At 60.9% G+C, this 56,709-nt stretch carries 54 protein-coding genes and 1 pseudogene (2 of these 55 only partly in view); 33 read left to right on the top strand and 22 right to left on the bottom strand.

The window, feature by feature from the left end; genetic code table 11:
- Positions 1-529, bottom strand: partial view of a TetR/AcrR family transcriptional regulator gene (locus M0808_RS07935; protein WP_247840597.1) — the 5' portion only. The gene continues 95 nt to the left of window position 1, outside the view; the window shows 529 of its 624 coding nt (coding positions 1-529); it begins with the start codon at positions 527-529; the stop codon falls past the left edge of the window.
- 183 nt (positions 530-712) lie between these two features.
- On the opposite strand from M0808_RS07935, the gene M0808_RS07930 reads away from it, so the two are divergent.
- The 8 genes from M0808_RS07930 (at position 713) to M0808_RS07895 (ending at position 10,079) form a co-directional block, all read left to right on the top strand.
- Positions 713-2,503: an acyclic terpene utilization AtuA family protein gene (locus M0808_RS07930; RefSeq protein WP_247840595.1), complete on the top strand. Its 1,791-nt coding sequence runs from the start codon at positions 713-715 to the stop codon at positions 2,501-2,503.
- Positions 2,504-2,515: 12 nt separating this feature from the next.
- On the top strand, positions 2,516-3,385 hold the full coding sequence (locus M0808_RS07925; RefSeq protein ID WP_247840593.1) for an SDR family oxidoreductase: 870 nt from the start codon (positions 2,516-2,518) through the stop codon (positions 3,383-3,385).
- Positions 3,386-3,388: 3 nt separating this feature from the next.
- Entirely contained in the window at positions 3,389-5,005 is a 1,617-nt protein-coding gene (gene atuC, locus M0808_RS07920) for a geranyl-CoA carboxylase subunit beta (RefSeq protein ID WP_247840591.1), read from the top strand.
- Between the two features lie 30 nt (positions 5,006-5,035).
- Complete coding sequence (gene atuD / locus M0808_RS07915) at positions 5,036-6,193, top strand: citronellyl-CoA dehydrogenase (RefSeq protein WP_027613409.1); 1,158 nt, start codon at positions 5,036-5,038, stop codon at positions 6,191-6,193.
- Positions 6,190-6,987 carry an enoyl-CoA hydratase-related protein gene (locus tag M0808_RS07910; RefSeq protein WP_247840589.1) on the top strand — a complete coding sequence of 266 codons (798 nt, stop codon included), beginning with the start codon at positions 6,190-6,192 and terminating at the stop codon, positions 6,985-6,987. The genes atuD and M0808_RS07910 overlap by 4 nt, the downstream gene beginning before the upstream one ends.
- Before the next feature lie 118 nt (positions 6,988-7,105).
- Positions 7,106-9,067, top strand: coding sequence for an acetyl/propionyl/methylcrotonyl-CoA carboxylase subunit alpha (locus M0808_RS07905; protein ID WP_247840587.1), 1,962 nt, complete (start codon positions 7,106-7,108; stop codon positions 9,065-9,067).
- Positions 9,068-9,137: 70 nt separating this feature from the next.
- On the top strand, positions 9,138-9,680 hold the full coding sequence (locus tag M0808_RS07900) for an exonuclease domain-containing protein (protein WP_027613412.1): 543 nt from the start codon (positions 9,138-9,140) through the stop codon (positions 9,678-9,680).
- Positions 9,681-9,794: 114 nt separating this feature from the next.
- On the top strand, positions 9,795-10,079 hold the full coding sequence (locus tag M0808_RS07895; RefSeq protein ID WP_003226701.1) for a pyrimidine/purine nucleoside phosphorylase: 285 nt from the start codon (positions 9,795-9,797) through the stop codon (positions 10,077-10,079).
- Positions 10,080-10,150: 71 nt separating this feature from the next.
- Here the strand turns inward: M0808_RS07895 and M0808_RS07890 are convergent, their stop codons facing one another.
- Positions 10,151-10,957: an MOSC domain-containing protein gene (locus M0808_RS07890; RefSeq protein WP_097088280.1), complete on the bottom strand. Its 807-nt coding sequence runs from the start codon at positions 10,955-10,957 to the stop codon at positions 10,151-10,153.
- Between the two features lie 200 nt (positions 10,958-11,157).
- Positions 11,158-12,093 carry a chemotaxis protein CheV gene (locus M0808_RS07885; protein WP_003226705.1) on the bottom strand — a complete coding sequence of 312 codons (936 nt, stop codon included), beginning with the start codon at positions 12,091-12,093 and terminating at the stop codon, positions 11,158-11,160.
- Positions 12,094-12,549: 456 nt separating this feature from the next.
- Between M0808_RS07885 and M0808_RS07880 the strand changes: the two genes are divergently transcribed.
- The 3 genes from M0808_RS07880 to M0808_RS07870 all read left to right on the top strand — a co-directional run bounded on the left by M0808_RS07880 (position 12,550) and on the right by M0808_RS07870 (position 15,061).
- Positions 12,550-13,020: a hypothetical protein gene (locus M0808_RS07880; RefSeq protein WP_247840585.1), complete on the top strand. Its 471-nt coding sequence runs from the start codon at positions 12,550-12,552 to the stop codon at positions 13,018-13,020.
- Positions 13,021-13,511: 491 nt separating this feature from the next.
- The gene (locus tag M0808_RS07875; RefSeq protein ID WP_027613415.1) at positions 13,512-14,405 is read left to right on the top strand and encodes a sensor histidine kinase; all 894 of its coding nucleotides are present in this window, start codon (positions 13,512-13,514) and stop codon (positions 14,403-14,405) included.
- Complete coding sequence (locus M0808_RS07870) at positions 14,402-15,061, top strand: response regulator transcription factor (RefSeq protein ID WP_007969079.1); 660 nt, start codon at positions 14,402-14,404, stop codon at positions 15,059-15,061. The genes M0808_RS07875 and M0808_RS07870 overlap by 4 nt, the downstream gene beginning before the upstream one ends.
- On the opposite strand, the gene yegS is transcribed toward M0808_RS07870, so the two are convergent.
- Complete coding sequence (yegS, locus tag M0808_RS07865) at positions 15,045-15,962, bottom strand: lipid kinase YegS (protein WP_096794975.1); 918 nt, start codon at positions 15,960-15,962, stop codon at positions 15,045-15,047. The two genes, M0808_RS07870 and yegS, sit on opposite strands and share 17 nt — an antisense overlap.
- Before the next feature lie 318 nt (positions 15,963-16,280).
- On the opposite strand from yegS, the gene M0808_RS07860 reads away from it, so the two are divergent.
- Complete coding sequence (locus M0808_RS07860; protein ID WP_171061883.1) at positions 16,281-16,589, top strand: hypothetical protein; 309 nt, start codon at positions 16,281-16,283, stop codon at positions 16,587-16,589.
- A gap of 57 nt (positions 16,590-16,646) precedes the next feature.
- On the opposite strand, the gene glp is transcribed toward M0808_RS07860, so the two are convergent.
- A complete protein-coding gene (gene glp, locus M0808_RS07855) occupies positions 16,647-17,834 on the bottom strand; it encodes a gephyrin-like molybdotransferase Glp (RefSeq protein WP_247840644.1) in 1,188 nt (395 codons plus the stop codon).
- A gap of 22 nt (positions 17,835-17,856) precedes the next feature.
- Positions 17,857-18,396, bottom strand: a complete 540-nt coding sequence (gene moaB, locus M0808_RS07850) for a molybdenum cofactor biosynthesis protein B (protein WP_003226719.1) — start codon at positions 18,394-18,396, stop codon at positions 17,857-17,859.
- An 82-nt stretch (positions 18,397-18,478) separates the two neighbouring features.
- Between moaB and mobA the strand changes: the two genes are divergently transcribed.
- Complete coding sequence (gene mobA, locus M0808_RS07845) at positions 18,479-19,081, top strand: molybdenum cofactor guanylyltransferase MobA (RefSeq protein WP_247840583.1); 603 nt, start codon at positions 18,479-18,481, stop codon at positions 19,079-19,081.
- 78 nt (positions 19,082-19,159) lie between these two features.
- Entirely contained in the window at positions 19,160-19,381 is a 222-nt protein-coding gene (locus tag M0808_RS07840) for a YgdI/YgdR family lipoprotein (RefSeq protein WP_003226722.1), read from the top strand.
- Positions 19,382-19,458: 77 nt separating this feature from the next.
- Here M0808_RS07840 and M0808_RS07835 read toward each other — a convergent pair whose 3' ends face one another.
- From M0808_RS07835 to M0808_RS07825, 3 genes are all read right to left on the bottom strand, one after another.
- Positions 19,459-20,349, bottom strand: a complete 891-nt coding sequence (locus tag M0808_RS07835; RefSeq protein ID WP_135296283.1) for a pseudouridine synthase — start codon at positions 20,347-20,349, stop codon at positions 19,459-19,461.
- Positions 20,350-20,430: 81 nt separating this feature from the next.
- Positions 20,431-20,748, bottom strand: coding sequence for a transcriptional regulator (locus M0808_RS07830; RefSeq protein ID WP_003226726.1), 318 nt, complete (start codon positions 20,746-20,748; stop codon positions 20,431-20,433).
- 166 nt (positions 20,749-20,914) lie between these two features.
- Positions 20,915-21,151, bottom strand: coding sequence for a glutaredoxin family protein (locus tag M0808_RS07825; RefSeq protein WP_247840581.1), 237 nt, complete (start codon positions 21,149-21,151; stop codon positions 20,915-20,917).
- 201 nt (positions 21,152-21,352) lie between these two features.
- Here M0808_RS07825 and M0808_RS07820 point away from each other — a divergent pair, with 201 nt between their 5' ends.
- The gene (locus M0808_RS07820; protein WP_247840579.1) at positions 21,353-23,065 is read left to right on the top strand and encodes a monovalent cation:proton antiporter-2 (CPA2) family protein; all 1,713 of its coding nucleotides are present in this window, start codon (positions 21,353-21,355) and stop codon (positions 23,063-23,065) included.
- On the opposite strand, the gene M0808_RS07815 is transcribed toward M0808_RS07820, so the two are convergent.
- A complete protein-coding gene (locus tag M0808_RS07815; protein ID WP_027613424.1) occupies positions 23,062-24,270 on the bottom strand; it encodes an ammonium transporter in 1,209 nt (402 codons plus the stop codon). The genes M0808_RS07820 and M0808_RS07815 overlap by 4 nt on opposite strands.
- Positions 24,271-24,575: 305 nt before the next feature.
- Between M0808_RS07815 and M0808_RS07810 the strand changes: the two genes are divergently transcribed.
- From M0808_RS07810 to M0808_RS07775, 8 genes are all read left to right on the top strand, one after another.
- Positions 24,576-24,890: a DUF883 family protein gene (locus tag M0808_RS07810; RefSeq protein WP_003226733.1), complete on the top strand. Its 315-nt coding sequence runs from the start codon at positions 24,576-24,578 to the stop codon at positions 24,888-24,890.
- Positions 24,891-24,892: 2 nt separating this feature from the next.
- Positions 24,893-25,279, top strand: coding sequence for a phage holin family protein (locus M0808_RS07805; RefSeq protein ID WP_003226735.1), 387 nt, complete (start codon positions 24,893-24,895; stop codon positions 25,277-25,279).
- Complete coding sequence (locus M0808_RS07800; RefSeq protein ID WP_027613426.1) at positions 25,276-25,614, top strand: hypothetical protein; 339 nt, start codon at positions 25,276-25,278, stop codon at positions 25,612-25,614. Before M0808_RS07805 ends, M0808_RS07800 begins: the two co-directional genes overlap by 4 nt.
- A gap of 124 nt (positions 25,615-25,738) precedes the next feature.
- Positions 25,739-26,902: an EAL domain-containing protein gene (locus M0808_RS07795; RefSeq protein WP_096794968.1), complete on the top strand. Its 1,164-nt coding sequence runs from the start codon at positions 25,739-25,741 to the stop codon at positions 26,900-26,902.
- A 76-nt stretch (positions 26,903-26,978) separates the two neighbouring features.
- Complete coding sequence (locus M0808_RS07790; RefSeq protein WP_247840577.1) at positions 26,979-28,307, top strand: deoxyguanosinetriphosphate triphosphohydrolase; 1,329 nt, start codon at positions 26,979-26,981, stop codon at positions 28,305-28,307.
- A 350-nt stretch (positions 28,308-28,657) separates the two neighbouring features.
- Positions 28,658-29,284, top strand: a complete 627-nt coding sequence (locus tag M0808_RS07785) for a response regulator transcription factor (RefSeq protein WP_027613428.1) — start codon at positions 28,658-28,660, stop codon at positions 29,282-29,284.
- Positions 29,285-29,292: 8 nt separating this feature from the next.
- A complete protein-coding gene (locus tag M0808_RS07780) occupies positions 29,293-32,934 on the top strand; it encodes a transporter substrate-binding domain-containing protein (protein ID WP_247840574.1) in 3,642 nt (1,213 codons plus the stop codon).
- Between the two features lie 48 nt (positions 32,935-32,982).
- Positions 32,983-35,928, top strand: coding sequence for an HD domain-containing phosphohydrolase (locus M0808_RS07775; protein WP_247840572.1), 2,946 nt, complete (start codon positions 32,983-32,985; stop codon positions 35,926-35,928).
- On the opposite strand, the gene M0808_RS07770 is transcribed toward M0808_RS07775, so the two are convergent.
- Positions 35,929-36,411 (bottom strand): GAF domain-containing protein, encoded by a 483-nt coding sequence (locus M0808_RS07770; protein ID WP_027613431.1) that lies wholly within the window; start codon positions 36,409-36,411, stop codon positions 35,929-35,931.
- Positions 36,408-37,298, bottom strand: coding sequence for an ATP-binding protein (locus tag M0808_RS07765; RefSeq protein ID WP_247840570.1), 891 nt, complete (start codon positions 37,296-37,298; stop codon positions 36,408-36,410). The genes M0808_RS07770 and M0808_RS07765 overlap by 4 nt, the downstream gene beginning before the upstream one ends.
- 165 nt (positions 37,299-37,463) lie before the next feature.
- Between M0808_RS07765 and M0808_RS07760 the strand changes: the two genes are divergently transcribed.
- Positions 37,464-39,785, top strand: a complete 2,322-nt coding sequence (locus tag M0808_RS07760) for a response regulator (protein WP_135296285.1) — start codon at positions 37,464-37,466, stop codon at positions 39,783-39,785.
- Here M0808_RS07760 and M0808_RS07755 read toward each other — a convergent pair.
- From M0808_RS07755 to msrB, 3 genes are all read right to left on the bottom strand, one after another.
- Positions 39,769-40,230, bottom strand: a complete 462-nt coding sequence (locus M0808_RS07755; protein WP_027613434.1) for a MarR family transcriptional regulator — start codon at positions 40,228-40,230, stop codon at positions 39,769-39,771. The two genes, M0808_RS07760 and M0808_RS07755, sit on opposite strands and share 17 nt — an antisense overlap.
- The gene (locus M0808_RS07750) at positions 40,227-40,712 is read right to left on the bottom strand and encodes a glutathione peroxidase (RefSeq protein ID WP_027613435.1); all 486 of its coding nucleotides are present in this window, start codon (positions 40,710-40,712) and stop codon (positions 40,227-40,229) included. The genes M0808_RS07755 and M0808_RS07750 overlap by 4 nt, the downstream gene beginning before the upstream one ends.
- Before the next feature lie 101 nt (positions 40,713-40,813).
- Positions 40,814-41,209, bottom strand: a complete 396-nt coding sequence (gene msrB / locus M0808_RS07745; protein ID WP_247840568.1) for a peptide-methionine (R)-S-oxide reductase MsrB — start codon at positions 41,207-41,209, stop codon at positions 40,814-40,816.
- Positions 41,210-41,432: 223 nt separating this feature from the next.
- Between msrB and M0808_RS07740 the strand changes: the two genes are divergently transcribed.
- Both M0808_RS07740 and htpX read left to right on the top strand, forming a co-directional pair.
- Positions 41,433-42,644, top strand: a complete 1,212-nt coding sequence (locus tag M0808_RS07740; RefSeq protein ID WP_003226761.1) for a pyridoxal phosphate-dependent aminotransferase — start codon at positions 41,433-41,435, stop codon at positions 42,642-42,644.
- Between the two features lie 304 nt (positions 42,645-42,948).
- Complete coding sequence (gene htpX, locus M0808_RS07735; RefSeq protein ID WP_007964827.1) at positions 42,949-43,836, top strand: protease HtpX; 888 nt, start codon at positions 42,949-42,951, stop codon at positions 43,834-43,836.
- Between the two features lie 200 nt (positions 43,837-44,036).
- Here the strand turns inward: htpX and M0808_RS07730 are convergent, their stop codons facing one another.
- Positions 44,037-44,693 (bottom strand): thiopurine S-methyltransferase, encoded by a 657-nt coding sequence (locus M0808_RS07730; protein ID WP_247840566.1) that lies wholly within the window; start codon positions 44,691-44,693, stop codon positions 44,037-44,039.
- Positions 44,694-44,797: 104 nt separating this feature from the next.
- On the opposite strand from M0808_RS07730, the gene M0808_RS07725 reads away from it, so the two are divergent.
- Positions 44,798-45,565 carry a class III extradiol ring-cleavage dioxygenase gene (locus M0808_RS07725; protein WP_097088299.1) on the top strand — a complete coding sequence of 256 codons (768 nt, stop codon included), beginning with the start codon at positions 44,798-44,800 and terminating at the stop codon, positions 45,563-45,565.
- Between the two features lie 117 nt (positions 45,566-45,682).
- Here M0808_RS07725 and M0808_RS07720 read toward each other — a convergent pair whose 3' ends face one another.
- Positions 45,683-47,356 carry a DEAD/DEAH box helicase gene (locus tag M0808_RS07720; RefSeq protein ID WP_027613439.1) on the bottom strand — a complete coding sequence of 558 codons (1,674 nt, stop codon included), beginning with the start codon at positions 47,354-47,356 and terminating at the stop codon, positions 45,683-45,685.
- 421 nt (positions 47,357-47,777) lie between these two features.
- Between M0808_RS07720 and M0808_RS07715 the strand changes: the two genes are divergently transcribed.
- A complete protein-coding gene (locus M0808_RS07715; RefSeq protein ID WP_210558371.1) occupies positions 47,778-48,569 on the top strand; it encodes a crotonase/enoyl-CoA hydratase family protein in 792 nt (263 codons plus the stop codon).
- Between the two features lie 109 nt (positions 48,570-48,678).
- Here M0808_RS07715 and M0808_RS07710 read toward each other — a convergent pair whose 3' ends face one another.
- The gene (locus M0808_RS07710; protein WP_027613441.1) at positions 48,679-49,434 is read right to left on the bottom strand and encodes a spermidine synthase; all 756 of its coding nucleotides are present in this window, start codon (positions 49,432-49,434) and stop codon (positions 48,679-48,681) included.
- A gap of 153 nt (positions 49,435-49,587) precedes the next feature.
- On the opposite strand from M0808_RS07710, the gene M0808_RS07705 reads away from it, so the two are divergent.
- Positions 49,588-50,934 carry a 3-deoxy-7-phosphoheptulonate synthase class II gene (locus tag M0808_RS07705; protein ID WP_007964815.1) on the top strand — a complete coding sequence of 449 codons (1,347 nt, stop codon included), beginning with the start codon at positions 49,588-49,590 and terminating at the stop codon, positions 50,932-50,934.
- Positions 50,935-51,032: 98 nt separating this feature from the next.
- Here the strand turns inward: M0808_RS07705 and M0808_RS07700 are convergent, their stop codons facing one another.
- Together M0808_RS07700 and M0808_RS07695 are read right to left on the bottom strand one after the other, a co-directional pair.
- On the bottom strand, positions 51,033-52,259 hold the full coding sequence (locus M0808_RS07700; RefSeq protein WP_247840564.1) for a winged helix-turn-helix domain-containing protein: 1,227 nt from the start codon (positions 52,257-52,259) through the stop codon (positions 51,033-51,035).
- A 64-nt stretch (positions 52,260-52,323) separates the two neighbouring features.
- Positions 52,324-52,545 (bottom strand): DUF1127 domain-containing protein, encoded by a 222-nt coding sequence (locus M0808_RS07695; protein WP_007964812.1) that lies wholly within the window; start codon positions 52,543-52,545, stop codon positions 52,324-52,326.
- 96 nt (positions 52,546-52,641) lie between these two features.
- Between M0808_RS07695 and M0808_RS07690 the strand changes: the two genes are divergently transcribed.
- Entirely contained in the window at positions 52,642-53,496 is an 855-nt protein-coding gene (locus M0808_RS07690; RefSeq protein WP_025113145.1) for a LysR substrate-binding domain-containing protein, read from the top strand.
- On the opposite strand, the gene M0808_RS07685 is transcribed toward M0808_RS07690, so the two are convergent.
- Complete coding sequence (locus tag M0808_RS07685) at positions 53,486-54,235, bottom strand: sulfite exporter TauE/SafE family protein (RefSeq protein WP_171061882.1); 750 nt, start codon at positions 54,233-54,235, stop codon at positions 53,486-53,488. The two genes, M0808_RS07690 and M0808_RS07685, sit on opposite strands and share 11 nt — an antisense overlap.
- Positions 54,236-54,345: 110 nt before the next feature.
- Here M0808_RS07685 and M0808_RS07680 point away from each other — a divergent pair, with 110 nt between their 5' ends.
- From M0808_RS07680 to M0808_RS07670, 3 genes are all read left to right on the top strand, one after another.
- Complete coding sequence (locus M0808_RS07680) at positions 54,346-55,302, top strand: LysR family transcriptional regulator (protein WP_247840562.1); 957 nt, start codon at positions 54,346-54,348, stop codon at positions 55,300-55,302.
- Between the two features lie 73 nt (positions 55,303-55,375).
- A complete protein-coding gene (locus M0808_RS07675; protein ID WP_135296291.1) occupies positions 55,376-55,834 on the top strand; it encodes a MarR family transcriptional regulator in 459 nt (152 codons plus the stop codon).
- Positions 55,835-56,157: 323 nt separating this feature from the next.
- Positions 56,158-56,577: an organic hydroperoxide resistance protein gene (locus M0808_RS07670; RefSeq protein WP_108183405.1), complete on the top strand. Its 420-nt coding sequence runs from the start codon at positions 56,158-56,160 to the stop codon at positions 56,575-56,577.
- Between the two features lie 16 nt (positions 56,578-56,593).
- Here the strand turns inward: M0808_RS07670 and M0808_RS28555 are convergent.
- Positions 56,594-56,709, bottom strand: a pseudogene (locus M0808_RS28555) (metal ABC transporter ATP-binding protein) (its annotated part continues 7 nt past the right edge of the window); the annotation flags it as partial.

Genomic DNA, 56,709 nt, shown 5'->3' with positions numbered 1-56,709 from the left:
GCGCGCCAGTGAGAAAACGTCGGGTAATGAATACATCGCCACGGATAAACCCGGCGTCCTTGGCTTCGCCCAGCATCTGCAGCCAGATGTCTTCGTAGACATCGCGCAGGGCCAGCACCCGGGCCTGACCTTCTTCGGACAGCGAACGCCATTCATAGACCAGCACCGCCATGGCTTCGCCGCTGCCGCCCATGATCGACTGCAACTCGCAGCGAATCAGCGCCAGCACCCGCTCGCGCACGTTACTGGCTTCAGCCAACGCGGCGCGCATCAACGCGGTGTTGTAGCGGATGGTTTCTTCCATCACCGCCCGGAGGATTTCATCCTTGCTCTTGAAGTGATGAAAAATGCTCCCGGACTGGATCCCCACCGCCCCGGCCAGGTCACGCACGGTGGTGCGTTCATAACCCTTGTTGCGGAACAGGTGAGCCGCCACTTGCAGCAGTTTGCCGCGGGCGCTGTCAGGGTCGGTCAACTGGCCCTGGTCGACCAGTTCGCGCATGACCCTCAGGGCTTTTTGCTCGTCCACCCGTTCTCTCCTACAGTCGATCAGTCTGTTGCCCCCTGAACACGCAGGGTTGCGCGCAATTTAAGCCGCGAGCCGCAACCAAGCAAGCGCTTGGGCAGAAGATATTTCAGTGGTTTACAAACCAAGCGCTTGCTTGGTAGCCTCCAGACACTTCTGTCGCAGGTTCCTGAGTCGGAGATAAAAATGCCCACCACCGTTCGGATCGGATGCGCCAGCGCATTCTGGGGTGACACCAGTACCGCCGCCGCACAACTTGTGGCCGGCGGGCAGCTGGATTACCTGGTGTTCGATTACCTGGCCGAAATCACCCTGTCGATCATGGCCGGCGCGCGCATGAAGGACCCGCAGGCAGGGTTCGCCGGGGACTTCGTTGAGGTGCTCGCGCCGCTGCTGCCGCAACTTGCTGAACAGAAAATTCGCGTGATCAGCAACGCCGGCGGGATCAATCCGAAAGCCTGTGCCGCCGCCCTGCAGGCTGCCTGTGACAAGGCCGGGGTCAGTCTGAAAATCGCCGTGCTGCTCGGCGATGACCTGCAACCGCAATTCAAGCAACTTGCCGCCCAAGGCATCCACGAAATGTTCAACGGCACGCCGCTGCCGCCGATGTGCGTATCGACCAACGCCTACCTCGGCGCACCGGGCATCGTTGAGGCTCTGCGCCTGGGCGCCGACATCGTTATCACCGGACGCGTGGTCGACAGCGCGGTGGTCAGCGCGGCGCTGGTGCATGAGTTCGACTGGGCGTGGCACGACTACGACAAACTGGCCCAGGCCGCGCTGGCCGGGCACATCATCGAATGCGGCGCGCAATGCACCGGTGGCAACTTCACCGACTGGCGCGACGTGCCGGACTACGAACACATCGGTTTTCCCATCGTTGAAGTCAGTGCCGACGGCCAGTTCATCGTGAGCAAACCCGAAGGCTCCGGCGGGTTGGTGACGCCGCTGACGGTTGGCGAGCAGATGCTCTATGAAATCGGTGATCCGCAGGCCTATCTGTTGCCGGATGTAGTCTGCGATTTCACTCAAGTGAAACTGCAGCAACAGGGCAAAAACACCGTGCACGTCCACGGAGCCAAAGGCCTGCCGCCCAGCGATAAATACAAGGTCAGCGCAACTTACCCGGACGGTTTCCGCTGCACCGCCAGTTGCCTGATCGTCGGCATCGATGCGGTGGACAAGGCGCGCCGCGTCAGTCAGGCAATCATCGCCAAGACCTCGGAAATGTTCAGTCAGCGCGGCTGGCCACCCTACAGCGAAGTCGACATCGAACTGCTCGGCAGCGAAGCCACATACGGCCCGCACGGCCAGCGTCGTGACAGCCGCGAGGTGGTGATCAAACTCGCCGTGCGCCATCCACTGAAACCGGCGCTGATCCTGTTCTCCCGGGAAATCGCCCAGGCTGCCACCGGCATGGCACCGGGACTGACCGGCATCGTCGGCGGACGGCCGACGGTGTATCCGCTGATCCGTCTGTTCTCGTTCCTGATCGATAAAACCGCCTGCACCCTGCACATCGACATGACCGGTGAACAGCATCCCTGCGCCCTCCCCGCGCAAATGCCGCTCGACAGCCACGATCTGCCCACCCCCGACCAGCCACCCAAACCCCAAGGCCGCGCCGACGCCAGTGTGCCGTTGGTGAAACTGGCGGTGGCGCGCTCCGGTGACAAGGGCAACCACAGCAACATCGGTGTCCTGCCGCGTCGACCGGAATACCTGCCATGGATCGCCGAAGCGCTGACGCCAGCGGTGATCGTCGACTGGATGCGCCATGTGCTCGACCCGATTCACGGCCGGGTAGAACGCTGGTACCTGCCCGGCACCCACAGCCTGAACTTCCTGCTGGAAAACGCCCTCGGTGGCGGTGGCGTGGCGAGTCTGCGCATCGATCCCCAGGGCAAGGCCTTCGCTCAGCAACTGCTGGAAATCCAGATCCCGGTGCCGCAGAGCATCGCCGAACAACTCGACTAGAGGTTGGGCTTCATGGCTTACGCATCGATTTTCAAAGCCGATCTGTTCAGCGGCCAGACCATCATCGTCACCGGTGGCGGCAGTGGCATCGGCCGTTGCACCGCGCATGAACTGGCGGCGCTCGGCGCCACTGTGCTGCTGGTCGGGCGCAAACCGGAGAAGCTGCAAAAGGTCGCCGCCGAAATCAGCGAAGACGGCGGCCGCGCCCATTGGCAGGCCTGCGATATCCGTGACGAGGAAGCGGTGAAACAACTGGTCGCCGAGTTGATCGCCGAACACGGGCCGATCCACGGTCTGGTCAACAATGCCGGCGGCCAGTACCCCTCGCCACTGGCCTCGATCAATCAGAAAGGCTTCGAAACCGTATTGCGCACCAACCTGGTCGGCGGCTTCCTGATGGCCCGGGAAGTGTTCAACCAGTCGATGAGCAAGCACGGCGGCAGCATCGTCAACATGCTTGCCGACATGTGGGGCGGCATGCCCGGCATGGGCCACTCGGGCGCGGCACGTTCGGGGATGGACAACTTCACCAAAACCGCCGCGTTCGAGTGGGGGTACGCCGGGGTACGAGTCAACGCGGTGGCGCCGGGCTGGATCGCATCCAGCGGCATGGACACTTATGAAGGCGCGTTCAAAGCGGTGATCCCGACCCTGCGCGAACATGTGCCGCTCAAGCGCATCGGTACCGAATCGGAGGTCAGTGCGGCGATCGTTTTTCTGCTCAGCCCGGCGGCGGCGTTCATCAGCGGCAGCACCTTGAAAATCGATGGTGCGGCCAGTCTCGGCAGCCGCGCATGGCCGTTGCACAAGGCAAGCCACAGCGAGTCGTTCAACGGTTTCCATCGGGCGTACCTGCCCGACGTGCTCAAGGACAAGGAGTAAGCCATGCCGCAGATCCAGTCCCAACTCGATCCGCACAGTGAAGCTTTCGCGCGCAACTGCGCAGCGATGCTCACGGCCATCGAGCAAGTCCAGCAACTGGAACAGAACCTGCTGAACAAGGCTGCCGAAGCCAAGGGCAAATTCGACAAGCGCGGGCAACTGCTGCCCCGCGAACGCCTGAACCTGCTGCTCGACCCCGGTGCGCCGTTCCTCGAACTGGCGAGTCTGGCCGGCTACAAGCTGCACGACGACAAGGACGGCAGCGCTGCCGGTGGCGGCCTGATCGCCGGCATCGGTTACGTGTCCGGCATACGGGCGATGGTGGTGGCCAACAACAGCGCGATCAAGGGCGGCACGATCTCCCCCACCGGCCTGAAAAAATCCCTGCGGCTGCAACAGATCGCCCTGGAAAACAAACTGCCGGTGATCACTCTGGCCGAAAGCGGCGGCGCCAACCTCAATTATGCGGCGGAGATATTCGTCGAAGGCGCACGCAGTTTTGCCAATCAGGCGCGGATGTCGGCCATGGGTTTGCCGCAAATTACCGTGGTGCACGGCTCTGCGACGGCCGGTGGCGCCTATCAACCGGGGCTGTCGGATTACGTGGTGGTGGTGCGCGGCAAGGCCAAGCTGTTTCTCGCCGGACCGCCACTGCTCAAGGCCGCGACTGGCGAGGTCGCCACCGATGAAGAGCTGGGCGGCGCCGAGATGCACGCGCAGGTCGCCGGCACCGCCGAGTATCTGGCCGAGAACGATGCCGATGGCGTGCGCCTGGTCCGCGAGATCTTGCGCATGCTGCCGTGGAACGAGCAACTGCCGTGGCTGCCCGAGCCGCAATACAAGGCGCCGCTGTACCCGATCGACGAGTTGCTCGGGCTGATTCCCGACGACCCGAAGAAGCCCTACGACGTGCGCGAAATCATTGCGCGGATTGCCGATGAATCGGAATTTCTGGAATTCAAGGGCGAGTTCGATCAGCAAACCATCTGCGGCCAGTTGAAAATCCAGGGCCGCGCCTGCGGCTTGATCGGCAACAACGGCCCGATCACGCCGGCCGGGGCGAGCAAGGCCGCGCAGTTCATTCAGCTGTGCGACCAGAGCCAGACGCCACTGCTGTTTTTCCATAACACCACCGGCTTCATGGTTGGCACCGAGTCCGAGCAGCAAGGCGTGATCAAACACGGCTCTAAACTGATTCAAGCGGTGGCCAATGCGCGAGTGCCTAAACTGACGATTGTGGTCGGTGGCTCCTACGGTGCCGGTAACTATGCGATGTGCGGACGCGGTCTCGATCCACGTTTCATCTTCGCCTGGCCCAACAGCCGCACCGCGGTGATGGGCGGCGCGCAGGCCGGCAAGGTGTTGCGCATCGTCACCGAGGCCAAACAGCTCAAGGAAGGCCTGGTGCCGGATCCGAAAATGCTCGACATGCTCGAACAGGTCACCGCGCAGAAACTCGACAGCCAGTCCACCGCGCTCTACGGCAGCGCCAACCTGTGGGATGACGGCCTGATCGATCCGCGCGATACGCGCACCCTGCTCGGTTACCTGCTGGATATCTGCCACGAAGCCGACATCCGCACGCTGCAACCCAACAGCTTCGGCGTCAGCCGCTTCTGACTGCCACGGATCCCAAGGAGAACAATAAAAATGATCTTCACCCCGGAACACGAAGCACTGCGCCGCACCGTCCGCCAGTTCGTCGAGCACGAGATCAACCCGCACGTCGATGAATGGGAAAAGGCCGGACGCTTTCCAATCCACGAGATTTTCCGCAAGGCCGGCGACCTCGGACTGCTGGGGATTTCCAAGCCGGAAAAATTCGGCGGCATGGGCCTCGACTACAGCTATTCGATTGTCGCCGCCGAAGAGTTCGGCACCATTCATTGCGGCGGTATTCCGATGTCGATCGGCGTGCAGACCGACATGTGCACCCCGGCGCTGGCCCGCTTTGGCTCCGATGAATTGCGCGACGAATTCCTCCGCCCCGCGATCACCGGTGAGCAGGTCGGTTGCATCGGCGTCTCGGAAGTCGGTGCCGGCTCCGACGTCGCCGGACTCAAGACCAGCGCGCGCAAGGACGGTGACGACTACGTGATCAACGGCAGCAAGATGTGGATCACCAACTCGCCGAGCGCCGACTTCATCTGCCTGCTGGCCAATACCTCGGACGACAAGCCTCACATCAACAAGTCGCTGATCATGGTGCCGATGAACACCCCGGGCATCAGCCTCAGCTCGCACCTGGACAAGCTCGGCATGCGCAGCTCGGAAACCGCTCAGGTGTTTTTCGACAACGTACGTGTGCCGCAGCGCAACCGCATCGGCCACGAAGGCGCCGGGTTCATGATGCAGATGCTGCAGTTCCAGGAAGAACGCCTGTTCGGCGCGGCGAACATGATCAAGGGTCTGGAATATTGCGTCGACAGCACCATCGAGTACTGCAAGGAACGCAAGACCTTCGGTAATGCGCTGATCGACAATCAGGTGATCCATTTCCGCCTCGCCGAATTGCAGACCGAAATCGAATGCTTGCGGGCGCTGGTCTATCAGGCCACCGAACAATATGTGAAAGGTCAGGACGTCACACGTCTGGCATCGATGGCCAAGCTCAAGGCCGGCCGTCTCGGCCGTGAAGTCAGCGACAGCTGCCTGCAATATTGGGGCGGCATGGGCTTCATGTGGGACAACCCGGTAGCCCGCGCCTATCGCGACGTGCGACTGGTTTCGATCGGCGGCGGCGCCGACGAAATCATGCTGGGGATCATCTGCAAACTGATGGGCATCCTGCCGGGGAAAAAGAAATGAGCCCCCTGCCCGATTGCCAGACTCTGTTGCTGGAACTGCACGGCGGCGTGCTGCACATCACCCTCAATCGCCCGGACAGCCGCAATGCGATGAGCCTGCAAATGGTCGCCGAACTGCGCGCGGTATTGGCGGCGGTGCGCGATGACCGCGGGGTTCGCGCTCTGGTCCTCAGCGGTGCCGGTGGGCATTTCTGTGCGGGGGGCGACATCAAGGACATGGCCAATGCCCGTGCCCAAGGCACCGACGCTTACCGCGAGTTGAACCGCGCCTTTGGAGCCCTGCTGCAAGAGGCTCAGGACGCACCACAAGTGCTGATCACCGTTTTACAGGGCGCAGTGCTCGGTGGTGGTTTCGGGCTGGCATGTGTCAGCGATATCGCCATGGCCGATCATCAGGCGCAGTTCGGCCTGCCGGAAACCAGCCTCGGTCTGCTGCCGGCACAGATTGCGCCGTTCGTGGTGCAGCGCATCGGCCTGACCGAAACCCGCCGCCTGGCACTGACCGCCGCACGTTTCGACGGTCATCAGGCGCGGCGGTTGGGGCTGGTGCATTTCGTCGAGCAGGATCCGCAGGCACTGGCAGAACGCCTCGACGAAGTGCTCGACCATGTTTTGTGCTGCGCGCCCGAAGCGAATGCGGCGACGAAAAAACTGCTGCTGGCCAGTGCCGGGCAGCCTTCGAGTGAATTGCTGGATGAAGCGGCGCGGTGGTTCAGCGAAGCGGTGACCGGGGCCGAAGGGATCGAGGGCACGATGGCTTTCGTGCAAAAGCGTAAACCTGGGTGGGCCCCTTAAAAGCTTCGCGAGCAAGCTCGCTCCCACAGTTTTTGTGAACGATGCAAATTCCTTGTGGGAGCGGGCTTGCTCGCGAAGAGGCCAGCCAACCCACCGCCAAATACTCAGGAAGATCAACATGCCCGCCCTCCACAAAATCCTGATCGCCAACCGCGGTGAAATCGCCTGCCGCATCCAGCGCACCGCCCAGGCCCTCGGCTATCGCACCGTCGCCGTATTCAGCGATGCCGACGCCGATGCCCCGCACGTGCAGATGGCCGATCAAGCGGTGAACATCGGCGCCGCACCGGTGCAACAGTCCTATCTGAACATCCCGGCGATCCTCGACGCCGCGCGCCGCAGCGGTGCCGACGCGATTCATCCCGGCTACGGCTTTCTCTCGGAAAATGCCGGGTTCGCCCGCGCCTGCGCAGAGGCCGGTCTGACCTTCATCGGCCCCAGCGCCGAGGCCATCGAGCTGATGGGCAGCAAGCGCCTGTCGAAAATCGCCATGCTCGACGCCGGTGTTCCTTGCATCGCCGGCTATCAAGGCGCCGCGCAGGACGACGCCACTCTGCTGCGTGAAGCCGAGCGCATCGGCTACCCGCTGATGATCAAGGCCAGTGCTGGCGGCGGTGGACGCGGCATGCGCCTGGTGCACAGCAGCGACGAGTTGCCGGCGCAATTGCGCACCGCCCGCTCCGAAGCGCTGAACGGTTTCGGCAGTGATGAACTGATCCTCGAACAGGCGCTGATCGAACCTCGGCACGTCGAGGTGCAACTGTTCGGCGATCATCACGGCAACCTGATCTACCTCGCCGAGCGCGATTGCTCGGTGCAGCGTCGCCACCAGAAAGTCATCGAGGAAGCACCCTGCCCGGTGATGACCCACGAGTTGCGCCAGGCCATGGGCGAAGCGGCGCTCAAGGCTGGTCGTGCGGTGAATTACGTCGGTGCCGGCACCGTCGAGTTTCTGCTCGACTCCAATGGACAGTTCTACTTTCTGGAAATGAACACGCGTTTGCAGGTCGAGCATCCGGTGACCGAACTGATCACCGGGCAGGATCTGGTCGCTTGGCAATTGGCCGTCGCCGAAGGCCAGCCGCTGCCGCTGACTCAGGATCAGGTCACGCTGAACGGCCACGCCATGGAAGTACGGTTGTATGCCGAAGATCCGACGCAGAATTTCCTGCCGCAGACCGGTCGTGTACAGGCCTGGGAACCGGCGTTGAGTCCGGGGGCGCGGATCGATCATGGCTTGCGCGAAGGTCAGTCGATCAGCCCGTTTTATGATCCGATGCTCGGCAAACTGATCGCCCACGGCGCCACTCGCGAGGAGGCACGGCGCAAGCTGCTGCGCGCGGTGCAGGACAGCGTGCTGCTCGGCGTTCAGAGCAACCAGCGTTTGCTGGTCAGCCTGCTGCAGCATCCGCAGTTCATCAGCGGCGAGTTCAGCACCGCGTTCATTGCTCAGCATTTCACTGACCACCCATGCCTGCACACTTACGCCCCCACTGCCGAGGAGCTGGCCATCGCCGCCGTGCTGTTTTATCAGGCTGGCGCGCAGGTGCATCGTGCGCCGCTCAAGGGTTGGCGCAACAATGTCGGCGCGCCGCTCAATTACCGCCTCGGGCTTGAACAGCAGGACTGGACCTTGCAACTGCACGCTGGCAGCGCTGGCCGCTTCACCGTGAACGTGATGCAGCGCGCACTGGTACTGACCGTCATCAATTGCGACGAGCGCGCGGTGACACTGGAAGTCGACGGCCTGCGCCAGCGTCACGCCTACCGGATCGATGGCGAAGAACTCTGGCTGTTCACCCACCCCGGCAACCTGCGCCTGGAGGATCGAACTCATGCGCTGATCAGCAGTCAGAGCAGCGTCAGCTCCGGCACACTGAAAGCGCCGATGGACGGTGCCATCGTCGACGTGCTGGTCAGCGAAGGCAGCCCGGTCAGCAAGGGTCAGTTGCTGGTGGTGCTGGAGGCAATGAAAATGGAGCATCCGCTCAAGGCCGGCATCGACGGCGTGCTCAAGCGGGTGCAGGTCAAGGTCGGCGATCAGGTAAAAAATCGTCAGGTTCTGTTGCAGGTCGAGTGAGTCGCCAGGCGCAAACGCAAGGTTTGACTACGCTCTGATCTATCAGGACGCGTAAATCAGGAAACCTGCGATGCCCCATTGGCTGGTCATTGATCTGGAAGCCACCACAGATGAAGGTGGCTGGCCGGTTACGGAAATGGAAATCATCGAAATCGGCGCGACGCTGGTCGACCGTGCCGGTCGCGAGCAGGATCACTTTCAGCGGTTCGTCAAACCGACCCGGCGGCCGTTGCTGACGCCGTTCTGCCGTGAGCTCACGCACATCACCCAGGCCAACATCGACGCCGCGCAGCCGTTGAACGAGGTCTGGCCGGCCTTCGAACGCTGGCTTGGGCAACACCAGACGCGCCTCGAAGGCTGGGCCAGTTGGGGCGATTACGACCGCAAGCAGTTGCTCCAGGAATGGCAGCGCCTGCAACTCGACAGCCTGCTGAGCCGGGTGCCACACATGAACCTCAAGCAGCGCTTCGCCAAGGCCCGGCGCCTGGAACGACCGCTGGGCTTGAACGGTGCGCTGCAACTGGCCGGCATGCAGTTCAGCGGTCAACAGCACCGAGCCCTGGAAGATGCGCGCAATACCGCGCGGTTGCTGCCGTTGGTCTTGCCACTCTGAAGTCAGGGCGAGAACTCGCCGGACACGCCCCGGGCAGGTGACGGCGCCGGGAGCCTTGTGCATACTGGCCAGCCCTTTTTAACCCTTTTTTGCCCTTTTCGAGAGGAATCGCCCATGTTCAAAGTCAACGAGTACTTCGACGGCACCGTCAAGTCGATCGCTTTTGGCACCGCTGAAGGTCCGGCGACCATCGGCGTCATGGCCCCGGGCGAATACGAATTCGGCACCGCTCAGCGCGAGATCATGCACGTGGTCTCTGGTGCGCTGACCGTCAAACTGCCGGACAGCAGCGACTGGGAAACCTTCGCCGCCGGCAGCCAGTTCAACGTTCCGGCCAACAGCAAGTTCCAACTGAAAGTCGCCGTTGATACCGCTTACCTGTGCGAATACCGCGGCTAAGCCCACGGTTTTTCCCGGTGCAAAAAAATGCCCGTGTCCATGGACACGGGCATTTTCATTTCTGGCCTCGGTTACTCGAGGATTTCCACCGGCATTCCGACTTCCAGCTGACCATTGCTGTCGTTGACCAAATTTTGCCCGAACATCGCACCATCGGCCTGCGCACGGTATTTCTGCAGGGTTGCCAGCGGTTCGCGATCAGCACTGCGTTCGCCGGTTTGCGGATCGATGGTGGTCAGAATGCAGCGCGAGCAAGGCTTCACCACGCGGAACTCGACGTCACCGATACGAATGCGCTTCCAGCCGTCCTCGGCGAACGCCGCGCTGCCTTCGATCACCAGATTCGGCCGAAAGCGCAGCATCTCCAGCGGTCGTCCGACCTTTTGCACCAGATCCTCAAGTGACGCTTCGCCAATCAGCAACAGCGGGAAACCGTCGGCGAACGCGACCTGATCGTCCTCGCGGCCATAACCGGCCTGCGTCATGCGCGCGCGATCAAGCGGCACCTGCACCAGACGGGTCGGTTTGCCGATGAACTCGCTGACCCAGCGGGCCGCTGCATCACCGGCATCCGGCACGCGCAGGGTGTCACGCCAGATGGTCACACCGCGCAAGTCGGAATCGGCCTCGGGCAATGGCACGTCCAGCGCGGCAAGCCCGGGGGCACTCAGGGTCAGACCGCCCTGCGCATTCCACAGCGCCGACAACTGGCTCATTTTCGCCTCGGCCCGCTGGGTCAGAAAGCGGCCGCTGGCTTCATCCACGAGCATCCAGCGTCGGTCCCCCGCAAGGCCCAGTTTGTCCAGGCCAATCGATTGCAGAATCTCGGGTTTGCCGGATTTCAACGGATAACGATAAAGCGCGCTCAGACGCAGCATGGCCAGCTCCCTGGTGGGCAAAAAAGCCACCCTATACGAGCTTTATCTGTGAATCAAAGACAGATGCGCGCCCCCCTGAAAAGATAACTTTGTGGCGAGGGGATTTATCCCCGATGGGGCGCGAAGCGGCCCCACCTGAATCAAGAAGCGGGACCGCTGCGCAGTCCATCGGGGATAAATCCCCTCGCTACAGGGTTCCGTCAGGCTGGCACTTCATCGAGCATCAGACGCTGACGCACCACATCGACCAGTTTGTCCGGCTGGAATTTGGAGAGGAAGTTGTCGCAACCGACCTTCTTCACCATCGAGTCGTTGAAGCTGCCGGACAGCGAAGTGTGCAACACCACGTACAGACCGCGCAGACGCGGATCGTTGCGAATCTCGGTGGTCAGGCGATAGCCGTCCATTTCCGGCATCTCCGCGTCGGTGAACACCATCAACAGCTTGTCGGTCATGTTCACGCCGGTATCGGCCCAGGCCTTGAGCATGTTCAGCGCCTTCAGACCGTCACTGGCGATGTGCATTTTCACCCCGAGCTGGCCAAGGGTGTCGCGCAGTTGCGAAAGCGCCACGTTGGAGTCGTCCACCAGAAGCACTTCGCGACCACGGGCACGCTCCAGCACCGGATCGTCAAGCTTGTCGCGCGAGACCTTGGCGTTGTACGGGACGATTTCGGCGAGGACTTTCTCGACGTCGATGATTTCCACCAGTTGATCGTCAACCTTGCTGATTGCAGTCAGGTAGTGCTGGCGGCCAGCACTGGTCGGCGGCGGCAGAATGGCTTCCCAGTTCATGTTGACGATGCGATCCACGCCACCGACGAGGAAAGCCTGCACCGAACGGTTGTACTCGGTGACGATGATGGTGCTGTTCGGGCCCGGCACCAGCGGGCGCATGCCGATCGCCTGAGACAGATCGATCACCGGCAGCGTCTGGCCGCGCAGGTTGACCACGCCGCAGACAAACGGGTGACGCTGTGGCATCAAGGTCAGCTTTGGCAGTTGCAGAACTTCCTGAACCTTGAACACGTTGATCGCGAACAATTGGCGTCCGGCCAGTCGAAACATGAGAATTTCCAGGCGATTCTCACCCACCAGTTGCGTGCGTTGGTCTACCGTGTCGAGAATGCCGGCCATCAATGACTCCTGGGCTTGTTCTGATGAATTCACTACTAAGTGGGGTTATCGGCTGTTTATGGCGATTCTTGATCCCCACAAAATTCACCATCAAAATGCCACACACGGGCATTGATGTCACATTAACATCATGGTTTACTGACCCGGTGTTTTCATCTGCTGCATTCTCTTCTGGCGCGACCACAGTTTGCGCCACAGGTTCCCGCGCGTAAGGGAATCCCCTAGGAACAATCAGGCCCAACCTGATGTTCGCAATATCCAATAGCCATTAATGTGACGCCATTCTCATTGCATGAACGGAGTCAGGCTATTGTGTGCGATCGCAGGTCAGTGGAACCCCACCCTCTGGAAAACCTCAGCCAGTGCACTTGCACGGTGGGGCGCGATCTCCCGACGGTTCATGATCGTCGACACACACGGCATTCCCTCATCAGACATGACGCTGTGGAGATAAGCATGCCAATCGACCGTAAAGACTGGGCGCAACGCTTTCCCGAATTCCTCGTCGAAGCTGAAACACTCCTGGCCAAGTCCGAAGAGTGCCTGAGCCACCTGCAATTGATCAGCAACGACAAAGACGCCATCGACTGCATGCGCAACACCCTGCTCAAGCTGGCGAACCGGGCTGAAGCTTTGGCACTGGAGGCGATCTCCGAGTTTTCCCTGCATATTCACAGCCTGCTCGACCACGCGCCGGACCATATCGATCTGCACGCACAGGCGCTGAATGCGCTGCAGGACTGTTTCACCCTGATGGCCTGGCAGATTGAACTGGTCGATCACAATACCGGCCAATTGAGCCTGGATGGCAGCGAACAAACCTCACTGATCGAAGCGTTCGCGTTTCAGGTCGGTCAGAGCCAGTTCAAGCCACCGCTCCGGCCTCAGCCGGTTTCGCTGTTGTCTTATTCCGAGCGTCAGGCGTGATCCGCCGCATTCAAAGCGTAAATCCAGGCTGAAGACGGGAATCGCTGAATGTCGCAATTGAATAGTTCATACCTGCCAGCGACAATTCGAATTAAATAATCACACCTGACACCAGCGGATATTCTGCCGCGGCCTCAGGGTTTGCCTGTGTCTGTGTAACGATCAACTTCGAACCGCACGGATCTCTACCAAGCACAATAAAACGACATTTTCCATAATGGAACTCACGTCCAACATGACGTATTTCCTGACTCATTGGACATATATGGCAAACGCGACCAACGGTATCTTAAGTGGTATTATGCCGACCGTTAGTTGCTTTCAACTAATGGCACAGTGATTCAGCGACTGTCATCCAACGAACTTGATGGTCGAATATCGTTCACTGTACTTCGTTAAAATCAATAACATAATTGACAGCATTTTCAGACAGAGATCCGCCAGCCACCGGCCGGTCTGCCCGTAGCGAACATCCATTGGCTCCATCCGTTATGTACGCCAGCCTCAAGTCAATCATCAAATGGCCACCGTCCCGGGAAAATGCACGCCGGTTCACTCTCATATTGAGTGTCATCGCCGCCGCTGGCAGCCTGCTGACCTACGGATTGTCTGCTCCGCTCTCACTGGGTCTGCTGCTGTTGAATATTGCCGCCACTGCTTGTGTCTGGGTGCAATATCGACTGTCGCGCAAATCGATCAAGTTTCAGCCTCAGGAACTCGCCGATCGTTTGCTGGAAGTCCAGGAAAACGAACGCCACCGTCTCAGCCGTGAACTGCACGACGATATCGGCCAGTTACTGACAGCGGCCAAGCTGCAAAGTGAATGGCTGAAAAAACGCCTGCCAGCCGACTTGCAAGCGCAATGCTCGACACTCTGCGACACCCTTGATGAAACCCTCAACAAGGTGCGCGACGTTTCCGCCATTCTCAATCCGCGCCAACTGACCAGCCTCGGGCTGGAGGCCAGTCTGCGCGCGCACCTGCTCAAGACCCTGGCGAACACCTCGGTGCACTGGAGCCTCGATTGCCAGCAACGGCTCAATGGCATTCCGGAAGAAATGGCGGTCGCTGCCTTTCGCATTGCCCAGGAAGCGGTCACCAACATTCTGCGTCACGCGCAGGCCAGCAATCTGCTGATCCGCGTGCAACGCTTGCCAAAAGGCCTGACGCTGTTGATCAGCGACGACGGCCAAGGCTTTGCGCCTGCCGCGGATCCGGGCCGGGAAGGACAGCGCGGAATGGCCGGGATGGCCGAAAGGATCGAACAGTTGGGCGGCACGCTGAACGTCATCAGCGAGCCGGGCAAAGGCACTCAAATCGAAGCACTATTCCCCTGGGCGCCCCGTGCACTCGAGCGGGCCAGTACGAATAAGGTTATGCGTTGACTTGTAACTTACTTCTGGTGGATGACCACTCGCTGATCAGGGCCGGCGTGCGCGCTCTGGTGCTCGATATTCCCGGTTACGCGGTCGTTGGCGAAGCCAGCGACGGCTCGCAGTTGCTCGAAATGGTCGAGCAACTGGCGCCCGACATCGTGTTGCTGGATATCTCGATGAAGGAAACCGGTGGCCTGGAAGCTTTGCAACGGCTCAAGCGGGTGCGCCCGCAAAGCAAGGTGCTGATTCTCTCGATGCACACCGATCCGGCGCTGATCATGCAGGCGCTGGAGTCCGGCGCGCACGGTTACCTGCTCAAGGACACCACGGCCACCGAGCTTGAACACGCCCTCGAAGCCTTGCGTAATAACGAGCGCTACCTGAGCCCGGCCATCGCCCACACCGTGATCAACCAGGCGCTGACCCGCACGCAGAAAAACCAGCCGGAAGTGGCCGACTCGCACAATCTGACGGCACGCCAGCTGGAAATCCTGCGGTTGATCGTACGCGGCAAATCCACCCGGGAGATCGCCAATGGCCTGGGCCTGAGCATCAAGACCGTCGAGACCCACCGCTCGCAGATCATGAAACGCCTGCAGATCTACGACGTGGCGGGTCTGGTGCTGTTCGCGGTGCGCGAACAGATCATCAGTCTGGACGACTGATCGAACCCGCGCCGCCCAACAGCGGCGAATGCTCCGGCAAATGCACCTGCAAGGCCGCGGGGCGCGCCTCGAAACGCAGGCTGTCGCCCTCCAGCGGCTCGCCGTCAAGGTTGATGCTCAGCCCCTCGGCGACCTTGATTTCGACCCAGGGCAAACGGGCCCGGACAAACATATTGTCGAGGCCGAAGCCGTCGCTGAGCAGGTTCTTCAGCGTGCCCACCAACTCCTGTGGCGCCGGCAGAATACTGATGTCCAATAGACCATCGTCCGCCAGTGCCTGCGGGCACAAGACGTGTCCGCCGCCTGCCTGACGACCGTTGCCGATGCCCAATGCGAGCAGCTCGCCGCTCCAGTGAAAGTCCGGCCCTTGCAGTTCACCGTAAGCCGCGTGCAGCTCACTGAAGCGCGACAAACCGGTGAACAAATAGGCGGCCCCGCCGAGCACTTTTTTCAGATCTTCAGAGGTATTGGCCGTGACCTGGCTGCCGAAACCACCCGTCGCCATGTTCAGGAAAATCTGCCCACCGACTTCGCCCAGGTCAATCTTGCGCGGTGGCACGTCGAGCATTTCCAGTGCTTCGGCCGGCTCCAGCGGGATCCCCGCCGCGCGGGAAAAATCGTTAGCCGTTCCTAGCGGCAACAGCACCAGACTGGCCTCGTCCGGATGCGCGGCAAGCGCTTCAGCGATATCGCGCAACGTGCCATCTCCGCCTCCGGCGATGATCTTCCGATAGCCACTCGCCAGTGCTTCTTCCACCAGACGCTGAGCGTCACCGGCCTCCCAGGTCAGCCTTACGGCCAATTCCCAGCCCTGCTTGCGTTTGCCTTCGACGGCGGCGCGAACCGCCTCATTGAGTGCCTGCTTGCCATGCAGAATCAACAGCGCCCTGCGTTCACTCATTACGGTCACTCCCCAAGATTGAATCGGTATGAAACATCTTGACCACTGGTGCAGGCAAAAAAGCCATGGGAACACCATTTAATTCAAGCGACTGACCTGTTGCGTCCTACGCGACGGTATTTTTTCTTACAACATGTGAGGAATCGGCTCAATTGACCGGACACGATCCTTGATTCACCTTGTGCAGGTGGTATCAATTTTCGATTCAACAACACAAGGATGTGCAGGTAATGATTGGATACACCCTCGGAGCTGTTGGCAGTCTGGATGACGGGAAGGCCGGTGCGCTTACACTTGAAACAGCCGATGGACATTTCCATGCCAAGCCATGAAGCCAGAATTGCAAATAGTCCAGTTGCCCCTCTGGACGAAAGTCGCGCCAGTCACAAATCCGATTTCAGAAAGAACGCCAGAACCGCTGGAGAAGTTGATATGGAACCGCGCGTGACCGAACTGGAAACCCACCTCAAATACATTCGTCGGGATATGGACGAAGTTCGCGGGGATGTAAAGACCATCAAGCACCGTCTCGCCTATTCGGCGGGTGCGACGGCGGTGGTCCTGGGACTGCTGGGATGGGTTGCCAACAGCCGGTTCGATCAGTTGGTCACACTGATGAGCCATTGACAGAGGAATGCAGGCATCGACGCGGTATCGGTCGAGCCTGCAATTACCGGAAGCAGATCAGCCGAGCAGGTCGCTCAGGGGAATGAACCCGACCTCATCGCCTTCTACCAGCGTGCGGCCTTCCAGCACCTCTACCAGACCATCCGCCCAGGCCGCGCTGCGCAGCACACCGGAGCTTTGATTGCGGTAGATGATCGCCCGCCCCTGCTCGAGACGACCGCGCAGGTATTCGCGCCGATTGCCGGCCACAGGCCAGACAAAACCTGCCGGAACCGTAAACTTCAGAGGTTCGACATCCTGTACGCCCTGACGCCGCAGCAAGTAGGGCCGCGTGAGCAGAGCAAAGGTCACCAGCGTCGAAGCGGGGTTGCCCGGCAGGCCGATGACCGGCACCTTGCGAAAATGGCCAACTGTCAGCGGCTTGCCCGGTTTGATGGCCAGTTTCCACAGCGCCAGCTCGCCCTCTTCCCGCAATGCGATGCCAAGAAAATCCGCTTCACCGACCGACACGCCTCCGGTCGAGAGAATCAGGTCGACACCCTGCAAGCCGCCAAGGCGCGCCCGCGTGGTCGCCAGATCGTCCGGAAGAATACCGGCATCAATCACTTCACAACCCAGGCGCTGCAGCCAACTGCACAACACCACCCGATTACTGTTGTAGATCTGCCCCGGCCCCAGCGGCCGGCCCGGCTCGACGAGTTCATCGCCGGTGGAAAGCACCGCCACTCGGACCTTGCGTACCACATTCAGCCCGGCACATCCCAGCGACGCCGCCAGACCTTGTTCGATCGGTCCCAGCCGGGTACCTGCCGCCAGAATCAACTCACCCACGGTGGTTTCCTGGCCTTGCAGGCGAATGTTCTGGCCGACGCTCATGGTTTCGATGAAACGCACGCTGCCGTCGTCCTGAACCTCGGCATTCTCCTGCATTTCCACGCAATCGGCCCCGGCAGGCACTGGCGCACCGGTGAAGATCCGCGCGCAGGTACCGGGCTTCAACGGCTCAGGCGCCTGCCCGGCAAAGACTTTCTGACTGACCGGCAGCGGTGCGCCGTTCCAGTCGGCCAGATTCAGGGCATAACCATCCATGGCGCTATTTGGCCAGGGTGGCAGGTCCAGGGTCGAAACCAGGTCCTCGGCGAGCACCCGCCCCTCGACTTCGGCCAAGGGCAGAAACTCGCGTTCGACAATCGGCGAGGCTTCAGCCATCTCCAGCAGGCGGGCCAGCGCTTGCTCGACAGGCATCAGGCTGCCGGTCTTGCCCGGCTTACCCACGGGATTCACAGGGCGCCGCCTGTTTCAGGTGAGGGACGAAGTTGCACGGACGGTGCCGCGAATCCAGCTGTTCGGCGAGAATGCCGTCCCAACCGGTGCGCACCGCATTGGTCGAACCTGGCAGGCAGCACACCAGTGTGCCATTGGCCAGGCCGGCCAGTGCCCGCGACTGCACGGTCGAAGTACCGATATCGGCCACCGAGATCTGGCGGAACAGTTCACCGAAGCCGTCAACCTGCTTGTCGAGCAGACAAGCCACGGCTTCAGGCGTGCTGTCACGCCCGGTGAAACCAGTGCCGCCGGTAATCAACACAACCTGCACGACGTCCTCGGCAATCCAGTGGGCAACTTGCGCGCGGATCTTGTACAGGTCATCTTTGAGCAAGACCCGTTCGGCCAAGCGGTGGCCGGCAGCAGTCAGGCGGTCGACGAAGACCTGGCCTGAGGTGTCGGTTTCCAGGGTTCGGGTATCGCTGACAGTCAGCACCGCAATGTTCAGCGGCGCAAAAGGTACATCGGCCTTGGCTTTCATTAGGCTCGTCCAGTTGTAGGAGAAACAGCCCGGTGTTATATCACAGCGCCTGAATTTTTCGCCGCCCCGCTGGAGAGCTGCCATGACCTCGAATACGCCATTGCCCCCCTGCTCCATTCTGCTCCTGGCAGGCGGACGCGGCCAGCGCATGGGCGGCCAGGACAAAGGGCTGGTCGAATGGCAGGGTGAGCCGCTGATTGCGCATTTGCAGCGCAAGGTCCGACCGCTGACTGACGATCTGATCATCTCCTGCAATCGCAATCACGAGCGTTATGCAACCTACGCCGATCAATTGGTCAGCGATGAGCAAGGCGATTTTCCCGGTCCCCTGGCCGGCATCCTCGCCGGACTCAAGGCAGCCCGCCAACCACACCTGCTGGTCTTGCCCTGCGATGTGCCGCGAATCGACGCCGCGCTGTTGCAGGACATGCGTGAAACCGCCGGCCGGTTTCCTGAAAAACCTTTAATGTTGCGTCACGACGACCACTGGGAACCCCTGCTGTGTGTAATTCCCGTCGCCCTGTTGCCCGCCTTCGAAACCGCGTGGAACGCCGGCGAACGCAGCCCCGGCCGGATCATGCGCAATCTCGGCGCGACTGCCCTGCAATGCCCGGACAATGACCCGCGACTGGCCAACCTGAACACCCCCGAACTGTTAAATACGCACAACACTGTGTCAGACTGACAGCATTCAAGGAACTCTCACGCCTTGTACACGTCTCAAGCTCAGTAACCAAAAGTATTCCCATTCGGAGACACACCCATGACTCAACGGACCCTCGCCACTTTCATGCTCGCACTGGGCCTGGCTACCCTCGCTGGTTGCTCGTCGCCAACAGTGATCACCTTGAATGACGGTCGCGAAATCCAGGCCGTCGACACCCCGAAATATGATGAAGATTCGGGCTTCTACGAGTTCAAGCAACTCGACGGCAAAGAGACCCGCATCAACAAGGATCAGGTTCGTACCGTTAAAGAGCTGTAAGCTTTACGTCGATACCGGATACAGAAAAGCCCGCATCAATGCGGGCTTTTTCATGGGTGAGGGGAAAGTGAATGGCGTCACCACTGCAGGGTGATCTGACTTTCGAACTCGCGTTCTTCGCCGGTCACCGGGTCGACAAACCGCAGCCCCTGTGCCAACAGCTTCAACGGATTGGCATAGTCATCCTCAACGTCTTTCAACACATCCGGGTAGAACGGATCGTTACAGATACTCGCCCCTAGCGCGGTCATATGCACCCTTAGCTGATGCTTCTTGCCGGTCACCGGGTACAGGCCGTAGCGCCACAGATCACCATTCTTTTCCCGGACTTCCACCGCCGTTTCAGTATTGGCGACACCTGGGCCTTCCTGCATGCGGAAGAACGGTTCGCCGTCGATCAGGCGACTTTTATGCACCAGGGGAAATTCCAGCTCCGGCAGCGCACGGGCAATCGCCTCATAGCGTTTATCGATCTGCCGCGTAGGGAACAGCGACTGATAAGCGGAGCGGGTTTGTGGGTTAGCCGAAAAGATCACCAAGCCTGCCGTGTGCCGGTCAATGCGGTGCAGTGGCACCAGATGCGGATTATCGAGGCGGCGGATCAGACGACGCAGCAACGTCTGTTCGACGTACTCGCCGGCCGGCGTCACCGGCAGGAAGTGCGGCTTGTCCGCCACCACCAGATGTTCGTCCGCATACAGGATCGACTCCACCACCGGGATCGGTTTTTCATCCGGCACTTCACGGAAGTAGTGAATACGCAGGCCTTCCTTGTACGGCAGATCCAGCGCAATCGGCTGTCCCTGCCCATCCAGTACCCGGCCCCGGGCGATCCGGTCCAGCCATTGCTCGCGACTGATCGCACTGAAATGCTCACACAGGCAATCAAGGACGGTAGGCCAACTGCCCGGAGGAAGGTAAAGGGTGCTGGCCTGATTCTGCGCAGCGGAAAACGTTGGTGTGGACATACGGAAATTCGAACCCTCAATGCAGGTCGGCATTATCCAACACTGAGCGATACGAACCTAGCGCCGATTCCACCGCCCGCTTCAGGCCGGGATCGACTTGAGCGCGGCGGCTTCGGTGAATTCCTTGAGCCAGCGCAGCACATCGACCGCCTCCCAGCGCCCCGGGTCATACAAGGCGTACAGCAAGCCCTGATAACCGACCACATCCAGCTGCTTGTGATAACCGGCACGCTGGAACAGCGCCTCGATCTCGGCAAAACAGGTGTTGAAATGCAGTTTGTTGAAAGGCGTCTTGCCCTCCGTGACCAGCCCGTCCAGGCGCAACTCGAGGACCGCCTCGCGCACCACGTCAACCGACATCCGGTTCACGCTGTTCTTCAACTGTTCGACATTGACCACGGTTCGTCCCTCTGACTGCCGGATTCACCTGCTCAAGTCATCAAAAGCAGCAGGCCCATCCAATTACTGTATGCACATACAGTAACCGAATAATCCGCAAAGTGCCAAGGGAAGGATGCGCGGTCACGACCGGCGGAAAGCCATGTCGCGTCACCGAAGAAAAGGCTCAGCGCAGGAATGCCACGACCTGATCGGCATTGAACGGCCAGCTCAGCTCCGCACCATTATCAACACGGCGCAGCACCGGAATCCGCAGGCCGTAAGCCTCGAACCAGGATTCATCGTCGGCAATATCCACCAGTTCGACCAGCAGACCGTGCTCGACGAAAGGCATCAACTCGGCTTCTGCCAACTCACACAAATGGCATCCCAAGGTGCCGAACAACTGACATTCAGGAGGCATGATCGCTCAACCGGGAAAATGAGCATTCATTCTAGGCCTGCCTCGAAAACCCGTCGAGCCGCTGCCGCCCAAAGGCCCGAGCACGGCAACCAGTACGCAAAACCCTGACGCAAATCAGTCCAGAGAAAAGCCAATCAGGCCATGCTCCCGGGCTTTTTGCCTCTACGCTTGAGAAGCCTGAGCCTGACATCGGAGTGCCTTGTGTTTGCCAACCTACTGATCATCCTCGCCTCATCCCTGGTGATGATTGCCCTGTTTCGCCGCCTGCGCTTGCCGCCGGTGCTGGGCTATCTGTGCGTTGGCCTGATGGTGGGGCCGACCGCGTTCAACTGGGTCAACGAGAGCGAGCACCTGCCGGACGTGGCCGAGTTGGGCGTGGTGTTTCTGCTGTTTTCGCTGGGCCTGGAGTTTTCCCTGTCGAAAATGATCGCGCTGCGCCAGGTGGTGTTTCGCCTGGGCAGTCAGCAGGTGTTGCTCAGTACTGCGTTACTGGGATTGGTGCTGATCCTGCTGGGCATGCCGGTGACCCCGGCCCTGCTGCTTGGCGCAGGGCTATCGTTGTCGTCGACGGCGATTGTCACCAAGGAGTTGAGCAGCCTGGGCGAGGTGTTCAGCAGTCACGGGCAAAACGCGGTCGGGGTCCTGCTGTTTCAGGACGTGGTGGCGGTGTTATTGCTGACCTTGGTGCCAGTGTTTGCCGGCAGCAGCGAACAGGCCTGGTACTGGGCCTTGCCGCTGACGCTGGTAAAGACCGTGGTGCTGTTTTTCGGTCTGCTGCTGGCCAGCCGCTGGTTGCTGCCACGGCTGTTCCACGAAGTGGCGGCCTCGCGCTCGGCGGAATTGTTCGTCCTACTTGCGCTGGTGATTGTGCTGCTGACCGCCTGGCTGACGCACCTGCTGGGCCTGTCCCCTGCCCTCGGCGCATTTCTGGCCGGCATGCTGCTGGGCGAGAGCCACTATCGCCATCAGATCGAGGCCGACATCCGGCCGTTTCGCGACATCCTGCTCGGGGTGTTTTTCGTCAGCATCGGCATGCTGATCGACCTGCAACTGTTCGTCAGTCACAGCCTGTTGATTATTGGCCTGACCCTCGGCCTGATGCTGATCAAAGGCACGGTCGTCGCGCTTTTGGTGAAGTGGCGCGGCAGCGATCACGAAACCGCCTGGCGCAGCGGCCTGGCGTTGGCGCAGGGCGGGGAATTCTGCTTTGCGTTGATGGCGCAGATGCAGCAAAACCGCATGCTGCCTGACGAGCTGGGCGGCCTGCTGCTGGCGGCGACGTTCTGCTCGATGTTGCTGACCCCGCTATTGTTGCGCGGGGCACCGAAAATTGCCCTGCGCCTGCATCGCAAGCCGAATCAGGAGGCGCAAATCGAGGAAATCAGCGCCCTCAATGCCGGTCTGGATCAACATGTGGTGATTTGCGGCTACGGGCGCGTTGGCCAGTCCATCGGCCGCTTCATGCGCAATGCCAATCAACCTTACATCGCGTTGGACAACGATCCGGTGCGCGTGCAGGAAGCCGCGTCCGAGGAAAGTGATGTGCATTATGGCGATTCATCGCGCGGTGACTTGCTGACGGCCATCGGATTGTTGCGCGCGAAACTGCTGGTGATCGCCGTGGATCAGAGCGATGTCAGCCTGCGGATTCTCAAGGAAGCGCGCCGGCTCAATGCGCGGATACCGATTCTGGTGCGCACCCGCGACGACAGCCAATGGGCGGAGCTGAAGGCTGCCGGCGCCACCGAAGTGGTGCCGGAGCTATTGGAGTCGAGCCTGATGCTCGCCTCCCACGCCTTGATCATGCTCGGTCTGCCAGCTCATCAGGTACAGGAGAAAGTCGACCAGGTGCGCATCAATCGCTATCGCCTGTTGCATGGCTTTTACCCCGGCACCGACGACAAGGAAACTTAGTCCTGACTGACCGCGCCGATCTTGTGCAGCGACAGGTCGGCGCCGTAATACTCTTGTTCCTGACTCAGGCGCAGGCCGTGCAAGGCCTTGATCACGCCGTAAACGGCGAATCCGCCGAGCAATGCGACCACCACACCGAGCGCAGTGCCGATCAACTGACTGATCAGGCTGACGCCACCGAGGCCACCCAGCGCAGTCTGGCCGAAGATGCCGCAAGCGATCCCGCCCCACACCCCGCACAAACCGTGCAACGGCCAGACGCCGAGTACATCGTCGATACGCCATTTGACTTGCGCGGCGGTAAAGCACCAGACAAACAGTGCACCGGCAATCGCGCCGGTGACCAAGGCACCCACCGGATGCATCAGGTCGGAACCGGCGCAGATCGCTACCAGTCCGGCCAACGGGCCGTTGTGCAGAAAGCCCGGGTCATTGCGCCCGACAATCAACGCCGCCACCGTGCCGCCGACCATGGCCATCAGCGAGTTGACCGCCACCAGACCGCTGACGCCCTGCAAGGTCTGCGCGCTCATCACGTTGAAGCCGAACCAGCCGACAATCAGAATCCACGAGCCCAGCGCCAGAAACGGAATGCTCGACGGCGCGAACGCCACCAGCCGCCCTTCGCGATAACGGCCGTTACGCGGGCCGAGCAGCAAAACCGCCGCCAGTGCCAGCCAGCCGCCCATGGCGTGCACCACCACCGATCCGGCGAAATCATGGAACGCCGCGCCAAAGCGCGCCGTCAGCCAGGCCTGCAGACCGAAGTTGCCGTTCCAGACCATGCCCTCGAAAAACGGGTAGATGAACGCCACGATCAGCGCCGTTGCACACAACTGCGGAACGAAGCGCGCACGCTCGGCAATCCCGCCGGAGATGATCGCCGGAATTGCCGCTGCAAACGTCAGCAGGAAGAAAAACTTCACCAGCCCATATCCGTGATCGGCACTCAGCACCGCCGCCGGTTGCATGAAGGTGACCCCATAGGAGATCCAATAGCCTATAAAGAAATAGGCCAGGGTCGAAACGGCAAAGTCGCTGAGGATCTTCGACAGTGCGTTGACCTGGTTTTTCTGGCGCACCGTGCCGACTTCAAGGAAGGCGAAACCGGCGTGCATCGCCAGCACCATCACCGCACCGATCAGAATGAACAACGTGTTGGAGCTGTGAACCAGCGTGTCCACAGCGCTTTGCAGATTTTCCATAAAGAGGCAGACCTGAAGGCTAAAAAGGCACCAAAGCGGTTCGCGCGGACAATTCATGCACCAAGTTGCGACCGGTCGGTCTGCGCAATGAAGCTGCGATGAACCGGTTTGGCGCACAAGGTCGATGTCCTGACACGAACCAGGATTATTTGAGTTAAGGTTTTGCTGCATGTACGCCCGCCAACAGCGCACGGCGGCAGCAGAGCGCACCACGACATAGCAAAAGCTGTACCAGTCATTTGTACTGAACCTTCGCGCAAGGCTCATACTCGAACGCTTCAGACGTCACTTACGGAGATCCACCCATGGCCAGCATCAAGGCAAAGACTGCTCAAGAAATCCTGATGAACGACTTCCAGACTCTGGTCGCCGACACCGAGCGGCTGCTCGAACACACCGCGTCCCTCGCGGGCGATCAGGCCGATGAGCTGCGTGATCAGATCCACGACAGCCTGTTGCGCGCCCGGGAAACCCTGAAGCTGACCGAAGACACCCTGCGCGATCGCGGTCAGGCGGCGGTCACCGCCACCGAAGACTACGTGTCCGCCAATCCTTGGCAGTCGGTGGGCATCGCCGCCGGGGTGGGCTTCCTGATTGGCCTGCTGGCCACTCGGCGCTGATCATGTCGATCGGCGAATCCGGCCTGGGGTCGGGCACCACCTCCTCCACGCGGCGCCTGGGCGCCGCTGTTCTCGGCCTGCTGCACAGCCATGTCGAACTGTTCGGCATTGAATTGCAGGAGCAGAAAGCACGCACCGTCAGCCTGTTGCTGTTCGCAGGGCTGGCGCTGGTGTTTGCGTTGCTGTTGCTGATCGGCCTGTCTGCCTTGGTATTGATCCTGCTCTGGGACACTTATCGCCTGGCCGGGATCATCGGCCTGTGCGTGTTCTACGTCCTGGCGGCGGGGTTCTGTGGATTGCGTCTGAAGGCCGCGGTCTTCGATGAATCCTCGCCCTTCCACGGCACCCTGGAAGAATTGGCCAATGATCGGGAGCGCCTGCTGCCATGAGCCTGCCTGAACTGCCACACAACAGCTCGCGCCGGGAAATGCGCAAGGCGCTGATCCGCCTGCGCATGGAAATGCATCGTCAGGAAATCCGCCACGAAGCCGGGCAAGTGCTGCAGCCCTTGCAGCGCATGCGCGGCATGACGCAAAACCTGCAAGGCGGCTTCGGCATCAAGCACGCGCCGCTTTGGGGCGTGGCCGCCGTCACCCTGCTAGGCTTCATCACCGGCAAAGGCGCAAAAAGCGGCGGTGTTGGCGGGCTGACCCGGCTGATACGGCTGGGCACCAGCCTCGGGCCACTGATCAAACTGGTCATGCAGAGTTCGGGCAAACGCTAAGCCGACGCATCTGGCTACATTCTTGCAATATCCGCGGGATGAACCTCTTTACCCGGAGGTTCAATCCCGCGCGCCTACCCGGTCGGCGGGGTTCATCCAGAACAAGAACGACTAAGGAGGCCCCGTGATCGACGGGCAACCGCTCGCCTGCTTTCAACCTTTCATCGATACCGCCACCGGACGTATTGCAGGCGTCGAAGCATTGGGTCGCCTGCGCCAGCCTGACGGCCAACTGGCCTCGGTCGGGCCATTGTTTGCCGACCCACGCACACCCGCCATCGCCCTGCGCCGGCTCGACCGACAGATCCGCGACAACGCCCTGAGCCGACTGCATGAAGCCCCCGCCGAGTGGTTTCTCAGCCTGAACATGTCGCCGCGCTGGATCAGTCGCCTGCGCGCCGATCAACCACTGCCCAGCCTCAAGCAGATGCTGCGCCACGGCGTCGATCCGCAACGCATCGTGTTCGAGATCACTGAACTGGGCGGCAATGGTCAGCGTCTGGCCGAAGTGGTGGCACGCTACCGCGAGGCCGGAGCGCGGATCGCCATCGATGACTTCGGCGCCGGTTACTCGCAGCTCGATCGGGTGCTGGCGTTGCAGCCGGACATTCTCAAACTCGACATGCGCCTGTTTCAGGCTGCCGCACTGGGCGGGCCGAGCAGTGACGTGGTCAAGGCTCTGGCGCAAATGGCCGAAAAAACCGGCTGCTGGATCATCGCCGAAGGCGTGGAAACCGAGGCCCAGCTCAATTTCGCCCTGGAATGCGGTTCGCGCTACGTTCAGGGTTTCCTGTTCGCCCGGGCGCAGGAGGCGTTTTATCCAACCGACGCCTTCGTGCAGCGCTTCGCCGAACTGCGCCAGCGTTACGTGCGGCAGAAACTGGCCGAACGCGGGCGCCTGATGCAGATGCGCCAGCAACTCGGCGAACTGATGGCGATCCTCCAGAGCTGGGCTCAGGCCCACGCGCCGCTGAGTGCGCTGCCGCAACTGGAAGCATTCCCGTGGTTGCTGCGGTTCTACCAATGCGACCGTCACGGCACCCAACTCACGCCCAACCTCGAATGGCGCAACAACGGCTGGGTCGCCGATAACCGCTATCTGGGCCACAACTGGTCATGGCGTCCGTACTTCTATCATTTGCTCGCCGAAGGCTGGGAAGAGCGGCGCCTGACCCTGTCCAGCACCTACCGCGATGCCACCAGCAACCAGTATTGCCTGACCGCCGGGCAGTTCTTCGATAACGGCGAGCGCCTGCTGCTGATCGATATTGATGCCGCGGGCTTGTAGTTCCGCTTGCAGGTGTGTGGCTGAACCGGGAAGCTAGGGCAACAGTCATCCCAGTCACCGACGGAGAGAACCAGCCTTGGATTGGCAGACCCTGCTCAACCGCGAACGCCTTGGAAAACCGCTGCACAGCCCACAAGAGCTTGGCCGCAGCCCGTTCCACAAAGACCACGACCGCATCATCTTCTCCGGTGCCTTCCGCCGTCTGGGCCGCAAGACCCAGGTGCATCCGGTGTCGAGTAACGACCACATCCACACCCGCCTGACCCACTCGCTGGAAGTCAGCTGCGTCGGGCGCTCGCTGGGCATGCGCGTCGGTGAAACCTTGCGCAGCGCCCTGCCCGACTGGTGCGACCCGAGCGATCTGGGCATGGTCGTGCAATCGGCCTGCCTGGCCCATGACATCGGCAACCCGCCGTTCGGCCACTCCGGTGAAGATGCGATTCGGCACTGGTTCCAGCAGGCCGCCGGGCGCGGCTGGCTCGACGGCATGAGCGAAGCCGAGCGCGGTGACTTCCTCAATTTCGAAGGTAATGCGCAAGGCTTCCGGGTGCTGACTCAGCTTGAGTACCACCAGTTCGACGGCGGTACCCGCCTCACCTACGCCACCCTCGGCACCTATCTGAAATATCCGTGGACCGCACGTCACGCCGACTCGCTGGGCTACAAGAAACACAAATTCGGCTGCTATCAGAGCGAACTGCCGCTGCTGGAGCAGATCGCCCACAAGCTCGGTCTGCCGCAACTGGAAGACCAGCGCTGGGCGCGCCACCCATTGGTGTACCTGATGGAGGCTGCCGACGACATCTGCTACGCGCTGATCGACCTCGAAGACGGCCTGGAAATGGAGCTGCTGGATTACGCGGAAGTCGAATCGCTGCTGCTCGGTCTGGTGGGAGACGATCTCCCGGAAACCTATCGCCAGCTCGGCCCGCAGGATTCGCGTCGACGCAAACTGGCGATCCTGCGCGGCAAGGCCATCGAGCACCTGACCAACGCCGCTGCCCGGGCATTCGTCGAGCAACAGGATGCGCTGCTGGCCGGCACCCTGCACGGCGACCTGGTGGAACACATGCACGGCCCGGCCAAACGCTGCGTACTCAACGCCAAGGACATCGCCCGCAAGAAAATCTTCCAGGACAAGCGCAAGACGCTGCATGAAATCGGCGCCTACACCACCCTGGAAATCCTCCTCAACGCGTTCTGCGGCGCGGCCCTGGAGCAACATGGCGGCCGCACGCCGTCGTTCAAGAGCCGCCGGATCCTCGATCTGCTGGGCAACAATGCGCCGGATCCCCATGGCCCGCTGCACACCTCGTTCCTGCGCATGATCGACTTCATCGCCGGGATGACCGACAGCTACGCCAGTGACATGGCGCTGGAAATGACCGGGCGTTCCAGCCACTGACAGAAAAAAAGTTGCTCAACCGGGTCAGGCAACTGCCCGGATGAGCGATGCCTCGATTGAACCGGTTCTGTGGTCTCAGGCAAACGGATCGACTGAAAGGTAAATCCGTTTAACAGCCAACTACGCAAACAAAACCTTGTTTATTCAAGGTTCGACAAGCAACTTAAAACATTCAGATAAACAAATCAGCACAACACTTCCTTACGCGACACAGAGTTTGGTCGTAGTCGGTTTCCTTTTAGTGCGTAGGACTTATCCTATATTGCCGCAACAGCCCCGGGAGTTCATGCGACAGCTCATTTATCTGAGCTAAGGTGCGCCCTTTATTCGCGCACGTATGGGATTTGATTATGAACTCCGTTTTTATTGTCGATGATCACCCCGTCATCCGACTTGCCGTTCGAATGCTGCTCGAGCATGAAGGTTACAAGGTCGTCGGCGAAACCGATAACGGGGTCGATGCCATGCAAATGGTCCGCGAATGCATGCCCGACCTGATCATCCTTGATATCAGCATACCCAAACTCGACGGCCTGGAAGTTCTCGCCCGGTTCAACGCCATGGGCACCCCGCTCAAAACCCTGGTACTGACGGCGCAATGCCCGACGCTGTTCGGCATTCGCTGCATGCAGTCCGGTGCATCCGGTTATGTCTGCAAAGAGGAAGACTTGAGTGAACTGGTCAGTGCGATCAAGGCGGTACTTTCCGGTTACAACTATTTCCCCAGCCAGGCATTGAATCCAGTACGCCTCGACGACGTGCGTTATGCCGAACTGGAGTTATTCAAATCCGTCAACGACCGCGAGCTGATGGTCCTGCAATTATTTGCCCAAGGGCGCACCAACAAGGAAATAGCCAAGGGCATGTTTCTCAGTAACAAGACAGTCAGTACCTACAAAAAACGCCTGATGCAAAAACTCAAGGCCAGATCTCTGGTGGAACTGATCGAGATGGCCAAACGCAACGCGCTAGTGTGAGAGCCTGAATGCCCAGTCGTTTAAAGATCTGTCTCGCCCTATGTTGCGTCAGCCTGTGCCTGACTACTCAGGTGCATGCCAGCTTCGTCACCGCGCAAGATTATGTGCTGCGCAGCCGCTCGGGCCACGAAGCGCCATCCGTGTCCCTTGAACCCGCGCAACGGCAATGGCTGGAGAGTCGCCGCGAACTGGTACTGGGCACTTCCGCGCCGGACTATCCGCCGTTCGACATGACCGCCAGCGGTCGTGATTACGAAGGTTTTACCGCCGACTACGCCGGTCTGCTCGAACAGGCTGTCGGGTTGCCAATCCGGGTCCAGCGCTTTGCCTCACGGGAAGCCGCCTTGCAGGCGTTGATTGCAGGTCAGGTCGACATGCTCGGTACGGCCAACGGTTTCGAGGCCAGTAACGCAAATATCCTGCTTTCAACGCCCTACGCCATCGATCAGCCGGTTCTGGTTACCCGCGAAGGCGAGACCCGCTCGCTGACTGAAGGCCTGGCCGGTCTGCGGCTGAGCATGGTCTATCACTATCTGCCCCAGGATGAGGTCAAGGCGCAGTATCCCAAAGCCATCCTGACGTCCTATCCCTCCTATCAAAACGCAATCAACGCGGTGGCTTTCGATCAGGCTGACGTGTTTCTGGGTGACACCATTTCCACCCACTACATGATCAACAAGGGTTATCTGAACAACATTCGCATGGCCAATTTCGGCAAACAGGAAGCCCACGGTTTCAGCTTTGCCGTTCACGCCGACAACCCGCAACTGCTGGCGATCATCAACACCGTGCTGCAAGCCATACCGGCCAGCGAACGGGACAACATCGCCAAGCGCTGGAGCGCCGGCAGCGACATTCTGCTGACCGACCAGAAGCTGCAATTGACCCACCACGAAGAACAGTGGCTCAAACAGCACCCGGTGCTGCGCGTCGTCGTCAACGAGGCGTTCGCGCCGCTGACATTCTTCGACAGCGACGGCAACCTGCGGGGCATCACCGCCGACCTGCTCGAACTGCTGCGCCTGCGCACCGGCCTGCGCTTCGAACTGGTCCGCAGCCGCAGTGATGGTGAAATGATCGAGCAGATCAATCAGCATCGGGCGGATCTGATCGCCGCATTGCTACCCAGCCCCCAACGGGAAAAGACCCTGCAATTCAGCCGTCCCTATCTGGAAAACTCCTTCGTCCTGCTGACGCGCAAATCCGCTGACAGCCCGACACATCCCACCCAGCTCAAGAACCGATACCTGGCGATTGCCCAAGGCAGTCCCATGGCTGATTACCTGCGCCGCGAATTCCCCAACATCCACCTGATCGAAACCTCCGACACTTTCGGTGCCGCAACCTTGCTCGCCGAAGGCAAGGCCGATGGCGCCGTCGCCTCGCTGGTGATTGCCAATTATCTGATTTCGTCGCGGATCTTCGAACATCAGTTGCAGATCACCACCACCCTGGGCACACGTCAGGCGGCCTTCTCGCTGGCCAGCGCCCGTGACAATGCCGAACTGGGCTCGATCCTCGACAAGGCGCTGCTGAGCATCACACCGGAGGAACTGGGGGTCATCAACAGTCGCTGGCGCGGTTTCTCCAATGCGGCTCAAAGCAACTGGCATCACTACAAGCGCCTGTTTTACCAATTGATCGGCGCGGCCTGCCTGCTGCTGTTGCTGTCGCTGTTGTGGAACGCCTACATGCGTCGCCAGATCAAGCAACGCCAGGCCGCCGAACGGGCACTCAACGATCAGTTCGAATTCATGCGTTCACTGGTCAACGGCACCCCTCACCCGATCTACGTGCGCGATCGCCAGGGTCTGCTGCAAAGCTGCAACGACAGCTACCTCGAAGCCTTTAACGCCAAACGCGAAGACGTGATCGGCAAAAGTGTCATGCAGGGCACCCTGAGCAACGCCTTCGAAGCCCAGGCCTACCAGGCGGATTACCAGCGGGTGGTGGCCGAAGGCACGCCTCTGCTGCTCGATCGACCGCTGCACATCGGTGGCCGGCGTTTGACGATCTACCACTGGATCCTGCCGTACCGCGACTCCAGTGGCGATGTGCAAGGGATCATCGGCGGCTGGATCGACATCAGTGAACGTCGCCAATTGTTCGATGAACTGCGCCGGGCCAAGGAACAGGCGGACAACGCCAACCGCGCCAAAAGTACCTTTCTGGCCACCATGAGCCACGAAATCCGCACGCCGATGAATGCCATTATCGGCATGCTCGAACTGACGCTCAAACGCATGAATGATCAGGCTCCGGATCGCTCCTCCATTGAAACCGCCTACTGCTCGGCCAAGGATCTGCTGGGCCTGATCGGCGACATTCTCGATATCGCGCGGATCGAGTCCGGGCACCTGAGCCTGAGCCCCGAACGGGTCAATCTGGTCGAAACAGTGGCGTCGGTGGTCAGGATCTTCGACGGCCTCGCCCGCCAGAAAAACCTCCTCCTGCCGCTGATCATCAATCCGCCCGGGCTGCAGGTCGACGTGGAACTGGATCCGTTGCGCTTCAAGCAGATCCTGTCGAACCTGATCAGCAATGCCATCAAATTCACTGAGTCCGGGCAGGTGCGGATCAATCTGGATGTGCTGCCCAACGGGCCGGGCCAATGCTCGCTCGTTCAGTTGACGATCCAGGACACCGGGGTCGGCATCAGCATCGAAGATCAACAACGCCTGTTCGAGCCGTTCGCCCAGACCGAGAGTGGCCGGCAGCAAGCTCGCAGCGGCGCAGGCCTGGGGCTGGTGATCTGTCGCAACCTGTGTGAAATGATGGGTGGGCAGCTGCAGTTGAGCAGCCAGCCGGGGATCGGCACCCAGGTCTGCCTGTCGCTGCCGCTGCAGACGCTGCCGCGCCAGGTGACCACGGCAAAAACCGAGCCTGTGCTGCAAACCTCTGCACCACTGAACATTCTGGTGGTCGACGATCATCCGGCCAATCGCCTGCTGATGTGCCAGCAACTGGAGTTCCTCGGGCACCGATTCACCCTCGCCGAAGAGGGTCGGAGTGGATTCGAGAAATGGCAGACCGGTGCATTCGACCTGGTTATCGCTGACTGCAACATGCCGTTGATGAACGGCTACGAACTGACCGAGGCGATCCGCCAACAGGAACAACGCACTGGCCGCCCTCCGTGTACCGTGCTGGGCTTCACGGCCAACGCGCAGCCTGAAGAAGTACAGCGCTGCAAACAGGCCGGCATGAATGACTGCCTGTTCAAGCCGTTGAGCCTCAGCGCACTGAGCCACTGGATCAATGGTCTGCAGCCCGCGACGCTTGAACCGGCGTTCAATCTTGACGGGTTGAGTCAGTTGACTGGCGGCAACCCGCTGCAAGTCCGGCGTCTGCTCACGCAATTGCTCAAGAGCAGCCGTCTCGATCGCGAGGAATTATTAGCCCTGGCCCCCTGCAATGATCGTCAGGCAGTGGCGCTGGTCGCCCACAAGATCAAAGGCGCCGCCCGGATCGCCCAGGCCTCGCGTCTGATCGCCTGTTGCGATGCGCTGGAACAGGCCTGCATGCAGACAACGCCCGCACCGACCATCGTGCGCTGCGTCGAGGCCACCGACGCAGCCATGCTCGAACTGGAGCAGGCGTTGCGGCAACAACTGGAACCGTTCGCAGAAAGCACAATGACCGAGCCTTAACTATGCTTGGACGCTGAGCAGTGTGTTTACTTCAATGGAGAGTCAGCAATGCCCAGCCCACTGCGCCCGGATCAACGCCGGTTCCCGTTGCACGTGCACATCAGCGTCATGTTCACCTTTCTGCTGTTGCTCACAGGCGTGGTGCTGGGGCTGTTCAATTATCGCCAGACCACCCGGATCATCCTGTCGAGCAGTGAAAACCTGTTCAATCGCATCGAACAGGACGTGCGCCTGGACCTGCATTCAACCTACGAACCGATCCGGCACCTGCTGAGCCTGCTGGCCGACAATCAGGCGGCCGAGGCGCCGAACCTGCAACAGCGTCTGGCGCTGCTCAAGCCGTTCAGTCAGTCGCTCAAGGACAACACCGACCTCGCCTCGCTGTATCTGGGGTACGGCAACGGCGATTTCTTCATGGTCCGGCCCTTGCGCACCAGCGCGCTGAAAACCCTGCTCAAGGCACCACCAACAGCGGCCTATCAGGTCTGGAGCATCGAGCACGACGCCAGCGGCACCGTATTGTCGCAGTCACTGTTCTTCGACCAGACGCTGACGCCTGTCGGACGCGACACCAATCCCGACGACCGCTACGACCCGCGTACCCGCAACTGGTACAGCAACGCCCTGCAACAGGGCGATCAGATCACCACCGAACCCTATGTATTTTTCTCCACGCACAATGTGGGCACCACCCTGGCCCGACGCAGCAGCGCAACCAGTGTGATCGGTGCCGATCTGACTTTGGAGGCACTCTCGGCCACCTTGACCAAGCATGTGGTCACCCCCTCGACCGAAATCGTGTTGTTCGATGCCGATGGCAATGCCGTGGCCTATCCGGACAGCAGCCGGCTGATCGTCGACGGCAGCAGCGCACGCCTGGCCAAAGCGGCCGACCTTAGTCCGAATCTGCACGCGTTGCTGTCCACCGCCCATCCGGGCAAACGGCTCGATGTCAATGGCCGCCACTGGATCGTCGCCCGCAGCACCCTGCAGGAAGGCGGGCCGAAAGGTTTGCAGATGGCCCTGCTGGTGCCCGAGGACGAACTGCTTGCCGATGCCTACCGCATGCGCTGGCAAGGCGCGCTGATCACCTTGGCGATCTTGCTGCTGTGCCTGCCGCTGGGCTGGCTGATCTCGCGGATTCTGGTCAAACCGTTGCACGCGTTGGTCAAGGAAGCCGACGCGATCCGCAGTTTCGATTTCAACTTTCCGGTCACCCGCCGCTCGCCGGTGCTGGAGGTTGACCAGTTGAGCCTGTCGATGGCGCGCATGAAGGACACGCTCGCCAGTTTCTTCCGCATCACCGACAGCCTCTGCGCCGAAACCCGCTTCGCCCCGCTGCTGCAACGGGTGCTGTTCGAAACGGCGCAGATCGCCCAGGCACAGGCGGGGTTGATCTATCTGCGCGAAAGCGATGGCAACCGGATGGAGCCTTACGGACTGGTTATTGACGGCGCTTCGCAGGAGCCGAGTGAATTCAGCGTGCTCGGCCAGGATCTGCTGGCAGATCAAGGGCCGGCATGGTTCCAGCAACTGATCAACGCTGACAACGTGGTCAGCAGCCTTGGCTTCGAGCAGGCCGGGGACTTGCAGAAAGTCCTGTTGGCCATGCAGTCGCCGCGCATCCACCTGATCGGCATCCGCCTGCGTAATCGGCACAACGAAACCATCGGCCTGTTGCTTCTGCTGATCAACGACAGCGGCAGCGCTCAGGACCTGGAAAAACTGCGCCCGGACCGCATCGCCTTCCTGCAAGCCGTGTCTGGTGCGGCGGCGGTGAGTATCGAAAGTCAGCGCCTGCAAGCGAAGCAGAAACAGTTACTCGATGCGTTCATCCAGTTACTGGCCGGCGCCATCGACGCCAAGAGCCCGTACACCGGTGGCCACTGCCAGCGCGTGCCGGAACTGACCCTGATGCTCGCGCAGGCCGCGGCCGCCAGCCAGGCGCCGGCGTTCCAGAGCTACCAACCGAGCGAAGACGAATGGGAAGCCCTGCACATTGCGGCCTGGCTGCACGATTGCGGCAAAGTCACGACGCCGGAGTATGTCGTCGACAAGGCGACCAAACTGGAAACCCTCAACGATCGCATCCACGAAATCCGCACCCGTTTCGAAGTGCTCAAGCGCGATGCCTGGATCAGTTACTGGCAGGCGATCGCACTGGGCGGCAACGCGGCGCAACTGAGCGAACTGCGTGACGCCACGCTGACGCAACTGGATGACGACTTTGCCTTCGTTGCCCGTTGCAATCTGGGCGGTGAGGCCATGGCGCCCGCCGATCTGCAACGTCTTGAACGCATTGCCGAGCGCCGCTGGATGCGCACCCTCGATGATCGCCTGGGGGTGTCATGGGAGGAAAACCGCCGCCAGGCGCAAACGCCGGCGGCGAATCTGCCAGTCAGCGAGCCACTGCTGGCGGACAAGCCCGAACATCTGATCGAACGCGCCGACAGCGAACTGATTCCGGAAGACAATCCGTGGGGGTTCAAACTGGATGTGCCGCGTTACAAATACAATCGCGGCGAACTGTACAACCTGAGCATTGCCCGGGGCACGCTGACCCGCGAAGAGCGCTACATCATCAATCACCACATGGTGCAGACGATCCTGATGCTCAGCCACCTGCCCTTCCCCGGGCACCTGGACAGCGTTGCGGAAATCGCCGGTGGGCATCACGAAAAGATGGACGGCAGCGGTTATCCCAAACGCCTGAAGCGCGAGGACATGAGCCTGCCGGCACGGATGATGGCGATTGCCGATATTTTCGAGGCACTGACAGCGGCGGATCGACCGTACAAGAAGGCCAAATCCTTGAACGAGGCGCTGGGGATCATGGCCACCATGTCCCGCGAGGCGCACATCGACCCCGAGCTGTTTGCGCTGTTCATCAACGATGGGGTGTACATGCAGTACGCCGCACGGTTTCTCGATCCGCGCCAGATCGATGTGGTGGATCCGGCCAGCCTGCTGCGCAAGGCTGGCCTGAGTGCCTGATCAGCAGTCGGTCAGACGCAGGAAAATCGCCGCCAGTTGCTCGATTCCGGACTGATCGGCGGTGCCGAAACGTGCGAGTTTCGGGCTGTCGAGATCAAGTACGCCGATCAACCGACCGTCCTTGACCAGTGGCACCACCAGCTCGCTGTTGGAGGCGCTGTCGCAAGCGATATGACCGGGGAACGCATGCACGTCTTCAACGCGCTGGGTCTGTCGACTGGCCGCTGCCGCGCCACACACACCGCGACCGAACGGAATGCGCACGCAGGCGATCTGCCCCTGAAACGGGCCAAGCACCAGTTCTTCGTTGCGATTGAGGTAGAAACCGGCCCAGTTCAAATCGTCGAGTTGATTGAACAGGAACGCCGAAAACTGCGCGGCGTTAGCGATGAAATCGCGCTCGTCCGCCAGCAGCGATTCCAGTTGTGCGGCCAACATGCCATAGCCTTCGAGGCCCTGGCCGCTTTGTTGCAAATCAATCATGCCTTGTGCTCCAGCAATTTCAGTCCCACCCAGTAACGGGCGAATTGGTACGCGCAACGTCCGTTGCGATTGCCGCGCCCGGTTGCCCAGCGCACGGCGAGGATGTCGAGCTCTTCGTCGCGCTGCCAGCTCAAGCCGGCCTTGGCGGCCAACTGGCCGATCCAGTGCTCGACGACGTTGAGGAAATGTTCCTGGGTAAACGGATAAAACGACAGCCACAGGCCGAAACGGTCGGACAAGGCGATCTTGTCTTCCACCGCCTCACTCGGATGCAGCTCGCCGTCGACGCGTTTCCAGTTTTCGTTGTCGCTTTCCTTTTCCGGCACCAGATGGCGGCGGTTGGAAGTGGCGTACAGCAGAACGTTGTCCGGGGCCTGTTCGAGCGAGCCGTCGAGCACGCTTTTCAGCACGCGATAATCGCCTTCGCCGGATTCGAACGACAGGTCATCGCAGAACAGCACGAAGCGTTGCGGCAGTTTGCCGATCTGCTCGACCACCCGCGGCAGGTCGGCCAGATGGTCGCGCTCGATTTCGATCAAACGCAGGCCGGCCTTGGCGTGTTCGGCCAGCAGCGCGCGCACCAGCGACGATTTACCGGTGCCGCGCGAGCCCCAGAGCAGCGCATGGTTGGCCGGCATGCCGTCGAGAAACTGTTGAGTGTTGCGGCCCAGTTGTTCTACCTGACGGTCGACACCAATCAAGTCGGACAGGCGCATGTCGAGGCTGACTTCCAGTGGCAGCAAATAGCCGCTGCGCCCGTCACGCTGCCAGCGCGCCGCCAAGCAGGTTTCCCAGTCGATCAGCGGACGCGGCGCCGGCAGCAAAGGTTCGATCCGCGCCAGAACCGACTCGGCGCGTTCAAGAAAAGCATTCAATCGGGAATCCACGTCTTCTCCTCGGGCACGTTCACAGTGATGATGTCGATCCAGCGACGACAGACAGATCTCAATCCCCGTTCAAGCCTTGTTACAAGGCGCTTCGGGAACCTCGGTATCCATACATGATCGACTATGCTTGAGCAGCGAAGGGAAACGGAAGTGGTTCAACACCCCATGGATATCAAATTCACCCACCGGCTGTCATACAAGCAAGCCAGATTCACGGTGCTGGTCGGGTTCGTTCTGGGCACGCTGCTCAGCCTGCTGCAAATCGGCATCGATTATGCCAGTGAAGACGCCTCCATCAACCGTGAAATCCTGTCTTTGCTGGAAATCAGCCACAATCCGGCGTCGCGAATCGCCTACAACATCGATGCGGAACTGGCGCAGGAACTGACCCTGGGCCTGTTGCGTTCGCCGGCGATCATCTCGGCGCAACTGACCGACAACAACGGCAACGTCCTGGCCAACGTCAAGCGCCCGGAGCTGCAAAGCGGTTACCGGGTGATCAGCGACTTCCTGTTCGGTGCCAAGCGCCAGTTCGAAGACCGCCTGTACCTCGATCACCTGCCCGAGGAATCACTGGGCACGCTGAGCCTGGAGGTCGATACCTACGCGTTCGGCAGCCGGTTTCTGCGCCGCGCCGAAGTCACCCTGCTCAACGGCTTTGCCCGCAGCCTGATTCTCACCGGGATCCTGTTGGCGCTGTTCTACGTGATGCTGACCAAGCCACTGGTGCGCCTGATCCGGGAACTCAGCGCGCGTGACGCACGCAGTGCAGAACCGACGACCCTGGAATGTCCGGCCGGCCACGCCAATGACGAGATCGGCGTACTGGTCAAAGTCGCCAACCAGCAGTTCGACAATATCGCCACGGAAATCCAGCAACGGCGCAACGCGGAAAACCGCCTCACCGATTACCTCGGGCAACTGGAGCACATCGTCTCGGCCCGCACCGCCGAGCTCAAGGCCATCAACACCCGGCTCAGCCAGTCCAACGAAGAACTGGAAGTCGCTCGCAGCACCGCACTGGACATGGCCGAAGCGCGCTCGGCATTCCTCGCCAACATGAGCCACGAGATCCGCACCCCGCTCAACGGCCTGCTGGGGATGATCGCCCTGTCCCTCGACGGGCCGCTGAATGCCGAGCAGCAACAGCAACTGTCGATTGCCCATGACTCGGGCAAGGTGCTGGTCGAGCTGCTTAACGATATTCTCGACCTGTCCAAGTTCGATGCCGGGCAACTGGAGCTCGAACACATCCCGTTCGACCTCGGCTCGCTGATCGAGGACACCGCCAACCTGCTGTCGCAGAACGCCGCGCCGAGCGTCGAGCTGACTTGCCTGATCGACCCGCACTTCCCCGCGCTGGTGCTGGGGGATCCGACCCGGGTACGGCAGATCGTCAGCAACCTGCTGTCCAATGCCCTGAAGTTCACCCGCTTCGGCCGGGTCGATGTGCGCCTGTCCGCCCACAAGGACGGGGTGCGCATCGAAGTCTGCGACACCGGCATCGGCATCGCTCAGGATGCCCAGGTGAAAATCTTCCAGCCGTTCACCCAGGCCGGTGCCGGCATCACCCGGCAGTACGGCGGCACCGGTCTCGGTCTGGCGTTGACCTACAACCTGTGCGAGGCCATGCAAGGCCGGCTGACCATCAGTTCCGAGGCCGGTTTCGGCAGTCAGTTCTGTGCCGACCTGCCACTGCCGTGTCACACCCGGGCGGTCATGCCGCCGCCACTGCACGGCAAGGTGCTGGCGATCACCGCGGCCAGCAGCGGCTTGGCAGAACTGCTCAAGACATTGTTGCCAGTGTGGGGGGTGAGCTATGAACAGCGCACCATGGATGACCCGTTGCTGGGCCTGTCACCCGATCTGCTGATCACCGATTGCCCGGAATGCCTGTTCAGTCTGCGCCCGACCATCAGCGCACCGATCCTCGTCGTAACCGCTTATGGCAGTTTCATGCCCGGCGAAGAAGCCGCCGCGCTGGCGCCATTGCAGCAACAAGCCCGACCGCTGGCACGCAACGCGCTGTACCAGATCCTGCGGCGCATTCTGCTGGCCGATGTCACCACGAGCAACGATGCGCGCCTCGAGAGCCAGCCGGTCCGGCGGCGCGGAAAGGTGCTGCTGGTGGAGGACAATCCGGTCAATCAACTGGTGGCCAAAGGCATGCTCGGCAAGCTCGGTTGCGACGTGGTGGTCGCCGCCCACGGTGCCGAGGCGCTGGATCAACTGGAGCACGATGAGTTCGATCTGGTGCTGATGGACTGCAACATGCCGGTGATGGACGGCTACGAAGCGAGCCGGCAGATCCGCCAGAGCGGGCGCTGGCCGCATTTGCCGATCGTCGCGCTGACCGCCAACGCCATGTCCGAGGAACGCGAGCGCTGCCGTGCGGCCGGCATGAGCGATTACCTGGCCAAGCCGTTCCGCCGCGAAGAGCTGGCGGCCCTGCTCGACCAGTGGATGCCGGCTACGTCAGCGCTTTGATCTGCCCCAGCAAGTGATCGAGGCCATTGCGCAAATCGTTGAGCCGATCAAGATCCACCCCGCTGTCGCACAACAATCGGGCCTTGAGCGGCCCGACCTGCTCGCGCAGCGCTTGGCCTTGCGCGGTCAGGCTCAGATGCACTTCACGCTCGTCGCGCGCCGAACGCTGGCGCTGCACCCACTGCAATTGTTCAAGCCGCTTGAGCAACGGCGTCAGGGTGCCGGAGTCCAGCGCCAGGCGCTCGCCCAACGCCTTGACCGTCGGTTGCTCCGGTGCACTGTCCTGCCACTCCCACAGCACCAGCATCGCCAGGTACTGCGGGTAGGTCAGGCCGAGTTGATCGAGCATCGGCTTGTAAGCGCGAATCACCGCCCGGGACGCGGCGTACAACTTGAAGCACAACTGACTGTCGAGCTTCAGCGAATCGTCGGGCAGGCTGTTCATTTGAGCAGGGCTTCGATCTCGCCGCTGATGTCCTGCGGCTTGGTGGTCGGGGCGAAACGCTTGACCAGTTGCCCATCCTTGCCGATCAGGAACTTGGTGAAGTTCCACTTGATGCCTTCGGAGCCGAGCAAACCCGGAGCGCGCTTTTTCAACTGCACGAACAGCGGATGCGCATCAGACCCGTTGACGTCGATCTTCTTGAACAGCGGGAAGCTCACGCCGTAATTCAGCTCACAGAACTCGCTGATCGCGCCCTCGTTACCCGGCTCCTGCTTGCCGAACTGATTGCACGGGAATCCCAATACCACCAGGCCCTGATCCTTGTAGGTCTGCCACAGCTCTTCCAGGCCTTTGTATTGAGGGGTGAAGCCGCATTTGCTGGCGGTGTTGACCACCAACACCGCTTTGCCGGCAAAATCGGCCAGGGTCTTTTGCTCACCCTTGATGGTGGTGACGGGGATATTCAGCAGGTTGTCGCTCATGAGACGGCTCCACGGGTTATCGGGAAAGGCCAAACATAGCGAGCAATTAAATTGTGTGCAATTTAATTATCCGAATGGCGACCCGCAGGTCGCCTGTCCGCTTACTCGCGCGGCTCGAGATTCAGGCACACCGAGTTGATGCAATAACGCAGGCCGGTCGGTGGCGGGCCATCGGGGAACACGTGGCCCAGATGCGCGTCGCAGCGGGCGCATTTGACCTCGGTGCGGATCATGCCGTGGCTGGTATCGCGAATCTCGGTCATGGCGCTTTTGCCGATCGGCGCGTAGAAGCTCGGCCAGCCGCAGCCGGAATCGAATTTGGTCGTGGAGTCGAACAGCGGCTCATTGCAGCAGACGCAGTGATAGACACCGTCGGTTTTGGTGTCGTTGTATTTGCCGGAAAACGGCCGTTCGGTCGCACTGAGACGGCACACGTTGTACTGCTCGGGGTCGAGCATCGCCCGCCATTCTTCCAGGGTTTTTTGCAACTTTTCCATCATCACACCTCAGCGGCTGAAAAAGCCCGATCTGTACCTTTTCCACGGATCGGGTGGCACGTATGATTGCGCCTCGTCACACGCCAGTCTGGCAGCCAGACCGGGCGCATTCAAACGGATTCTCGGCGCCATGGCGCAAGACTCCGCCTGTGCGAAGACGCAGGAATCCCAGTACGGTTGGCCATCCGCCGTCTGGATCGTTCAATTTCGGGATCACATCGCCATGCAGTTCAGCAAATCGAACAAGCTCGCCAACGTCTGCTACGACATTCGCGGCCCGGTGCTCAAGCACGCCAAACGTCTGGAGGAGGAAGGCCAGCGCATCCTCAAGCTGAACATCGGCAACCCGGCGCCGTTTGGTTTCGAAGCGCCGGACGAAATTCTTCAGGATGTGATCCGCAACCTGCCGACCGCCCAAGGCTACAGCGACTCAAAAGGCCTGTTCAGCGCCCGTAAGGCGGTGATGCAGTACTACCAGCAGAAGAATGTCGAAGGTGTCGGCATCGAAGACATCTACCTGGGCAACGGCGTGTCCGAGCTGATCGTGATGTCGTTGCAGGCGCTGCTCAACAACGGTGACGAAGTGCTGGTGCCGGCACCGGACTACCCGCTGTGGACCGCCGCCGTGAGCCTGGCCGGCGGTAACGCCGTGCACTACCTGTGCGACGAGGGCGCCGACTGGTTCCCTGATCTGGCCGACATCAAGGCCAAGATCACCCCGAACACCAAAGCCATGGTGATCATCAACCCGAACAACCCGACTGGCGCGGTGTATTCGAAGGAAGTGCTGCTGGGCATGCTGGAAATCGCCCGCGCGCACAACCTGGTGGTGTTTTCCGACGAGATCTACGACAAGATCCTTTACGACGACGCCGTGCACATCTGCACCGCTTCGCTGGCGCCGGACCTGCTGTGCCTGACCTTCAACGGTCTGTCGAAATCCTACCGCGTGGCGGGTTTCCGCTCCGGCTGGATCGCCATCTCCGGGCCGAAACATAATGCCCAGAGCTACATCGAAGGCATCGACATGCTGGCCAACATGCGCCTGTGTGCCAACGTCCCGAGTCAGCATGCGATCCAGACCGCCCTCGGCGGTTATCAGAGCATCAACGATCTGGTTCTGCCGCAGGGCCGCCTGCTGGAGCAGCGCAACCGTACCTGGGAGCTGCTCAACGACATTCCGGGCGTCAGCTGCGTCAAGCCGATGGGCGCGCTGTATGCGTTCCCGCGGATCGACCCGAAAGTCTGCCCGATCCACAACGACGAGAAATTCGTCCTCGACCTGCTGCTCTCCGAGAAGCTGCTGGTGGTGCAAGGCACGGCCTTCAACTGGCCGTGGCCGGATCACTTCCGCGTGGTAACCCTGCCCCGCGTCGACGATCTCGAGATGGCCATCGGCCGCATCGGCAACTTCCTCAAGTCCTACCGCCAGTAACCGGTCAACGGTGCGCAACGGCCCGAACGTTGCGCACTGTCTGATTCAGCAACACTTCTGCTCTCCCCGCCTCGCTGCGCCTTCTACACTTGCGATTCATAGGGCCCACCCGCCTCTGGCGCAGTGGCGGCGGGTAGCGGCTGGCTGTCATCCCTTTCGGTTTTGGCCGTGGGCAATGACCTGCAGACTCGGGAATCCGCTGTAGGACACAGTTTGAAATAGTCACTCGGTTGAATCACCCGGTGCCGCACCTTATATACCCCGCAGTACGCTACATCTTTAGCTTGAGGAGATTTCTACAACCATGATGCGCATCCTGCTGTTTTTGGCCACTAACCTGGCGGTCGTGCTGATAGCCAGCATCACCCTGAGCCTGTTCGGCTTCAACGGGTTCATGGCGGCCAACGGGGTTGATCTCAACCTCAGTCAGCTGCTGGTTTTCTGTGCGGTCTTTGGTTTCGCCGGTTCGCTGTTCTCGCTGTTCATCTCCAAGTGGATGGCGAAGATGAGCACCAGCACCCAGATCATCAGCCAGCCACGTACCCGGCATGAGCAATGGCTGCTGCAAACCGTCGAGCAACTGTCCCGCGAAGCCGGGATCAAGATGCCCGAAGTCGGTATTTTCCCGGCCTACGAAGCAAACGCCTTCGCCACCGGCTGGAACAAGAACGACGCGCTGGTCGCGGTCAGTCAGGGCCTGCTCGAACGTTTTTCGCCAGATGAAGTGAAAGCCGTTCTGGCCCACGAAATCGGTCACGTGGCCAACGGTGACATGGTCACCCTGGCACTGATCCAGGGCGTGGTGAACACCTTCGTGATGTTCTTCGCGCGGATCATCGGCAACTTCGTCGACAAGGTGATTTTCAAGAACGAAGAAGGCCAGGGCATCGCCTACTACGTGGCGACGATCTTCGCCGAACTGGTACTGGGCATTCTCGCCAGCGCCATCGTCATGTGGTTCTCGCGCAAACGCGAATTCCGTGCCGATGAAGCCGGCGCACGTCTGGCCGGTACCAATGCGATGATCGGTGCATTGCAACGCCTGCGCGCCGAACAGGGCCTGCCGGTGCACATGCCGGACACCCTGAACGCCTTCGGCATCAACGGCGGCATCAAACAGGGCTTTGCCCGCATGTTCATGAGCCACCCGCCGCTGGAAGAGCGTATCGACGCGCTGCGTCGTCGCGGTTGATCGGTTTGGCGCAGTAACGAAAAGGCCCGCAGCGATGCGGGCCTTTTTTTGTGCGCGGGATTATGGGTTGCCTGTTCTGGCCTCTTCGGGAGCAAGCCCCCTCCCACAGTGTTTTCTGGTGTATTCGAGATTGCTATAACACCGACGCTCCCTGTGGGAGCGGGCTTGCTCGCGAAGAGGCCGTTAATGCCGATACAAAACTATCGGCCAGAAACCCGATACACCCGCTCCTCCAGCCGCGTTACCCCCGCCTGCAAGAACCTGACACTCTCCGCCAGCACATCCTGCTCCTCAAGCACCTGCACCTGCCAGACTTCGCCCAGCAAGCGCTGCACCTCATCATCGCTCACCGCAAACGGTGGCCCGGACATCTGCGCTTGATCGTAATCCAGGGTGATCAACAACCCTTGCACACTTTGCGGCAGGATCTGCTGCAAATGCGCCGCATAACGCTCACGCATCGGAGCCGGCAAGGCAATCAGCGCTGCCCGGTCGTACAACGCAGCACAGTCCGCTACATCGTCTGCCGTCAGCGCAAAGAAATCACCGCACCACAACTCGATGGAATCGGCGCGATAGACCTTGAACGGCCCCTTGGCACTGACCTGCGGCTTTACCTGATGCTCACTGAAAAAATCCTCGACGGCCTTCAGCGACAGCTCGACTCCGAGCACCAGATGCCCGCGCCCGGCCAGCCACAGCAGATCCAGGCTTTTCCCGCACAGCGGCACCAGCACCCGGGTCTGGGCCGGGATCGCCAGTTGCGCCCAGTGCCGCTGCAGATACGGGTTCACCTCAGGCAAATGAAAGCCGATCTGATTGGATTCCCACTTCTTGTGCCAAAACTCAGGCTGCATGCATCACCCCAAAAAATTCGATCAAAAGGCGTTAAAACTTATATTAGATTTAGATCAATGATCTGACTGAAGATGAGGCCATCTTACCGCTCAGGAACCTTTCCATGTTTCCCAGCCTGTTTATCTCCCACGGCTCACCGATGCTGGCCCTGGAACCCGGTGCCAGTGGCCCGGCGCTGGCGCGTCTGGCGGCCGAACTGCCGCGGCCTAAAGCCATCGTGATCGTCTCTGCCCACTGGGAAAGCCAGGAACTGCTGGTCAGCAGCAATCCTCGTCCGGAAACCTGGCATGACTTCGGCGGCTTCCCGCGTGCCCTTTTCGAAGTGCAGTACCCGGCACCGGGCAATCCGCAACTGGCAGCCGAAGTGGCTGAATTGCTTGACGCCGCGCATCTGCCGGCACGCCTCGATCCGCAACGACCGTTCGATCACGGCGTCTGGGTGCCGCTGTCGCTGATGTACCCGCAGGCGGATATTCCGGTGGTGCAGGTGTCGCTGCCGAGTCGCGGCGGCCCGGTGTTGCAAACCCGTGTCGGACAAGCGCTGGCGAGTCTGCGCGAGCAGGGCATTCTGCTGATCGGCTCCGGCAGCATCACCCACAACCTGCGCGAACTGGACTGGCACGCCGGCCCGGAAAGCGTCGAGCCGTGGGCACGGGACTTCCGTGACTGGATGATCGACAAGCTGGCGGCCGACGATGAGGCGGCACTGCATGATTATCGTCAGCAGGCGCCCAATGCGGTGCGCAGCCATCCGAGTGATGAGCATTTGCTGCCGCTGTATTTTGCCCGTGGTGCGGGAGGTGAGTTCCGCGTAGCGCATAAAGGCTTCACGATGGGTGCACTGGGTATGGATATCTATCGCTTCGGCTGACGTCATCGCTGGCAAGCCAGCTCCCACAGGGTTGTGGAGCGAGGCAAAAAGCAGGCAAAAAAAATCCCCGAACCAGTCGGGGATTTTTCATGTTCGATCAATCAGCCCAAGGGCGGATCAATCTTCGCGGTAGCGACGCAGTTTCAGCTGCTTGCCAGCGACGCGAGTGTCCTTCAGCTTGGTCAGGAGTTTGTCCAGACCATCTTCCGGCAGCTCGACGAGGCTGAAGCTGTCACGCACCTGGATGCGACCGATCGCTTCGCGGGCCAGACCACCTTCGTTGAGGATGGCGCCCAGCAGGTTCTTGGCGGCGATACCGTCACGCGCACCCAGCGCGGTACGGCAACGGGCACGACCTTCGCCCAGCGGCATTGGCGCGCGACGCTCGCGGTCACCACGCTCAGGACGATCACCGGAACGCTCAGGACGGTCGCCACGCGGTGCATTGTTCGGCACCAGTGGGCGTTCCTTCTCGATCGCCGCCAGGTTCAGCGCTTGACCGTTGGTCGCCTTGCGCAGCAGAGCTGCAGCCAGGGCACGCGGGGTGCAACCGATGTCAGCGGTCAGGCGATCCAGCAGTTCGCCGTGAGTCGACTCAGCATCAGCGACCAGCGGCGACAGGCTGTTGGTCAGTTTCTTGATGCGTGCATCGAGAACAGCCTGAGCGTCCGGCAGACGCACTTCGGCAACCTTCTGACCGGTGACACGCTCGATCACTTGCAGCATGCGGCGCTCACGTGGAGTCACCAGCAGCAGTGCGCGACCTTCGCGACCGGCACGGCCGGTACGGCCGATACGGTGCACGTAGGATTCCGGGTCGTACGGCATGTCCACGTTGAATACGTGGGTGATGCGCGGAACGTCCAGACCACGGGCAGCTACGTCGGTCGCGACAACGATGTCCAGGCGGCCATCTTTCAGCGAGTCGATGACGCGTTCACGCTGGTTCTGGGCGATGTCACCGTTCAGCGCAGCGGCCTTGTAGCCTTTGGCGTCGAGGGCACTGGCCAGATCCAGGGTCGCTTGCTTGGTGCGCACGAACATGATCAGCGCGTCGAAGTCTTCCACTTCCAGCAAGCTGAGAACGGCGGAGGTCTTCTGGTCAGCGTGAACCAACAGGTGAGCCTGCTCGATCGCGGTAACGGTCTGGGTCTTGCTCTGGATCTTCACGTGCTTCGGATCGCGCAGGTGGCGCTCGGCGATGGCACGGATCGACTGCGGCAGGGTTGCCGAGAACAATACGGTCTGACGGGTTTCCGGCATGGCCTTGAAGATCACTTCCAGGTCGTCCATGAAACCGAGTTTGAGCATTTCGTCTGCTTCGTCCAGAACCAGGTGGTTCACGGTAGCGAGGACTTTTTCGTCGCGACGCAGGTGGTCGCACAGACGGCCCGGAGTGGCGACAACGATCTGTGCGCCATTACGGATTGCTTTCAATTGTGGGCCCATCGGCGCGCCGCCGTAGACAGCCACAACAGTTACGCCCGGCATTTGCTTGGCGTAAGTTTCGAAAGCGGTTGCAACTTGTAGCGCCAACTCACGAGTTGGGGCCAGGATCAGAGCTTGCGGCTCGCGCTTGGACGGATCAATGCGGTGCAGGATAGGCAGGGCAAAGGCAGCGGTTTTACCGGTACCGGTTTGCGCCTGACCAATCATATCGTGACCGGCGAGGATGATCGGGATCGACTGCTGCTGAATGGCCGAAGGCTCTTCATAGCCGGTAGCGACTACTGCAGCGACAATATTGGGATGAAGTTCAAGAGCGGCGAAGCCGCCGATTTCCTGGGTCATGGGTCTGCCTCTAAGTGCATCCGCAAAGACCCATGCTCCAAAGCTGCACATGCCGTGTTGAGACTCAAGAGTCGCCCTGGCAGCTTTGTCGGCGGGGATTTGCGAAAACGTATGAATGAAAAAGAATCGTCAAGGAAGAGCCCGCAGTGCGGACATGCAGCCGAAGCTGACTTCGGGGAATTGCGCTACCTAAACGCGGCCCGGTTAAAGGCCGGCGCGCACTATACCGGAATTTGCCCGAAAAGGGAGCTTTTTTTATCGCCTGAATCGGTGTGTCACCGCTGTGTAACGGGGTTTTGCGGATAATCGTGCAAAGGTCTATTTTGCAAAGGCCCGGCCCTTCGGGTGATGACGCTTAAACGATTCACCGATGTGCGGCATACCGTCGCTGCACCCGCCCTTCCCGCCCGAGGATTTCTCCATGAATCAGCCCTGCCCCGGCCGCGTCAGCCGTGAACGTCGAGGTCATATCCACTTGATCGGCCTCGACCGGGCCGCCAAACGCAACGCCTTCGACCTCGATCTGCTCAATGACTTGAGCCTGGCCTACGGCGAGTTCGAGGCCGACAGCGAGGCGCGGGTGGCGGTGGTGTTCGGGCATGGCGAACACTTTACCGCCGGTCTGGATCTGCTCAACGCCAGCGCCGCCCTCGCCGAAGGCTGGCAGGTTCCGACCGGTGGTTGCGACCCATGGGGTGTTTTCGTTGGTCCACGGGTCAGCAAACCGGTCATTGTCGCCGCGCAGGGCTACTGCCTGACCATCGGTATCGAGTTGATGCTGGCCGCGGATATCAACCTGTGCGCGAGTAATACCCGCTTCGCGCAAATGGAAGTGCAGCGGGGGATATTTCCGTTTGGGGGCGCGACATTGCGCTTTCACCAGGTGGCCGGTTGGGGCAACGCGATGCGCTGGTTGCTGACCGGCGATGAGTTTGATGCCCACGATGCGTTGCGTCTGGGTTTGGTGCAGGAAGTGATGGCCAGTGAGGATCTGTTGCCGCGGGCGATCGAACTGGCCGAACGGATTGCCCGGCAGGCACCGTTGGGGGTGCAGGCGACGCTGATGTCGGCGCGCCAGGCGCGGTATGAAGGCGAGACGGCGGCGGCGCAGGGACTGCCGGCGCTGGTGAAGAAGTTGCTGGGGAGTGAGGATGCCAAGGAGGGGGTGAGGTCGCTGGTTGAGCGGCGCCCTGGAATCTTCAAAGGGATCTGAGAAAACGGGTGCTCTTCAGGCCCTCTTCGCGAGCAAGCCCGCTCCCACATTTGGAATGCATTTCAAGTGTGGGAGCGGGCTTGCTCGCGAAGGGGCCATCACTGACCACTCAAGTCGCCGGGCGAATCGCCTTGATCAACGACTGCAACGAATACCCCAGCCGTGGCGCCAGCACTTCGGCGCGGGCGGTCAGCGCCTGCATGTCCAGCTCCTGATCGAGATCCGCCGGCACAATCAGAATCACATTGCCCTCCTTCACCGGCAGCTCCCAGTAATGCCGGTGATAGAGCCCGCGCAACAACGCCGCGCCCAACGGTTTGCCGTCATCGGTGGCCCACTGGTTGATCACCAGCCAGCCGCCCGGGTTCAGACGCTTCTGACAGTCGCCGAGAAAACTCCAGGCCAGGTGCCCGACACCCGGGCCGACATCGGTGTACAGATCGACAAAGATCAGATCCGCAGGCTCGGCCGTCGGTAGCAGTTCCAGCGCATCGCCGACCCGAATGTACAAGCGCGGATCGTCATCCAGCCCCAGGTACTCGATCGCCAGACGCGGCACGTCCGGGCGCAGTTCGATGGCTTCGACGTCTTCCAGCGGCAGGAACTTGAGGCAGGCCTGGGTCAGCGTGCCGGCACCGAGGCCGAGAAACAGCGCGCTCTCCGGTTGCTCATGGCACAACGCGCCAATCAGCATCGCCCGGGTGTAGTCATATTCGAGCCAGCTCGGATCGGCGGTGAACACGCAGCTCTGCTCGATGGCATCGCCAAATTCCAGAAAGCGGTAATCGGCCACTTCCAGCACGCGAATCACGCCGAACTCATCCTGTACCTCGGCGAGCAACAGCTCGACGCGCTCCTCAGTCATTTCGTCTCCTGATGGTCACCGGGCGCGGTGACGCGATGGCACCGCTGCGGCGCCGTGGCAAAGCGGCGATTGTCGGTGATGGGGCGGGAGCAGGTCACGCACTAATTGCTGCTACCATGGGCTTCCCGTGCGTAGAACCAATTAGAGACCGTGATGAGCCAACCGTGGAGCCCTGACAGCTGGCGCGCCCTGCCGATCCAGCAACAACCCCAATACCCTGACGCGGCGCATCTGCGCCAGGTCGAGCAGACCCTGGCCAGTTATCCGCCGCTGGTGTTTGCCGGCGAAGCGCGCGAGCTGCGCCGTCAATTTGCCGAAGTGACTCAGGGCCGGGCGTTCCTGCTGCAGGGCGGCGATTGCGCGGAAAGCTTTGCCGAGTTCTCGGCGGCGAAGATTCGCGACACTTTTAAAGTGCTGCTGCAAATGGCGATCGTCATGACCTTCGCCGCCGGTTGCCCGGTGGTCAAGGTCGGGCGCATGGCCGGCCAGTTCGCCAAACCGCGCTCGGCCAACGATGAAACCATCGACGGCGTGACCCTGCCCGCCTACCGGGGCGACATCGTCAACGGCATCGGTTTCGATGAAAAAAGCCGCGTGCCGGATCCGGAGCGCCTGTTGCAGTCGTACCACCAGTCCACCGCCACCCTGAACCTGTTGCGCGCCTTCGCCCAGGGCGGTTTCGCCGACCTGCATCAGGTGCACAAGTGGAACCTGGACTTCATCGCCAACTCGGCACTGGCCGAAAAATACAGCCACCTCGCCGATCGCATCGATGAAACCCTGGCGTTCATGCGCGCCTGCGGCATGGACAGTTCGCCGCAACTGCGCGAAACCAGTTTCTTCACTGCCCACGAAGCGCTGCTGCTGAACTACGAAGAAGCCTTCGTGCGTCGCGACAGCCTGACCAACGATTACTACGATTGCTCGGCGCACATGCTGTGGATCGGCGACCGCACCCGTCAGCTCGACGGCGCTCACGTCGAATTTCTGCGCGGGGTGAACAACCCGATCGGGGTGAAAGTCGGCCCGAGCATGAACCCGGATGATCTGATTCGCCTGATCGACGTGCTCAACCCGGACAACGATCCGGGACGCCTGAACCTGATTGCGCGGATGGGTGCGAACAAGGTCGGCGATCACCTGCCGGCGCTGATCCGTGCGGTGCAGCGTGAGGGCAAACAGGTGCTGTGGAGCTCCGACCCGATGCATGGCAACACCATCAAGGCCAGCAGCGGCTACAAGACCCGCGACTTCGCGCAGATCCTGGGTGAGGTGAAGCAGTTCTTCCAGGTGCACGAAGCCGAGGGCACTTATGCCGGCGGGATTCATATCGAGATGACCGGGCAGAATGTCACCGAGTGCATCGGTGGTGCGCGGCCGATCACTGAAGACGGGTTGTCGGATCGTTATCACACCCACTGTGACCCGCGGATGAATGCCGATCAGTCGCTGGAGCTGGCGTTTTTGATCGCGGAAACCCTGAAACAAGTCCGCCGCTAGACCGCATCGCTGCTTTCGCGAGCAAGCTCGCTCCCACATGGGTTTTGTGTACGACACAGATCCAGTGTGGGAGCGGGCTTGCTCGCGAAGAGGCCCGCTCAGTCACAGCCGATCTGCGCCAATGCCACCCGCAACCGCCCCGCACTCTCACGCTGACAATTAAGCTGCACTCGCTCCAGCCCCAGCCAATCGGCCATCTGCCGCAAATTCAACGCCAGCGCCAGCATCCCCTCTTCGTCCAGCCCCGGCTCTTCCTCGTGCACTGCATGCACCGCCAATCGTCCCGACGCCCGCTCGGCGCGCAGATCGACCCGCGCGGCAATCCGCTCGTTGTGCAGAAACGGCAACACGTAATAGCCGTAGACCCGCTTGTCCTGCGGCGTATAAATCTCCAGCCGATAGCGGAAGTCAAACAAGCGCTCGGTGCGACTGCGCTCCCAGATCAGCGAATCGAACGGTGACAACAGCGCACTGGCGAAGACTTTGCGCGGGACTTTCGGCTGCGGCAGGCAGTAGGCGATCTGTCGCCAGCCAGCGACTTCGCAGGTCTGCAATTGCCCGTCCTCGACCAGCTCCGCCAGACGCGGGCGCGCATCGCCAGGGTTCAAGCGGAAATAATCGCGCAGATCCTTTTCCGTGCCGACGCCCAATGCCTGGGCCGCGTGCAGCAGCAAACCACGTTGTGCTTCGGCTTCATCCGGCAACGGCTGCTGCAAAATCGACGTCGGGATCACCCGCTCCGGCAAATCATACAAACGCTCAAAACCGCGGCGGCCGGCGACGGTCACTTCACCGGCGGCGAACAACCATTCCAGCGCATGCTTTTCCGCGCTCCAGTCCCACCATTGCCCGGCCTTGTCCTCGCGGGTCGACAGACTGCCGGCGCCCAATGCACCGCGCGCCTCAACCGCGCTTAAAACCCGGCGCACGACGTCCTGCTGCTCAAGACCAAACTTCGCCAGTTGCTGATAGATGTCTCTGCCAGTTCTGGCCCGCTGCATCCGCCACCCCATCAACGGATACATCGCCAGCGGCAGCAACGACGCTTCGTGGCCCCAGTATTCGAACAGCGTGCGCCGACGGCCCGAACTCCAGGCAGCCTGGTCGAGCAGATCGGAAGAATAGGAACCCAGACGGGAAAACAGCGGCAGGTAGTGCGAGCGCACCACGGCGTTGACGGAGTCGATCTGCAACAGCCCCAGCCGTTCGATCAGCCGGTTGAGTTGCGGCGCCTTGACGGTCGGCGGCTGGCGCCCGTTGAACCCTTGGGCAGCCAGCGCCAGTCGTCGCGCCTGTTTGAGAGAAAAGGCCAGAGTCGCGGGCATGAACATCTCCTTGTCTGCTCGCAACCTACCTCACCTGAAAGTGGTTTGTGTAGTAAGGCCTTGATCATTTATGCATCGGATCATCCCAGAACGGCCGGATGGCCTCGTGTTCGACGTCGGCACGGCTGACCCCGATGTCCTTCAGCGCTTCGTCGCTCAGGCTGGCAAGCAACTCGCGTTCTCGGTGCAATTCGTACCAGCGGCTAAACTTGTGCAGCAGGTCGGAAACGATATGGCCGTGGCCGGAAAATTTTGTGTCGTCTACATACTCTCTTTGACCTTTCATCGTGTTGCCCTCCTTGTGGATGGCTCAAGTCTCGCGCTGGCGCTAAGATCAATCCAACGAATGTTTCTGATGGCATTCATCACGGAGATTCATCAATTGTCGGCCTACCCCAGTATCGATACCGATGTCCTGCGCACTTTCGTTGCGATTGCCGATCAGGGCGGTTTTACCCGCGCCGGCGAAATGGTCAACCGCACGCAATCGGCCGTGAGCATGCAGATGAAGCGCCTCGAAGAAGACGTGCTGCAGCGACAGTTGTTCGAGCGTGACGGCCGCCAGGTGCGCCTGACCGCCGAGGGCCAGGTGCTGCTGGGTTATGCGCGGCGCATCCTGAAATTGCACAGCGAAGTGTTCAACACGCTGCGCGAGCCGCACATGGTCGGCACCGTGCGCATCGGTACGCCGGACGATTACGTGATGCGGTTTCTGCCGGGGATCCTCTCGCGGTTCGCTCAGTTCTACCCGCTGATCCAGATCGAAGTGCATTGCGAATCCAGCAAACAGCTGTTGCAGCGCACCGATCTGGACTTGTCGATTGTCACCCGCGAGCCGGGCAACGAGATCGGTCAGTTGCTGCGCAAGGAGCGTTTCGTCTGGGCCGAGGCGCAGAATTTCAGCGCCCACGAGCAGACGCCGTTGCCGCTGGCGATGTTCAACAGTGATTGTTTCTGCCGCTTGTGGGCCTGCAATGCGCTGGACGCGATGGGCCGCGACTACCGCATCGCCTACAACAGCACCAGCCTGTCGGCGCTGATGGCGGTAGTGAGCGCGGGTCTGGCGATCACCGCGCAACTGGAAAGCCTGATCACCCCGGACATGCGCATTCTTGGCGCCGCCGAAGATCTGCCGCTGTTGCCCGAGGCCAGCATCATGCTGATCCGCAACCTGAACAATCCGTCGCCGATCACCGAATGCCTGGCCGAGCACATCGTCGAAGGCTTCAAACTTTAAACGCGAGCATCACCGCGCACAGCACCAGAAAACCGCAGAACAGCCCGCGCAGGAGCCGTTCCGGCATGGCGTGGGCGACTTTTACCCCCCAACTGATGCTGGCCAGACCGCCGATGGCCAGCGGCAAGCCGATCATCCAGTCCACTTCGTGATGCACCGCGTACGTCACCAAGGTCACGCCGGTGCTCGGCAATGCCAACGCCAGCGACAGGCCCTGGGCAACCACTTGGCTGGTGCCGAACAGACTGGTCAGCACGGGCGTCGCCACCACGGCCCCGCCGACACCGAACAAACCGCCCATGGTCCCGGACGCTGCGCCGAGAACACCCAGCCATGGCCATGAGTAACGCATTTCGGAGGTCACTGCGGTTTTCTTGCCGAACATCTTCAGCAGGTTGTACGCCGAGAGCACCACGAGGAACGCGACAAAACCGATGCGCATGGTTTGCGCATCGATGCCCACCGCCCAGATCGAACCGATCCACGCAAAGCAAAAACCCATGGTCGCCAGCGGCAGCGCATGACGCAGCTCGATGCGATTGCGCTGATGATAGCGCCACAGCGCCAGCATCACGTTGGGCACCACCATCACCAGCGCCGTGCCTTGGGCGATCTGCTGATCGAGGCCAAACCATACGCCCAGCAGCGGGATGGCGATCAAACCACCGCCGATGCCGAAGATCCCGCCCAATGTGCCAAGGGCGGCGCCAAACAGCAGGTACAACAAAAACTCGATCACAGCGATGTCCTCATCCGTCAGGCGATTCATCCTACGCAGTCGAGGCTGGCGGGGAAACGCACAGCAACGCACAATGGCTATGCCAATTTCGCACAAGCATCGAAACACTCATGAATCCCAATCAGTTGACCGAACAGCTCGGGCTGTTTCTCGATGTGCTGGAAAGCGGCAGTTTTTCTGCAGCTTCCCGTCGTCATCCGCTGACGCCTTCCGCCGTGGCGCGGCGCATCGACAGCCTGGAAAACGCGGTCGGCAGCCAGTTGTTCATCCGCAGCACCCACGCCGTGCGGGCGACCCCGGCGGGTCTGGCGTTTGCCGAGCGAGCACGGCGCATCGTCAGCGAACTGCAACTGGCCCGCGCCGAGGCAGTGTCGTTGAGCAGTGCGCCGGAAGGCTTGATCCGCATCGATGCCCCAGCCGCTTTTGGTCGCCGCCATCTCGCGCCGGTCATCGCTGACTTTCTGGTGCTGTACCCGGGCCTCGACGTGCAATTGCACCTGATCGACAGCTTCATCGATATGCACGGCTCGAACCTGGGCAAAGTCGATCTGGTGCTGCGCGCCGGGCAAATGGCCGATACGCGGCTGGTCGCCACGCCCCTGGCGAGCATGGTGCGCATTGCCTGCGCCAGCCCCGACTACCTGAAACGCCGTGGCGCACCGCGCCATCCCGCGCAGTTGAGTGAACATGACGGGCTGGATTGGGAAGGTCTCGCCCCGCCCTTCGCCTGGCGCTTCGAAATGGACGGGCAAATGCAACTGCATCGCCCCGCGCGCATCCGCATGAGCGCCAACAATGCCGAAGCGCTGGTGTGCGGTGCTCTGGCCGGGCTGGGCATCGCGCATTTGCCGACCTGGCTGGCCAGTGAGTACCTGCTGCGTGGCGAACTGCTGCCGCTGTTCTGCGAGAACGGCCTGCCGCAACCAGAGAGTACCGGCATCTATGCACTGCGCATGGAACAACAGACCCACTCGCGCAGCCGTCTGCTTTTGGAATACCTCAAGACCCGCTTCAGCCCGGTGCCACCGTGGGATCTGGCGCTGCAACGCGAGCTGGGCCGACACTAGATCCTGGATAATTATCTGGCGCATTAAACATTCGGGCGCTAGATTCAAGCCCATCACCGAACAAGGCTTTGCCATGACCACCGAACGCGACACCTGCGACGACCTGCTGCTCGACAATCAGGCGTGCTTCGCCCTGCATTCCACTTCACTGATGATGACCAAGGTCTACAAGCCGCTGCTGCAAGCGCTGGGCCTGACCTATCCGCAGTATCTGGCGATGATGGTTCTGTGGGAAAAGGATGGTTTGACCGTGGGTGAAATCAGCACGCGGTTGCTGACCGATCCCGGCTCGCTGACACCGTTGCTCAAACGGCTAGAAGGTGAAGGTCTGCTCAGCAGAACCCGCAGCCGTGAAGACGAACGGGTGGTGATCGTCGAACTGACCGCGCAGGGCCGAGCTCTTCGTGAGCAGGCCAAGAGCGTTCCGCAATGCATCTTGGGCGCCAGTGGTTTCACCCTCGAACGCCTGCAGAATCTTCAATCTGAGCTGCAAGCCCTGCGCAGCCATCTGCAAGAAAGCCTGACCGGATAACAGCGCTGCCCTCTTGTAGGAGTGAGCCTGCTCGCGATAGCGGTGGTTCAGTCGGCCCCCGTATTGCCTGCTCCACCGCTATCGCGAGCAGGCTCACTCCTACAAAGGATCGGTTCACCAGGAAAATATTCTTCAGCCCGCGCCCCCACCATCCGCTCTAAATCTTCACTTTCAAGCTGATCGACAGTGCCTTTAAAGGACCGAGATTCAGCTTTCTCAAAAAATTATCTTGCGCACTAAACATTAGCGAGCTACATTCACCTCGCACTTACTTAGCGCGCAAACAATTAGCGCAAAAACAGACACCCAACGAGGCCCACACCATGCAAACTCTCTACACTGCAATCGCAACCTCCACTGGCGGCCGTGACGGTCGTGCGATCTCCAGCGACAACATCCTCGACGTCAAACTCGCTACCCCGAAAGAACTCGGCGGTGCCGGCGGCGCAGCGACCAACCCTGAGCAACTGTTCGCTGCCGGCTACTCGGCCTGCTTCATCGGCGCGCTGAAATTCGTTGCCAGTCAGACCAAACGCAAAATCCCGGACGACGCCTCGATCACCGCTCACGTCGGTATCGGCCAGATTCCTGGCGGTTTCGGTCTGGACATCGACCTGCACATCAATCTGCCGGGCCTGGAACAGGCTGACGCACAAAGCCTGGTTGAAGCGGCGCATCAGGTCTGCCCGTACTCCAACGCCACCCGTGGCAACGTTGACGTACGCCTGCACACCACCGTTTGAGAACAACACCAATCCACTGTGGGAGCGGGCTTGCTCGCGAATGCGGTGTGTCATTCAACACACAGGTTGTCTGACCGGGCCTATTCGCGAGCAAGCTCGCTCCCACAGGGTCCGGTGGTAGACGTGGAATCG

Source organism: Pseudomonas sp. MWU12-3103b, assembly GCF_023100615.1.
Lineage (GTDB): Bacteria > Pseudomonadota > Gammaproteobacteria > Pseudomonadales > Pseudomonadaceae > Aquipseudomonas > Aquipseudomonas putida_A.
This window is presented reverse-complemented; position numbering and strand designations above follow the sequence as displayed.

Excerpts from the sequence above, each read along its gene's own strand:
- M0808_RS07880 (WP_247840585.1), top strand. The coding sequence starts at position 12,550 with ATGCCAATCGACCGTAAAGACTGGGCGCAACGCTTTCCCGAATTCCTC.
- M0808_RS07725 (WP_097088299.1), top strand. The coding sequence starts at position 44,798 with ATGTTTCCCAGCCTGTTTATCTCCCACGGCTCACCGATGCTGGCCCTG.
- M0808_RS07895 (WP_003226701.1), top strand. The coding sequence starts at position 9,795 with ATGTTCAAAGTCAACGAGTACTTCGACGGCACCGTCAAGTCGATCGCT.
- yegS (WP_096794975.1), bottom strand. The coding sequence starts at position 15,962 with ATGAGTGAACGCAGGGCGCTGTTGATTCTGCATGGCAAGCAGGCACTC.
- M0808_RS07755 (WP_027613434.1), bottom strand. The coding sequence starts at position 40,230 with ATGAACAGCCTGCCCGACGATTCGCTGAAGCTCGACAGTCAGTTGTGC.
- M0808_RS07710 (WP_027613441.1), bottom strand. The coding sequence starts at position 49,434 with ATGACTGAGGAGCGCGTCGAGCTGTTGCTCGCCGAGGTACAGGATGAG.
- M0808_RS07810 (WP_003226733.1), top strand. The coding sequence starts at position 24,576 with ATGGCCAGCATCAAGGCAAAGACTGCTCAAGAAATCCTGATGAACGAC.
- M0808_RS07670 (WP_108183405.1), top strand. The coding sequence starts at position 56,158 with ATGCAAACTCTCTACACTGCAATCGCAACCTCCACTGGCGGCCGTGAC.
- M0808_RS07775 (WP_247840572.1), top strand. The coding sequence starts at position 32,983 with ATGCCCAGCCCACTGCGCCCGGATCAACGCCGGTTCCCGTTGCACGTG.
- mobA (WP_247840583.1), top strand. The coding sequence starts at position 18,479 with ATGACCTCGAATACGCCATTGCCCCCCTGCTCCATTCTGCTCCTGGCA.
- moaB (WP_003226719.1), bottom strand. The coding sequence starts at position 18,396 with ATGAAAGCCAAGGCCGATGTACCTTTTGCGCCGCTGAACATTGCGGTG.
- htpX (WP_007964827.1), top strand. The coding sequence starts at position 42,949 with ATGATGCGCATCCTGCTGTTTTTGGCCACTAACCTGGCGGTCGTGCTG.
- M0808_RS07695 (WP_007964812.1), bottom strand. The coding sequence starts at position 52,545 with ATGAAAGGTCAAAGAGAGTATGTAGACGACACAAAATTTTCCGGCCAC.
- M0808_RS07925 (WP_247840593.1), top strand. The coding sequence starts at position 2,516 with ATGGCTTACGCATCGATTTTCAAAGCCGATCTGTTCAGCGGCCAGACC.
- M0808_RS07815 (WP_027613424.1), bottom strand. The coding sequence starts at position 24,270 with ATGGAAAATCTGCAAAGCGCTGTGGACACGCTGGTTCACAGCTCCAAC.
- M0808_RS07860 (WP_171061883.1), top strand. The coding sequence starts at position 16,281 with ATGCCAAGCCATGAAGCCAGAATTGCAAATAGTCCAGTTGCCCCTCTG.
- M0808_RS07835 (WP_135296283.1), bottom strand. The coding sequence starts at position 20,349 with ATGTCCACACCAACGTTTTCCGCTGCGCAGAATCAGGCCAGCACCCTT.
- M0808_RS07785 (WP_027613428.1), top strand. The coding sequence starts at position 28,658 with ATGAACTCCGTTTTTATTGTCGATGATCACCCCGTCATCCGACTTGCC.
- M0808_RS07730 (WP_247840566.1), bottom strand. The coding sequence starts at position 44,693 with ATGCAGCCTGAGTTTTGGCACAAGAAGTGGGAATCCAATCAGATCGGC.
- msrB (WP_247840568.1), bottom strand. The coding sequence starts at position 41,209 with ATGGAAAAGTTGCAAAAAACCCTGGAAGAATGGCGGGCGATGCTCGAC.
- M0808_RS07930 (WP_247840595.1), top strand. The coding sequence starts at position 713 with ATGCCCACCACCGTTCGGATCGGATGCGCCAGCGCATTCTGGGGTGAC.
- atuC (WP_247840591.1), top strand. The coding sequence starts at position 3,389 with ATGCCGCAGATCCAGTCCCAACTCGATCCGCACAGTGAAGCTTTCGCG.
- M0808_RS07760 (WP_135296285.1), top strand. The coding sequence starts at position 37,464 with ATGGATATCAAATTCACCCACCGGCTGTCATACAAGCAAGCCAGATTC.
- M0808_RS07875 (WP_027613415.1), top strand. The coding sequence starts at position 13,512 with ATGTACGCCAGCCTCAAGTCAATCATCAAATGGCCACCGTCCCGGGAA.
- M0808_RS07715 (WP_210558371.1), top strand. The coding sequence starts at position 47,778 with ATGAATCAGCCCTGCCCCGGCCGCGTCAGCCGTGAACGTCGAGGTCAT.
- M0808_RS07700 (WP_247840564.1), bottom strand. The coding sequence starts at position 52,259 with ATGCCCGCGACTCTGGCCTTTTCTCTCAAACAGGCGCGACGACTGGCG.
- M0808_RS07885 (WP_003226705.1), bottom strand. The coding sequence starts at position 12,093 with ATGGCCGGCATTCTCGACACGGTAGACCAACGCACGCAACTGGTGGGT.
- M0808_RS07890 (WP_097088280.1), bottom strand. The coding sequence starts at position 10,957 with ATGCTGCGTCTGAGCGCGCTTTATCGTTATCCGTTGAAATCCGGCAAA.
- M0808_RS07780 (WP_247840574.1), top strand. The coding sequence starts at position 29,293 with ATGCCCAGTCGTTTAAAGATCTGTCTCGCCCTATGTTGCGTCAGCCTG.
- M0808_RS07825 (WP_247840581.1), bottom strand. The coding sequence starts at position 21,151 with ATGCCTCCTGAATGTCAGTTGTTCGGCACCTTGGGATGCCATTTGTGT.
- M0808_RS07800 (WP_027613426.1), top strand. The coding sequence starts at position 25,276 with ATGAGCCTGCCTGAACTGCCACACAACAGCTCGCGCCGGGAAATGCGC.
- M0808_RS07905 (WP_247840587.1), top strand. The coding sequence starts at position 7,106 with ATGCCCGCCCTCCACAAAATCCTGATCGCCAACCGCGGTGAAATCGCC.
- M0808_RS07680 (WP_247840562.1), top strand. The coding sequence starts at position 54,346 with ATGAATCCCAATCAGTTGACCGAACAGCTCGGGCTGTTTCTCGATGTG.
- M0808_RS07720 (WP_027613439.1), bottom strand. The coding sequence starts at position 47,356 with ATGACCCAGGAAATCGGCGGCTTCGCCGCTCTTGAACTTCATCCCAAT.
- glp (WP_247840644.1), bottom strand. The coding sequence starts at position 17,834 with ATGCCTGTCGAGCAAGCGCTGGCCCGCCTGCTGGAGATGGCTGAAGCC.
- M0808_RS07770 (WP_027613431.1), bottom strand. The coding sequence starts at position 36,411 with ATGATTGATTTGCAACAAAGCGGCCAGGGCCTCGAAGGCTATGGCATG.
- M0808_RS07675 (WP_135296291.1), top strand. The coding sequence starts at position 55,376 with ATGACCACCGAACGCGACACCTGCGACGACCTGCTGCTCGACAATCAG.
- M0808_RS07910 (WP_247840589.1), top strand. The coding sequence starts at position 6,190 with ATGAGCCCCCTGCCCGATTGCCAGACTCTGTTGCTGGAACTGCACGGC.
- M0808_RS07900 (WP_027613412.1), top strand. The coding sequence starts at position 9,138 with ATGCCCCATTGGCTGGTCATTGATCTGGAAGCCACCACAGATGAAGGT.
- M0808_RS07805 (WP_003226735.1), top strand. The coding sequence starts at position 24,893 with ATGTCGATCGGCGAATCCGGCCTGGGGTCGGGCACCACCTCCTCCACG.
- M0808_RS07705 (WP_007964815.1), top strand. The coding sequence starts at position 49,588 with ATGAGCCAACCGTGGAGCCCTGACAGCTGGCGCGCCCTGCCGATCCAG.
- atuD (WP_027613409.1), top strand. The coding sequence starts at position 5,036 with ATGATCTTCACCCCGGAACACGAAGCACTGCGCCGCACCGTCCGCCAG.
- M0808_RS07750 (WP_027613435.1), bottom strand. The coding sequence starts at position 40,712 with ATGAGCGACAACCTGCTGAATATCCCCGTCACCACCATCAAGGGTGAG.
- M0808_RS07840 (WP_003226722.1), top strand. The coding sequence starts at position 19,160 with ATGACTCAACGGACCCTCGCCACTTTCATGCTCGCACTGGGCCTGGCT.
- M0808_RS07740 (WP_003226761.1), top strand. The coding sequence starts at position 41,433 with ATGCAGTTCAGCAAATCGAACAAGCTCGCCAACGTCTGCTACGACATT.